The organism is Bacteroides sp. AM23-12, from assembly GCF_003434395.1.
Classification (GTDB): domain Bacteria; phylum Bacteroidota; class Bacteroidia; order Bacteroidales; family Bacteroidaceae; genus Bacteroides; species Bacteroides thetaiotaomicron.
Window position 1 is genome coordinate 57,672 of record NZ_QTLF01000015.1, and the last position, 57,671, is coordinate 115,342.

Here is a 57,671-nt window from a genome sequence, read left to right on the forward strand (position 1 = left end):
TCGACAGCTTGCAAAGTTTATTGACTGATTGCCGCAACACGGGCGACCAGCTGTCAGCACAAATCAAGAAGCTCCTGCGTGATACCACCCAGATGGGAAACAGTATCCGTCAGTATCAGAGCATGCTTAGTACTAACATGACGGAACAGGAAAAACTGAATGCCTTGTTGAGTCAGAAGAAAAACGAACTTAGCGAAAGAGAACGCACCATCAACGAGTTGCAGGACATGATCAACGCTCAGAACGAGAAAGTGAAACAACTGCTGAACAGTGTGAAAGACGCGTTACTGGGCTTTAGCACAGACGAACTGACGGTTCGTGAAAAGGATGGAAAGGTGTATGTGGCAATGTCGGACAAATTGCTGTTCCAGTCAGGAAGCGCCCGTCTGGATAAACGCGGAGAGGAAGCTCTCGGCAAATTGGCGGAAGTCCTGAACAAGCAGACCGACATCGACGTATTTATCGAAGGTCACACCGACAATAAACCGATCAACACCGTACAGTTCAAAGACAACTGGGATTTGAGCGTGATTCGTGCTACCTCCGTCGTACGTATCCTGATCAAGAACTACGGTGTAAATCCTTTGCAGATACAGCCCAGCGGTCGCGGCGAATATATGCCTGTTGACGACAATGAAACTGCGGAAGGCAGAAGCAAGAACCGCCGTACGGAGATTATCATGGCTCCAAAGCTGGACAAGTTGTTCCAGATGTTACAGACTTCCGAAGAGGTTAAATAAGAAAATAATAATAAGAGACTGTCAGAAGGTAGACAGTCTCTTATTATATAGAAACAAGGCTATAATATTTATTGCCCTATATGATATAACTCATCCATGTTTCTATTAGATACAATATCTGAATTCATACTGTTTACTTTCCCCATCCGGATGGTTTCTTACCCATCTTGAACACCATCGTACCACCGTTCATGATGTCCTGATGAGTGATGAAGAAATCTTTGTGTTTCTTCCCGTTCAAAGTCACCGACTGAATGTAGATATCTTCGGGAGACTTACGGATGGTCCGGATACGGAATTCCTTATTACCTGCCAGTTTCAAAGTACACTCATCCAAAAGCGGGGAACCAATGATATACCGGCCGTCGGCAGGATTGACCGGATAGAATCCCATCGCACTGAATACATACCAGGCAGACATCTGACCGCAGTCATCATTTCCGGCATATCCCGAAGAAGTGTTGTTATACAGCGTGTTCAGAATATGGCTGACATACTTTTGCGTCTTCCACGGCTGACCTGCAAAATTATAGAGATAAGCTACGTGATGGCTGGGCTCATTACCATGTGCATACTGTCCCACAAATCCCGAAGCGTTATGATTCATCTGCTCACTCTTATAGGTAGAGGTAAAAAAGGTATCCAGCTTTTGTTCAAAGGCTTTCGTTCCTCCTGTCAGTTCCATCAAGGCCTGGATGTTATGCGGAACATACCAAAAGTATTGCCATGCATTTCCTTCGGTAAACGGATGCCCGCCGTTTCCACCGTATTGATACGGGTCGAAAGGTTCGATCCATTCTCCCTTGTCATTCTTGGACTGAAAGAACTTCGTTTTCGGATGGAAAAGGTTCCGGTAATATTCGGAGCGTTTGTGGAATCGCTGATAATCGGCATCCTTGTTCAATTTTGCAGCCAGTTGGGCAACACACCAGTCATCAAAAGCCTGCTCCAGAGTGATGGAGACAGATTGAGTCTGAATGTTTTCGGGCATAAAGCCGTATTTCTCCCATACCTCAAAAGGAGAGTTGGGGTGTGAGGTTACCGAACTGTTATAGACTGCTTCATAGGCCTTCTCCATATCAATTCCAGGAATACCTTTCAGGATGGCATCAGTGATCACAGGGATGGAGTGGTTACCGATCATACAGTAATTGTCCTGTCCCCATAATTGCCAGATAGGCAGGTAGCCGTAATATTCATACTGGCGTATCATGCTCTTCACGAAGTCAGTCACCCGTTCGGGTTCCAGTAATGTGTAGAGAGGATGAGAAGCGCGGAAAGTATCCCACAGGGAGAATGTGGTGTAATGAGTTTCATTGTTCGCTACTTTGCGGGTCGTATAGTCGGCAGCCATGTATTCGCCGTTCACGTCGGACATGGTGTTAGGCTGTATCATGGTGTGGTAAAGAGCCGTATAGAATATCTCTTTCTGCACTTCCGTACCTTTCACTTCGATCTTTCCTAGTTGTTTTTCCCAATCAGCGTCCGCAGCAGCCACATAGCGGTCGAAATCCCAGTGCGGTGCTTCCTGTTCCATGTTCTGACGGGCATTCTCCATAGAGACGGATGAAAGGGCTACCTTACACGTCAGTGGTTTGCCATTCAGTTGGCCGAAACGGAAACAGCCATGAAGATTCGTACCGTTGATCACGGCTGTGTTTTCATGAACACGCCCGCCGTCTCTCAGCGTAGAAGTAAGGATAGGACTGGAAAACTCCATGTAGAAATAAATCTTGCGCAGTTTCGCCCATCCGGTGATGATACGGTAACCTTCCACTGCATGATCATTCAGAATGCGGATCTGAGAGTTAATGATCCGGCGTCCCCAACTGCCCTTATCTGCCGAGTGGTCCATATCCAGTATAATCTCCGCATCTTTGCCGGCGGGATATTGATAGCGGTGGATACCGTTTCTCTGAGTAGTGGTAAGCTCTGCATTAATATTCTCATCTTTCAGCATTACCTGATAATAGCCGGGACGGGCCTTCTCTTCGTCATGCGTGAATGCGGAAGAAGTGCGTCCGCTACTGGTCGGCATCAATGTAATGTCGATCAGGTCCGAGGCTCCTGTCCCACTCAGGCGGGTATGGCTGAAACCGAAGATCGTATTCCGGTTATAGTCGTAGCCGGAAGCGTCCCCCCAATTGGGAGCTTCGCTGGTGTCCGGAGAAAGCTGTATCATACCGAACGGCGAGGTCGCCCCCGGGTAATTATTACCCGAAAGTCCCCCATCGATGGCCCCCGTTCCAATAAACGGATTTACATATTTAGTGATTTCCCCTGCCTGCAACGTAGCGAGAGTCAATGAAAATGCACATACACTTAAAAGTAATTTCTTCATGGTTCATGGTGTTTTTATAAGATATGTTTCTTATGTCTATGGCTTTTTATTCTTCTGTTATTTCAATGAGACGGCTGTTGAGCTGCTGTGTTGTGAAAAGATCCAGTCCGACGTTCATTAGATATTCTCCGGAGAAAACCTGGTTGTTACCCTTCAATGAGGAACCGCTACCGGGCATCATATTGATTTCCTTCACACGGTACTTCTTGTCGGCATTCAACCCTTGCAGGCGGACAGGCAGTGTCTTTTCCGCATAGCGCGGATGGATATCGAAGGCGAATACCGCAGCCGTTTTCTTGTCCTTGCCTACAAACATGGAAGAAGTATGGTTGCTTCCGTAAGGAGAAACGAGGCGATACAAATCACCTTCAAGGATGACAGGTTTCAGACGGTTGTAGTTCTTGACTGCCTGATCACAGTAAAGGTGCTCATTCTGATTCATGTCTTCCAGTTTGATGTCGAATCCTAATTTGCACATCATGGCTACATCGGTACGGAACTTGATACTGGTTCCACGATTCCAAGTAGTGACGTGGGCACACAGTGTCTTACTTGGGAAGATCTGCGAATAGCCCCATTGGATAAACAGGCGTTCGATAGGATCGGTATTGTCGCTTGGCCAAAATTCTGTGAAGTACTTCAATGCTTCATAGTCGGAGCGTCCGCCGCCACCGGCACACAGCATCATCGGAAGATCAGGATATTTAGCCTTGATTCTGTCCAGCACCTTGTAAAGTCCGCGCACATAATCAACGTACAAATGAGACTGTTTATCTTTCAGATACACCGAATAGATATTCGTAATCGGGCTGTTGCAGTCCCATTTGAAGAAAGCGATGCCGGGATATTTGGTCATCAGGTTGTCCACCACGCCGAATACATGATCCTGTACTTTCGGATTGCTAAGGTCGAGCACCATCTGGTTGCGGAAGTAGTATTCATCACGGTTAGGCAGATGAATCACCCAGTCCTTATGCTTTTCGTAAAGCTCGCTTTTGGGATTCACCATTTCCGGCTCTATCCATATACCGAACTTGATACCTTTCTTTTGTGCTTCTTCAACAAGACGCCCTACTCCGTTCGGAAGTTTGTCGGCAGTCTCTTCCCAGTCGCCCAACCCCTGATGGTCACTGCTACGAGGATATTTGTTGGCAAACCAACCATCGTCCAGCAGGAACATATCTACGCCCAGCTTGGTAGCCTCATCCATCAAGCCGATCAGTTTATTTTCATCAAAGTCAAAATAGGTAGATTCCCAGTTGTTGAGCAAAGTCATGCGGGTATCATTACCGTTTTTCACCTGATGATTGCGCGCCCAGTCATGGAAGTTACGGCTGGCCTCACCTTTCCCCTGCGTGCTGTAAGTGAAATAGAAGTCCGGAGTACGGAACACTTCTTTGGCGGGCAGGCTGTATTCAGAGTCGTACGGGTTGATACCGCTGATAATGCGCAGTTCGTTTTTATTGTCCACTTCGAAAGTAAAACGGAAGTTACCCGTCCACCCGATAGTTCCTACCAGCACTTCGCCTGCATTCTCCTGCGAAGGATTGTCAAGAGCCAGCTGGAAGAAAGGAGATACAAACATATTGGCACGTGCGCCCAACTTCGTATCGATCACCTTTTTGCCGAAAGCCAGTTCTCTTTCGGTCACGTTGGCTTCGTGTGCCCAGTCACCGGAAAATTCAGTCAGGAAATACTTGCTGCTGTTCAGGTGAAGCATTGATGAAGCATACTTGCAAAGTATCACAGGTTTCTTCTCTTCATGGCTGATTTCAGTAAACGTACGGATAATGTTCTCTTTGCCGTAAGCCACATAATGCAACTTCACGGTCACAGGGTATTTATCATCCTTAAGGGTAATTACGGTTTCGTTGACCCCGTTATCGATGGCATTGCTCGAATGATCTACGTATTTCAGCAGCAATGAAGAGTTATTATCGTTATGACGTATGTGAATAGCCGGTTCAAAGTAGTCCTCCATACCGTGAGTCAGATAAGCTTCAGTCCCTTGTGGCAGATACTGGATATCGGAATCATGGTTAAGCTTTTTGCCCAAGTATTTCTGATACAGACGTCCGTTGTCAGCTACTTGATAGATAAGGCTGGTCCGTTCGGTTTCTATTTTGATCAGAGGCTTGTCGGCAGCCTGCAAAAGAGAAAAAGAACTCAATAGAAAAAAAAGTAAGAATGCTTTTAATTTCATGGTTTACATTGTTATGGTTGATATTTATTCTCTGGTGCGGAACGGGGGTACGGGAAGCCCGCTCTTGCCATATAGATTACAAACAGGATTGTCTGCCCACGCATAGCAAGCCGCCGTCGGTATTTCTATCCGGTCGGATTGCAGAATGACTTCTTTTCCCCGGATGGTAGCCTGTGCCGGAACGTATTTCCCGTCCGGTCCTGCCAGTATAAAGCCTTTCGGAGCCCCTTCTTTGGCTACTACTTCCTGATCGAAAGTAAGAATCAGCGTACGTCCCGAAATGCGGTATCCAAGGAATGCGGGCACTTCGTATGTACCTTTGTTATAGGTCTTCGTCAATGCCGCTTGCGCCAGCCGCTTTCCTACTTCCTGTTTGTTTTTCGGGTGGATATCATAAGCTTCGCCGAGGTCGATGGCACATGCCATACCTGTATTAGGCAGATGCAGCGCATGTGCCTGTGCATCACGGAGAGCCGCCCATTTGGAGTCCGGCTGCACTTCTTCGGGCTTCAGATAATTGGCCAACTGCACAAAGTAGAAAGGAAAATCCTGTTTCCATGCCCTTCTCCAATCTGTAATCATTGATTGGAAAAGTACTCTGTACTGCTCGTCGAATCCTACATTATTTTCTCCCTGATACCAGATAGCACCCTTGATAGGAAAAACAGTAAAAGGATGTATCATTGCATTGTAAAGTACGGTCGGGTAACAGGATGTCGGCCAGCCGGTTCCTTCGGGAGACAATGGTCTGGAAGGTGCATCGGTCATCGATACTCCAGTGTGATAGTTCCAGTTGCCCGCCAAGGAAATCTTCTTGCCGTTCGCTTCCATATACATCTGCTGAGGTTCTCCATGGATACCACCTTCACCTCCATAATCTATGGCACGAATGGTGATAACCCCTTTACCTGCCTTTGCCAAGGTTGCGGGAATCTTATAGGTACGCATCGTATTACATCCCGAAGTTCTTCCTATCTCTTTTCCGTTAAAGTAAGTGACGTCGTCGTCGTCGATCATAGCCAGATGGAAGGAGATTTCCTTGCCGCTCCAGTCAGCAGGTATTTCCACTTCTTTTTGGAACCAGACAGTACCGTCAAAATTCAGTCCGCGAGTTTCCCAGTAGGCGGGCAGTTCCATCGGTTTCCATTCATTCCCTGTCTGAAGAGCTGATATCCATTGGGGAACTCCGTCTTTGAATCCGGGATCCTTGGCATCAAACTGCTGAAGCCACTCGTCCATTTCCCGATGGTAAAGTTCGACAAGTTTCTCTCTTTGGAAGCCTGCACTTTCCATTTCGGCCATCTTTTTCTGGAATCCCATGACTTGCTTCAATGTCTGATGGCTTGTCCACGATTCGGCAGGTGTGCCGCCCCAAGTACAGTCAATTACCCCAACGGGCACATTCAGTTCTTTCCACAACTTACGGGCATAGAAATAAGCAACGGAAGAAAACTCCGGTACAGTAGCGGAACTACATTCCTGCCAGCCGTTCATATTCATTTCTACATTATCCTGCGGAGAGAAAGCGACGGTCTTCTTTACCTGCAACAGACGGATGGAAGGATAATTGGCATCGGCAACCTCCTGTTCGTAATTCATCACTTTTCCCCATCCGGCAACGGGCATTTCCATATTCGACTGACCGGAACATATCCAGACTTCTCCCGATAGGACGTTGTTCAGCACCAGCTTCTCACCATCCGAAACAGTGATCTGAAAAGGTCCTCCGGCAGGCGGAGTCGGGACTTCTATACTAAAATGACCATCAGCTGACGCTTTAACCGTATATTTCTCATGATTCCAGCTCACCTTCACAGTCACTTGTTTACCGGCTTTCGCTTTTCCCGGTAACGTCAGCTGACTGTTTTGCTGAATAACCATATTATCGGTAAAGAATGACGGCAATGTGACCTTCGCTTGCGCAAAGGCTGCCACACATAACGATAAGAGTGTTAATTGATATTTTTTCATTTCTTCGGTTATTTAAATTCAAGTAATTGCACGTCTTTGGAGGGTACGGTCACTTCAAGCTGTCCTGTGGCAAAAGTCTCATTGCCGCTCCACAACTCCTTCACCTGATAGTTGCGTGCCTTGTCCAATCCTATTCTTTCTAACGAAAGCACAGTTGTCTGTTCCTGGTCCGAGTAGTTGAATACCGCACAATGGAAACGACCATCGGGTGTCTTCCTTACAAAGATATGTTCCGACTTCTCTCCGTTTCCTTCCACGGGACGGAACACTTCTCCTGTCGCTACTGCATTCACTGCCGCATTGGTCAGATATTTCTGTGATTTCTCTTTGGCGTCTTTTCCTCCTCCCGCACTGAAATCGTCTCCTGTAATGTAAATACCCGTAATGACACCCGAAGTAATACGGGCACGGTTTTCTCCGTCGGTAGCATCTCTCAGTACAATATGATCGGCATCATTATATTGATAGATATACTTCTGCCACCAGCCGTATGAAAGAGCATTCAATGTATATTCGGTATCCTTGATCTGATTCCACGCATCACAGGCTATTCTGCGTGACTGCGCATACTGGGCAGGGAAAACAGGAGAAATGGAGAGATTGATATACATATCTCCAAAATATTGATTGAGAAGTTTCATGCCATAATTATATCCCTGTATACCTGTGGTAATCTCAGGATTATACCATTTGTCCGCTTCCATCGCACCGTGTGTCATGAAGTCCATCTTCACATACTCGAATCCTGCACGGTGGAACAAACCGGAAGTCTTCTTCATCATAGCTTCCACTGCCGGATGCGTTGGATCGACTGCATAAGCACCGTCCAGTTCCTGCGGCTTTCCGTTGGCATAGAGATAGATATCTTTGTATTTATATTCCGGTGCGGCATCTACCGTCCGTTCCGGATCGCGTGCCCAGTCGGTGAACGGAGTCCAGTAGATACCACCGATCTGTCCGTTCGACTTACACTTTTCTATAAATGATTTCAGTTGTTCCTCATTCATACAGTCCCAACCGGAGTCCAGACCGATATAGACAGTCTGATCAAGGTTTACAAAATGATTATTCTGCAGATTCTCCTTGAAATAATCGGAGACTTCCATCGCTTTCTCATAAGTCAGATTGAATTGTAATGCCCCCCAGCTGTTCCAACCAAATGGAACAGCTTTCTCCCATGCTTTGGGAGGGGCAATTACAGCGTTGGCTTTTGCATACGCTTCAAGTCCATCGCACCAATCTTCAAAGAAACCCAAAAAGACTTTAGGGGATTTAATCTTTTTACCTGCTAATGCACCGTGAGCCTTTACGTCACGAGTCTGCTCATCTGCTATGCCCCCATAACATACCAGCGAACCAATGTTATCACGATCCCCCTTACCTATTGAAATACCTGTTTTCCAGTTATCATGTTCTACGGAGCCGATCACCAGACCGTTCCGGCTTTCATTATTGAATATGGCTGTCACTTCATAACTCACCAATGTATCGAAACCAAGCGGGTGAGACTGATATCTGATCCATTTGTCATTGTCGAACGGAACAAAAAGAGCACGGTTATCACCTGCCTGCAAGAATCCGGATATAGAATCGACATTAACAGGAGCCATTCTGCCGGAACGGATTTCCTCTTTCGCTTCGACCGTAAAATCGGTCAGTATATATTCCTTACCCGGATAAAGATAGAAATACTGAGTCAGCTTCGGAAGCTCCTTATCCGTATACTCCACCTTATATATATGTCCTTTCCCGAAAGAATCGGAAACTTTGCCCGTACTGATTTTATGACGGGCATAGTCACTTGTCTTGATCTCCTTCCCTTCCCATTGATAGGAAGCATACATTCCGTTACAAATATTTTTTGACTTATAAGTGAGTGCTATTCCCCCTTGCTGATCATCGTAAGTTATATTCCATACATCGGTAGAAAAAATCTTGTCTCCACTGGCACAGTTGGAAATGAAAAGAAACAGAAGAAGCATCAGGGATACTCCCGACATTTTTTTTAGTAGTAGCTTTTGGTTTTTCATATGGTACAATGTTCTTATGTAAAAAAATAAAGCATACCCGAATAAGAAACCTTTTTCTCTTATTGAGGTATGCCACAAAGGTAAGGATTGGCATCTCCTTTACTATATACAAACGATTCAAAAAATGATAAAAATACGGCAAATAAGCTCCAATGCGGGCTAAGAGAGGTATTTTATCTATTTTGTGCCCTCTCCTGCCTCGACATTCTTTATCTCCTGCGTGATAATGATCTGCTTGCCGGATTGATATTGTTTCTCAAAATCTTTGGGTGTCATGCCGAATTGTTTCAGGAATAACTTGCTGAAATAAGACGGCGAATTGATGCCGACCATATAGCAGATATCTCCGATCCGGTATTTACCTTCCTGGATAAACTCGGCTGCCTTTTTCAACTTGATCAACCGGATAAAATCGAGCGGAGACAAGTTGAACAGTGTCTTGATTTTCCTTAACAAACTAGAACGACTCATGCAGAGTATATCCGCCATCCGTTCTACACCGAAATTATCATCGGTTATGTTATCTTCAATGACCTTGATCACTTTATTCATAAATTCCTCGTCCGCCTTGTTCATCTGCATATTGTTGACAGAGAAGAAGGGGCGTTTCGCAAAGGCTTCTCTTTCCCTGCGCCTGTTGTCAAGCAAGGACAGGACTTGTTCTTTCAGATAATTGAAAGAGAAAGGTTTCTCAACGTATGCTTCCGCACCATATTTCAGACCGTTGATTTTGCTGTCGATGTCATTCTTGGCTGTCAGGAAGATAATAGGAATATGAGAAAGCTCCATATCCGATTTTACTTCCTTGCAGAGTTGGTATCCGTCCATTACAGGCATCATGATATCACTGATGATCAAGTCGATATGGCCGCTTCTCAATATTTCCAGTGCTTCTATCCCGTTCATCGCTGTCTCTACGGTGAAGTTTTCCTGCAAGCGTTCGAGAATAAAGGTCAGCATACTTTCGTTGTCTTCTACCAACAGAAGGGTATATCCATACATATCAGCCGTGACGGGCGTATGTTCGTCCAGCTCGACAATGTCTTTCTGTATGGCTTTGTTGTTCTCCTGTTTAATGCCCTCCATATTCAAAGGAATGGTCAGTACAAACATATTGTTTTCCTGACGGGTATCCAGATAGATCGTGCCTTTATGCAGGGATGCCAGCGAACGTGCCAGAGACAAGCCGATGCCTACTCCATTACGGGGCTTCTCCTTTCTGTCCACCTGATAGAACGGTTCGAATATATATTGGCTGACTTCCGCCGGAATCTTGTTTCCGTCACTGGTAACACGAATCGTAAAGCTGTCTTCTCCCTTTTCCAGTTCTACCAGTACATTCTGGCTGGCGTACTTCAGCGCATTATTGAGCAGGTTGCTCAGTATCTTGGTGATTGCTTCTTTATCTACAGCTGCCCACACCTGCTCTTCTGTCGATTTTAACTGCAATTCTTTCCGGTTCAGGCTGAACGTCACTTCAAAGCGTGCCACGATTCCGGCAAGAAGTTCGGTAATGTCCACGCTCTCAAATTTCATGGTCAGCTTGTTGGCACCGATCTTCTGGAAGTCCAGCAGTTGTCCGGTAAGTTCCAGCAGGCGTTTGGTGTTCTGGACCATCACACTGATATACTTCTTCATCTTGGGCTCCTGTATCTCCATTTCCTCAATGGCTTCGAGAGGACCGTTGATCAGTGTCAAAGGGGTACGCACTTCGTGCGCTATCTCTGTGAAGAAGTCTACTTTGGATTCGTACAGTTCCTTCTCTTTTTCGATCTCGAACAGTTTTTGCCGTTCTTCCAGTTGTTTCTCCTTGCGGCGTTTGTACCATAAGATGGTGCCAACCACGATCAGGATAATGCATACGGTATATACAATGTAAGCGATGATAGACTGCCACCACGGAGGAAGAATGATAATAGACAGAGAACGTGTGGACGACTCGGACTTACTGCCGTGAGTAGCCTGCACACGGAAGGTGTATTTTCCCGGCGGAAGTTTGGCATACGAGATGTTCTGGTTGCTGGCTGCCCGTACCCAATCCCTGTCCAGCGGTTCCATACGATAATAGTATTGGTTGGACTCGGCAGTAGAGTAACTGAGCAAGGCCACGTCAAAACTGATATTGGCCTGATCATAAGGCAGGACGATTTCATCCGTATGTACGATACATTGTTTCAGGGGTGAGTCAGGAGTATGCACTGTCACTTCCTTATTATATATACTAAACTTGGAAATGTAGACAGGAGGAAGCGGCCTTTCCTCCTCCTGAACAGTAGGATCGAACGCGATCAATCCGTCCACCCCGCCGAAATAGAACCTTCCATCCTGAGCTTTCAATGCCGATTGATAATTGAACTGATTACCCAGCAATCCATCCTTATTGGTAAAGACACGTACATCTCCATTCTCGGGATTGAACTTGACCAATCCTTTATTGGTGCCAAACCACAGATTTCCAGCATCATCTTCCAATATGTTGTAAGCTACATCGTCCGGCAGCCCGTCTTCGATGCTGAAAGTGGTAAAGTTGTCCTGCGCTTCATTATATCTGCATATACCGCCACGGTCGGTAGAGAACCATATATTCCCTTTACTGTCCTGCATGATGGAGCTGACGGAGTTGGAGCTTAGAGAGTTGTCAACTCCTTCCTTATAAGAATAATTCTTATAAGAATTATTCTTAGGATCACATTTCCAAACACCATTTCCCATAGTAGCAAGCCAAATTGTACCATCTCTAGCCTCCATTATATCGAAAACCCAGTTATATCCTACTTCTTCCACACGGTGAAATTTCCTTTCCTTAGGTTGTGATACATATAATCCCCACCCAGGTCCTATCCAAGTACGACCTTTACTATCTTTTAAAAAACTATATACACTTCCTTCTTCAATACCCAAATCCTTATCACTGACGTATTTAAGATGTTCACCAGGTATACTAATATCATTCATTCCTTGTTTAAATAATCCAACATATATATGATTTTCATAATGTTTTACTGATAGTGTAATGAGACGACCTGGAACATTATCATATATCTGATGTACTTTACCTGTTCGAGGATCCAATACATTAACACCATTATCTTCAGTACCTATCCAAATACACCCATTATTATCTTCTGCCAATCCACGGATACGTTTGGTATTTAAAGAATATGGATCGCTTCCCGGTACATATTTAGCAAAAGTCAAGATACGATTAGGCAGATAGTTGACACCTCCAAACATTGTTCCAATCCAAATTCCTCCTTCATAATCTTTATAAATAGAATAAATACTATTATCCGATAAACTAAATGAACGCATCAGGTCTTCTTTCAAATGAATAACATTATTTTCTTTCTCATTAATAATGAAAATTCCATGAAGAGAACCTACCCAAATTTCATCTCCAAAACACATTACATCTCGCAAAAATGTTTTTTTCTCACCAAGGAACGAAACTTCACTCAACTCATCTGTTCGAGTATTATATTTCAGCAAATCTCCTTCATGTATTCCCAAAATAGCATTTTCTTTCTGAAAACAAATACTTATAATTGTTTTGTCAATTAACGAACGTCCCATTCGGTCTGTCAAATATTGTTCAAAATTATCATCCCGATAATTGTACTTGAATAAACCTATTCCTGATGTACCTACCCATACTTCGCCCTGCTCATTGATACAAATACATTCCGGATTATTATTTTTTAAATTGTCTTTATCTATCAATGAATAATGATGTACCTTTCCGTCTTTATAACGAAAAAGTCCCTGATCAGGAATCAACACCCAAATATTATCTAGTGAATCAGACAGAATTTCCGCTACCCAGTTATCAAGAGTTATTCCTTCTGATGAAGCTATTTTGAAACGTTTAAATACATCAACCGCCGGATTATATATATAAACACCCCTGTCTGTTCCAACCCATAAATTCCTTTCTTTATCCTCAAAAAGAGCACCAATATTATGATTACCTGTACCCTCCTCCAAATCATCGCAATCGAATTGGAGAATAGAAGTTCCATCATAGCGGTTGAGCCCATTTTTTGTCCCAAACCACATAAATCCATAGCTATCCTGCAAGATTGCTTTTACATTACTCTCTGATAAACCATTTTCTCCATTAACACGGGTGAAATAAAAATCAGAATATTCCTGAGCAAAAATACAAATAGATAAGAATAGCAATCCATTTATGAAAGCTAATCGTAGTAGGTGTTTCTTCATAAATTATATAGCGGTTATATTTGGCTGTGCGCGCAAATATACACTAAAAAACAGTATATAAAAAGGAGTTGACGCATTTGTTTCAGTAATAGCCGCATTTGTTCATTTTTACTTTTCCCTTCTCCTATACCTTTGCAATATCATTTTGAAATAAACTATTTTATAACATGAGAAACGTAACATTAGGCCTGATAATAGGGGCCGCACTTCTAGTTAGTGGTAGTCTGTCACTGAAGGCAACCGAGAATAAAATGAAATTATGGTATGATAAACCTGCAGATGAATGGATGAAGTCTCTTCCTTTGGGGAACGGTCGTCTTGGTGTAATGATCTATGGTGGCATAGAAACAGAAACACTCGCTCTAAACGAATCAACAATGTGGTCAGGGGAATATGATGAACATCAGCAACGTCCATTCGGAAGAGAAAAACTCAATCAAGTAAGAAAGCTATTTTTTGAAAATAACTTGTCAGAAGGTAATCACGTCGCAGGAAATATGATGGCAGGTAGCCCACATTCAGTAGGAACACATCTTCCCATAGGTGACTTGAAAATAAATTTTTCATATCCTCAAGGAGAAATATCAGATTATCGCCATGAACTGGATTTACATACTGCTATAAACACAGTTAGCTATAAAGTAGGTAATACTGAATATATACGCCAATGTATCGCTTCTAATCCAGATGACGTAGTTGCCATGCATATAAAAGCTAGTCGTCCAAAAGCAATAACGATGGAACTTGAATTGAAATTACTCAGACAGGCAAATGTAGTAGCATCCGGTAACCAACTTATTTATACCGGTAATGCAGAATTTGAAAAACATGGTAAAGGAGGAGTACATTTTGAAGGACGTATTGCTGTACAAATAAAAGGAGGAACAATAAAAGCTGAAGGGAAAAAACTTTATATTGAGAAAGCTACTGAAGTCACTTTATTATCTGATGTACGTACCAATTTTAAAAACAATACGTTCTCTGGTTACAACTACAAAATAAAATGTGAGAAAACAATTGAATTAGCATCAAAGAAAGATTTTAAGACTCTGAAGAAAAAACATATAGAAGACTATTCTCCACTTTTCTCCCGGGTAGGACTTTCGTTTGAGCATCACGCAAAGTTTGATCACCTACCAAACGATGAACGTTGGGCACGGGTAAAGAAAGGAGAATCTGATCCTGGATTAGATGCATTATTTTTCCAATATGCCCGCTATCTGTTGATCGCTTCTTCACGTCCTAATTCTCCTCTACCTGTAGCTTTACAAGGTTTTTTTAACGATAACCTCGCTTGCCATATGGGATGGACTAACGATTATCATTTGGATATCAATACTGAACAAAATTATTGGATTGCTAATGTAGGTAATTTAGCAGAATGTCATCTCCCTCTTTTTGACTATATTAAAGATCTATCAATTCATGGTGCAAAAACAGCAAAAGATTTATATGGTTGTAAAGGATGGACTGCACATACTACAGCCAATCCATGGGGATATACAGCTGTATCAGGTAGTATTCTTTGGGGATTATTCCCGACTGCATCTTCTTGGCTTGCCTCTCATTTATGGACACAATATGATTACACACAAGATAAAGATTTTTTAAAGAATACCGCATATCCATTATTAAAAAGTAATGCTGAATTTCTATTAGATTATATGGTAATAGACCCACGAAATAACTATTTGGTAACAGGTCCTAGTATCTCGCCGGAAAACAGTTTTCGCCATCAAGGACAAGAATTTTGCGCATCTATGATGCCGACTTGCGACCGTGTACTGGCTTATGAGATATTCTCGGCATGCCTGCAATCTACGGAAATATTAAATGTCGATGCCTCCTTTGCCGACAGCCTCCGTACCGCTATCAGCAAACTCCCTCCTTTCCGTATCAGCACAAACGGAGGAGTACAGGAATGGTTTGAAGATTACGAAGAAGCACATCCCAATCACCGTCACACCACACACTTATTATCCCTCTATCCTTATTCTCAGATTACCTTAAATAAAACACCCGAATTAGCAAAAGCTGCCCGAAAAACTATTGAAAGACGTTTAGCAGCCAAAGATTGGGAAGATACAGAATGGAGTCGTGCTAACATGATTTGCTTTTATGCCCGATTAAAAGACTCTGAAAATGCTTATAATAGTGTAAAACAATTACTTGGAAAACTATCACGTGAAAACATGTTTACAGTTTCTCCCGCTGGTATTGCCGGAGCAGGTGAAGACATCTTCGCTTTTGACGGGAATACAGCCGGAGCAGCAGGTATTGCAGAAATGTTATTACAAAGTCACGATAATTGCATTGAATTATTACCGTGCTTACCTAAAGAATGGAAAAACGGAAATTTTAAAGGACTTTGTGCTCGGGGAGGTATTGAAATAGATGCGAGTTGGAAAAATAGCCAAATAGTAAATGCAGTACTAAAAGCTACCGCTCCAATAGAATTTACTCTTCGTCTATCAAATGCAAAACTATACTGTTGGAAGCTGAACAAAAAAACATTCATTCCTAAAATAAAGGATGATGGACTAATTTATATATCCATGAATAAAGGAGATAATCTTACCATAATCATCCCTTAATAACAATTTTGCAGTAAATGCGTTATTTTTTGCTGCGTTTATACACTATTAAAATAACACATTTACCTAATTTTGACTCGTTGAATTTAGAAAATTATCACATTAAATCTAATAATATATGAAACGAATTCGAGATTTCCCCACCACTGACAAGACAACGATCTAGTTGCCTGAAATGTATTAACCTAATATTAATTTTAAATTATCCATGAAAAATATGAAAGAAAGACTCTTTTCATTCTTTAAAATGAATCGACTGATTCCAGTCATACTCTGTCTTTTCTTTGCGACAAGTATATATGCGCAAAATAGAGAAGTGAAGGGTATAGTGACAGGTGACGATAATGAACCTATGGCAGGAGCTACCATCAAAATAAAAAACAGTCAAGGTGGTGCAATTGCAGATATTGACGGAAAATTCACTATGCGAGTAAAAACCGGAGATATATTAGAAATTTCGTTTCTTGGCATGAAAAAGCAAGAAATAAAAGTAGATAGTAACGACTTTTACTCTATTAAATTATTTCCTGAAGCTAATGAGTTTGACGAAGTAACGGTAGTTGCTTTTGCCAAGCAAAAGAAAGAGAGCGTAATTAGTGCCATCTCTACAGTAAATCCACAGGAACTGAAAGTACCGAGTAGCAATCTGACAACCGCTCTTGCCGGAAGAATGTCCGGACTAATTGCTTTCCAAACAACAGGTGAACCCGGTAAGGACAATGCTCAGTTCTTTGTGCGTGGTGCCACAACATTTGGTTATAAAAAAGATCCTCTTATTTTGATTGACAACATTGAATTGAGTACAGATGATCTTGCCCGCTTGAATGTGGATGACATTGCTCAATTTTCTATTATGAAAGACGCTACAGCCACTGCTTTGTACGGCGCGCGTGGAGCAAATGGAGTAATCCTTGTGACCACTAAACAAGGAGTCGCCGGAAAGCCGAAAGTATCCGTCCGTGTAGAACAATCAGTATCCACTCCTCGAAAGAAGGTGGAATTAACAGATCCTATCACCTTTATGCGATTAAATAATGAAGCTGTAAACTCTCGGCGTGATCCTAACAATCCTGCCGCCAGCGCTAATTACACAGTTTATAGTCAAGAAAAAATAGAAAATACAATTGCTGGTACCAACCCATATTGTTATCCAGCAGTAAATTGGTATGATGAACTATTCAATAACTACGCTCTTTCTACAAGAGTAAATGCTAATCTAAGTGGAGGAGGCAGTGCAGTACGTTATTATGTAGCAGCTTCATATACCAAAGACGGAGGAGTGATCAAAAATGATAAACTCAACAACTACAACAGTAACATTAACTGGCAACGTTATTCTGTTCGGTCTAATATTAATATGGATCTTAGCAAGACTACAGAATTCTCTATTCGCGTCAATGGAAATTTTGATGACTATACCGGTCCGTTGGACAGTGGTGAAGGACTTTATAAGAAGGTAATGAAGACAAGCCCTGTTATGTATCCTAAAAGTTATCCTGCAACAGGCGAATATGTCAATGCTACGCATGTGCTATTTGGTAATGCCGATAAAGGAGCCTACATTAATCCATATGCAGATATGGTTAGAGGATACAAAGAATCCAATAATTTATTGGTAGCTGCACAAGCAGAATTAAAACAAAAGTTCGACTTCGTAACCAAAGGATTGGATGCCCGAATCTTAGTTAGTACCACTCGCTCTTCTTATTCCGACCTTACTCGAGCTATCAATCCTTATTATTATCAGGCCGACTATGACAAAGAAACCAATAGTTATACATTGACTAACATTGTAGAAGGGGAAGAGTATTTGTCATACAATCAAGGAAGCAGAAATATCAACACTACCAACTATGTAGAAGCTGCCATCAGCTATAACCGAACATTCGGTGTGCATGCCACTAGCGGAATGTTAGTATATACTCGCCGAGAAGAAAAAAGATCAAGTGAAGACACTCTACAGAAATCACTACCACGCAGAAACCAAGGGCTAGCAGGTCGCTTTACCTATGCTTACGATTCCAGATATTTTGCAGAATTCAACTTTGGATATAACGGTTCTGAACGGTTTGCTGCTCACGAACGATACGGTTTCTTCCCTTCCTTCGGTTTAGGGTATATCATTTCGAACGAAAGCTTTTGGGAGCCATTATTAAACACAATGGATAAACTGAAATTCAAAATGACCTATGGTCTGGTAGGTAATGATGCCATTGGAAGTTCAGATGATCGTTTCTATTATTTATCGGAAGTAAATCCAAATGATGGTGGACGTGGCCAATATTTTGGAACAAATTACGGCAACCAAATGAATGGTGTATCTATTTCTCGTTATCCCAACACTAATATTACATGGGAGAAATCAAAGAAAGGGAACTTTGGTATTGAATTAGGTATGTTCAACAGTGCATTAGAAGTTCAAGCTGACTTCTTCTATGAACGTCGTACTCAAATTTACCAAAACCGCGCCTACATTCCTTCTACAATGGGACTTTCTGCCGGAGTAAGTGCTAATATAGGTGAAGCATCTTCCCGAGGAGTTGATTTATCAGTCAACTATTCTTATATTGCCAATAAAGATTTCTGGATAAAAGGAATGGGTAATTTCACGCTTGCCAAAGGAAGGTATGAAGTCTATGAAGAACCAGATTATGCTAGTTACGGACAAGGGTATCGTTCTAGAATAGGGCAACCAATCAACTTTAATTACGGATATATCGCCGAACGCCTATTTATTGATGAAAATGATGTTGCCAACTCTCCCTCACAAACAAGTTTCAATGGTGGAGCCATGCCGGGAGATATTAAATATAAAGATTTAAATAATGATGGAAAAATTACTAGTGAAGACCAAATTTTTCTCGGTTATCCTAATCAACCTGAAATTACTTACGGATTTGGTTTCTCTACCGGCTACAAAGGATTCGACCTCTCTATGTTTTTTCAAGGAAATGCAAGAGTATCTTTTTTCATCGACCCTAGAAACACATCTCCCTTTGTAAACTACGATGCAGGTGGAAAGACGGGTGTTCAACAATGTTTGGATGTTATAGCCAAAGATCATTGGTCTGAAGACAATCGTAATATATACGCATTTTGGCCACGTTTATCTCCCACACTTGTTGAAAATAATATGCAAACAAGTACCTGGTGGATGCATGACGGATCATTTATTCGTCTGAAAACTGTAGAATTAGGCTATACATTCTCGCAAAAAGCTCTGAAAAAAATAGGTGTACAATCTTTGCGCCTATACTTAACAGGAAGTAACCTACTAACCTTCAGCAAATTTAAACTATGGGATGCAGAAATGGGTAATAATGGCCTAGGATATCCTATTCAGCGAGTATATAACCTCGGCATTAACATTAACTTCTAAAAAGCAATGATATGAAAAAAATTACGAAATATATTCCGACTATCATTTTGACGTTGCTTTGTTCTTGTTCAGATTATTTGGATATAGTTCCCGATAATGTGACAACATTGGACATTGTATTCAACAACAGAAATACAGCCGAACGCTATTTGGCCAACTGCTACCATTTTGTTCCAGACCATGGATCTGTCAAACGAATTCCCGGCATGGGAGCCGGACACGAATGTTGGTTCTATACTACTAATGACTCTCACTTTGACAATGAAGTCAGCTTTTATATAGCCCGTGGATTACAGAATATTGATGCTCCTTATGCCAATTATTGGGACGGAGAAGGAGGCAGTAATCTTCCCATGTTCCGTGCCATTAGAGAGTGTAATATCTTTCTTGATTATGTAAGAGATCAGCATAAAGTGAACGACTTGACAGATTCTGAACGAAAAAGATGGATCGCTGAAGTAAACGTACTAAAAGCCTATTACCATTTTTTCCTATTTGAACACTATGGCCCTATTCCTATTGTAGACAAAGCTCTTCCTGTATCGACTGATCCAGAAGGAGTAAAAGTTACCCGCATGCCGGTAGATCAAATAGTTGATTACATGGTAAAGCTCATAGACGACTCGTACAAAGACTTGCCACCAGTCATCACTATGGAAGCTACAGAAATGGGACGTTTGACACAACCTGCAGCATTAGCCCTTAAAGCCAAAATACTGCTGTGGGCAGCTAGTCCTCTCTTCAATGGAAACAAAGATTATGCAAATTTCAGAAACGAAAAAGGAGAACCATTCATCAACCAAGAATTCAGCCATGAAAAATGGGTGAGAACAGCTGAAGCATGTAAAGAGGCCATAGAATCTGCAGAAACCAACGGATGTCAACTTTATGACTGCAGCATGGACATGTCTTATAGCCAGGACCTACCAGAAGAAATATTTTACAGCATGAATATTCGTCAAACAGTAACAGAACGTTTTAACTCCGAATTGATATGGAGCGTAGGCAAACAGGGTACCAATGAACTGCAAAACCTATCGATGGCTTGTATCGTTCCTTCTTTGCAACAAGGAAGTGGAAACGGTCAAGTAACAGGCAGTATTTTGCAAAGCAGGGCAGCAGGTGTATATGCTCCTACACTGGAAACTGCAGAACAATTTTACAGTAAAAATGGAGTGCCCATTGACGAAGACAAAGAATGGTTAACAAGCGGAAACTATGATAATCGTTACACAACCCGACAAGTGACTAGTGCTGATAAATATAACATGCGAACAGGCTGGACCACTGCCGTACTTCACTTCAACAGAGAACCCCGCTTCTACGGGTCTCTCGGTTTCGATGGTTCCACTTGGTATGGTAACGGACGTACAGATGTCAATGACTTGAATTATGTAGATGGTAAATATGGAAGAAACTCTGGAAACAAATGGGGATTTAACTACTCCATTACAGGTTATTTCGCTAAAAAAGTAGTATATTATCAAAATGCTATAACTCAATCTTCACAAGTAGTCTACGAATACCCATTCCCTATTATCAGATTAGGCGACTTGTATCTAATGTATGCAGAATCACTTAATGAAGCTACAGAAGGTGATAATAATGTACCGGAAGAAGTTTATACATACCTACGGAAGGTACGCGAACGTTCTGGATTGAAAAAAGGTGTACTTGGACAGACCGAAGATATAGGAGATGTCAGAGTAGCATGGGAAAAGTACAGCAATGATCCTACCAAACCTAAAACTAAAGATGGGATGAGAAGTATCATCAAACAGGAACGTAAAATTGAACTTGCGTTGGAAGGACATCAATACAATGATCTCAGACGATGGAAAGACGCTTCAAAAGAACTGAGTAAATCCATTAAAGGATGGAACGTACAAGGAGAAATAGAGGAAGACTTTTATAAAGTCACAACTCTCTTTGTTCCTCGCGCATTTACAACTAAAGACTATTTGTGGCCTATAAAAAAACAAGACTTACAAGTAGACGACAAATTAATTCAAACGTATGGATGGTAATTATAAACATCGAAAAACAATGAAAAAAAGAATCTTATATTATATATGGATGGCATGTGCGGCAGTATTGCTACACAGTTGCGAAGATGTAGAAACTCATAAACCTTATGGGGATGGCAGTGGACATGCTCCTGGTACAGTACAAGTGACTTCCTATGAACAAATTCCTGGTGGAGTGACATTGAAATTCATTGCTCCAACAGACGAAGATCTATTGTATATCAAAATAAAATATACACTTGACAATGGAAAAGAAATGGAAGCACGTGCTTCTCTCTATACTGATGAAACGACAATAGAAGGTTTCGGAAATACGAATCCGAAAAAACTAGTAATCTCAGCCGTTAACAAAATGGAGAAAGAAGGAGAAGCTATCATCACCGAAATAGTACCTGGAAAACCGGCATACCTTACTGCCATTGAAGAAATAGAGGTAAATCCTACATTCGGAGGTATTTATATACATACTACAAATGGAGGCAGAAACTATCTCATCTTTGATGTATCTACAAAAGATTCAAAAGGTAATTGGAATATAGAACATACAGAATATACTTCTGTAAAAAACATCGGCTTTACACTCCGAGGGTTCTCTGCCGAACCACATGATTTTAAAGTTCGTGTCCGCGATCTATATGATAACCAGTCAGAAGAATACTTAACAACCTTGACACCACTATATGAAGAAAAATTGGATTTGACCAAATTCAAAACTTTCTATCTAGCCAATGATATAAAGATGGACAACGCAGGTCATACTTTGGAGTCTTTATTCAATGGAGATCATGGATTAAACAGTTGGAATTATGCTCACGGTTATGACTTTAATCCTTCCGAGTTTCCTGTATGGTTTACATTCGATATGGGTCAAACCGCTCAATTAAGCCGCTTCACCTCATGGCAACGCTCCATGGGAGGTAGTTATTACTATCGTGCAGGTGCTATCAAAGAATGGGAAGTATGGGGACGTTCTGATTTACCATCTTCGGACGGAAGTTGGGACGGATGGACCAAACTGGCAGATTGTGAAAGCATAAAACCTTCCGGATGGCCCGCCGGTTCAAATTCAGAAGAAGATATAACATATGCTAGTAAAGGAGAAGAATTTGAATTTCCGGCAGATATTCCTCCAGTAAGATACATTCGATTTAAAATACTTTCTACTCATGACGGTGCCGGATTGGTAGTTATGCAGCAACTTTGGTTCTACGGAACCCCGATACAATAACCTTTTAACAAAGCAAAAGTATGAAAAAAATAAATATATTGATTCTCTGTAGTATCCTGTGCTTTTTCTATTCATGTAATGGCATGCTGGATGGCATTCAGCCTTATCTAGACGAGGGAGAAAAAATCTATGTAGGAAAACTTGATTCACTCAAAGCTTTTACTGGAAAAAACAGAATCAAAATAGAAGGAAAAATGATGTACGGTGTAAATCAGGTAAAATGTGTTATCAGTTACAAAGATCCTATTACATTGGAAGAAAAGTTTAAAGAGTTTCCAATAGAACGTACGGAACCACGAGAAACCTTCGAATTTATGTTAGAGAATTTAACAGAAGGACAATATGACTTCTCGATAGTCACCTATGATCCCAAAAACAACACATCTATCCCGACAGAGGTATCTGCTTATGCATATGGCGAACTATACCAACAAGCATTAACCAACCGGATTTTACATAGTATCTCTCCTGAACAAAAAGAAATTGTAAATGAAAGTGGACAATCAGAAAGAATATGGGCAGCCAAACTGAATTGGAATATATCAAGAGGAGACGGTTTAGTAGGCTGTAACCTTGAATATGAACGTCAGGACGGAACTTTAGGCTCGAAATATATTTCAGTTGACGAGACTACAACAGAACTCGACAATTTTAAAGCTAATGGAATACTCCGGTACAATAGTATATATAAACCGACAACAACTTCCTTGGACGAATTTGTTACAGAATATAAAGAAGTTACATTGCCTTCCCAAAGTTACATTGGCATTACAAAAGACCTAACCAGTCTTTATATTAAGAATGCCGGATATCCATTTAGAGGATATGATGTAAACAATAAATGGGGAAAACCTTACGATTGGAAATGGAATGAAGTTATGGAAACTAAAAATGCCAATGGAGGTGCCGGCTTCACAGAATATAACGATGGAACAATTCAGTTCGAAACAACACAATGGAGTCAGGGATATTATGACAACGGAAAGATCTGGCAAACATTTACTTTACCAGAAGGAAAGTATGAAATGCGTATCGAAGTAAAAAACGCCGCAAATATAGGTTCTGGCAGTACCAATATCCATTTTGCTGTAGCTCAAGGCGAATCACTACCTGACAATGAAGAATTGGAAAAGTCAGACATTATCCTCTCTTACCTCAAATTTGAGTCAGAACATACTAATAAAACATCTGCCTTACCTATATTTGAACTAACAGAAGAAAAAACTATTACCGTAGGCTGGGTAGTATCTTTCTCAGATATCTGTAGAAATATAGAATTTAAGTCAGTAAGATTGTGGAGTGTAGCTGAATAAAGTTCTCCATTTTATTAAACTATTCATCAAATGTTATTCTTATAAAAATAAACCCTGGAAGTTTGTATTATAAATTTCCAGGGTTTACTATAATCAAATCTTTTACTATATATTTATCTATTTCTTTTAAAATTGAAATAGAATTCATTTAAATAGGTGGTGCAACTGTACCCGATTTTCTTTTATTGTAACTTCATTACAATTATACATCTGAATAAAATCAGACTCTTTATTTTTTTCAGTATCTAGAGAATAAATCAAATTATGACGTATCATCAGGCCATCAACAGCCTTCGCTCGAATGGCACATGAGCTATTTTTTCTCATATAAAAATAATTTTCTTCAATAGTAATATTTTTATGAACCGCCCCTTTATATTCTCTATTCTCCGGATCAATGCTAATAATCGGTTCTCCACAGTTTAAAAACGTATTTTGACGAATAGTCAAATCATGTACCGGTCCTGACTCATACCAGCTTAATCCATCATCGGCTACAAATATTCCACTCATTTGCATGCCGTAGAATGTATTTCCTTCTATCAGAGACTTACGTCGTGTTGTGATAAGAATCCCTCTGGTTGGTACTCTTGCAAAGTAATTGTTTGTAATCCGCACTTCCGGTGTCCACGTCACGTTCTCAACAACCAGGTCTTTCTGTTGCATTACCTCCGAAGAGAGTGGACTTGACAGAGTGAGTTCCATTTCTCTTGGTGTTACTAATTTTGCGTCTTTTACTTTACACTTCCCTACTACCAACAAAGAACGTGAATCAACAAGTTCTATATCGTCTCCTTTAAAAAAGGCTTCAAATCCAAAAGTCTGGTCATGCATAAAACGAAGTTTTAAACGATTGTCCGACAAAAATTCTATTACTCGCAAATGTGTACCATGTATATTTATAGGATCATCGTGTGCACCTATAAAACGGGAATTCTTAATATCAATCATACCACGGCAACCAGAAACCTGAATAAAATCAGCAAATCCCGCATTAGTACGTCCTGAACCTGGACGAGGAGCAAAGTTACAACGATCAACAGTAATATTCTCACTGTATTGACAGACTACCCCGAAATTTCCTAAATAATAGAAGTTGATATTCTCCAACAGTATTCCCTTACTTCTGTTTACAAATCCACTCACTTCGTCACGGAAAGAATCGCGCATCTGAAAAATAGTATGTAGTCCTACTTGTGGTTTTTCTTTATATTGCAGATATAACACATTTGGACGAAGTTCTACTGTACGAAGCAAATTCTCCATCGGACTCCAAGAACGCCAAGTCATTTCACTTATACGGTCATACGACTGCGCTATTCCGTTCTTAAAAGACCAACCATCACCATACCATTCCAACTGTGCGTTTACAATCCGATATTGGGATGTGGGATGTACCTGAACAATCAAATAATCATTCCCCTCTTCCAATACTTCAACCTCCGTTTGAGTAGGATGTTTATAATCTATATTAAAATTTTTCAAAACAATACCTTCACATTTATCAAGTACGAAACTTGTCATTTCACCATTCATCAATAAAGTTGACCCACAACCATCAATAGTGACATTCTTTAATGTATTAAGATACAATCCGATATGTTTAGTCGGATCAGGATCATCCAACTCAGAAGTCGTATTTGATATATAATATAACACTTGTGATGATTTCGCACGGTCTAACTGATAAATTCCCGGTGAAAACTTTACAGTAACCGGCCTTCCTTTACAGTCAGCAGCTTTTTTTAAAGCTAACGCTATATTTTCAATATCTTTTCCCTGCTCCGGAAAAACCTCTATTATTCTAGACTGGGCAAAAATAGCCAACTGGATGAACCAAACGCTCATCATAAATAAAATGTACTTTTTCATGATATTGATCTTCAAATTTTACTTTTTTCACAAAGATAGAAATTATCTATACCCTATTATAGATATAAAGCAATCAAAAAATAGAATGTTTGCTGCAAATATTTCATTTTTTGATTGCTTTGTACACATATAATCTTTCTGTTATTACCTAATTTTGTATCCGAACCTATATAACATAACCAATTAAAAAAAGAAAATAATGAAACACACCTTTATTACATTTATTCTACTGTCTCTTTGTATTTTCACTTATGCACAGAAAAAGATTGCACGTGAATATATCGAATGGTCTGATATTTGGATTCCCGGAGCTAACAAAACAGATCTTCCACACGTACTGCTCATCGGAAATTCCATCACACGCGGATATTACGGAAAAGTAGAAGCAGCTCTGAAAGAAAAAGCATATGTAGGACGGCTCTCCAATTCGAAAAGTGTAGGTGATCCGGCTTTAATCGAAGAACTGGCCGTAGTACTCAAAAATACAAAGTTCGACGTTATCCATTTCAATAATGGTTTGCACGGATTCGATTATACAGAAAAAGAGTATGATAAAAGTTTCCCAAAATTAATCAAAATCATTCGTAAATACGCCCCTAAAGCCAAGCTGATCTGGGCAAACACCACTCCCGTCCGTACCGGAGAAGGAATGAAAGAGTTTGCCCCTATCACCGAACGGTTGAATGTACGTAATCAGATTGCACTGAAACATATCAATCGTGCCGGCATAGAAGTGAACGACTTATGGAAAGTAGTAATCGACCACCCCGAATATTATGCAGGCGGAGACGGGACACATCCGATTGACGCAGGGTATTCAGCTTTAGCAAATCAAGTGATTAAAGTTATAAAGAATGTATTAGTACATTAAACCTTATTCATTCTATTTTAATATGGCAATAATGAAAAATCAAAAATCAACTCTATTATTAATTATCTATTGTTTATCAACCTGCATAGTAACGGCACAACAACATGTAGAAACAATTAAAAATACTTTCTTAAATCCAAAATCAAACAAAGTGTTAGTTGTTGCTCATCGGGGAAATTGGCGTAGCGCACCGGAAAATTCAACTGCTGCTATTGACAGCGCCATTGCTATGAAAGTAGATATTGTAGAAATTGACATTCAGAAAACAAAAGATGGACAATTGATTCTAATGCATGATAATACATTAGATCGTACTACCACTGGAAAAGGAGAAATTAAAAACTGGACTCTGGCAGATATAAAAAAGTTAAAATTGAAAGATAAGGATGGAAAAGTAACAAATTATGTTGTGCCCACTTTAGAAGAAGCTTTGTTAACAGCAAAAGGAAAAATCATGGTTAATTTAGACAAAGCATATGACATCTTTGACGATGTATACGCTATATTGGAAAAAACCGAAACCCAAAATTTAGTAATCATGAAAGGAGGACAGCCTATAGAAACTGTCAAACGAGAATTTGGTTCTTATTTGGATAAAGTTTTATATATGCCAGTAATAGATTTAGGTAACAAAGAAGCTGAGAAAATAATCACAGACTATTTGAAAGAATTACGTCCTGCTGCTTTCGAAATTATTTATTCAGACCCAAAAAATCCGCTTCCTCCAAAAATAAAACAATTACTTTTTAAGAAAAGTTTGATTTGGTATAACACATTATGGGGATCACTTGCAGGAAATCATGATGATAATCTTGCACTGACCGATCCGGAAAAAAGCTACGGTTATCTGATCGAACAGCTAGGAGCTCGTATTTTACAAACAGATCAACCTGCTTATTTGCTCGATTATTTAAGAAAAAAAGGTTGGCACAATTAAATTAATAACATCTTTAATTCTCAATAAACCACAATTATATGGATAAGAAAAAAATCAGTTATTTAATACTCCTTTGTTTATTCTCTTTAAGCTGCACGTTACAGGCAGAGAAATATGAAACGGTTTCTCCTAACGGAAAACTGAAGATTAAACTGAAAATAGACAAAGGTACCCAATACGAAGTATGGTACGATAATACACAACTTATACTCCCTTCTCCCATCGGATTACATCTGGCGGACGGAAGAGTAATCGGCAACGGAAGTGTAAAGTCGGTAAAGAAAAGAAAGGTGAACCAGACTATAGACGTCCTTGTTGGCAAAAACAAAGAATTACAGGATACATATAATGAACTTACCGTTTCTTTCAATGACAGTTGCGACCTTGTAGTACGTGCTTATGATGAAGGAGTGGCCTATCATTTCGTCACCCGTCTCAACGGAGAAATTACAATCATCAGTGAAGATGCCATTTTCAACTTTGCTTCCACCCCAACCATCTATTATCCGGAATGCGATGCTAATTATTCCGGCGAAACGGATCAATCCGGACGTACCCATCAGGTACATCAAGGATATAGAAACTTTGAAAGACTCTATAAAGTCTACAAAGGTCCGTTGGAAATTCCTTACGAACGTTTTGCTGTTTCTCCGGTATTATACGAATATCCCGATTCTCCTTATAAAGTGGTCATAACGGAATCAAATACCTATGATTATCCGGCTCTGTATATGGAATCCAACGGCTACAACTCCATGCGCGGAAAATGGGCTAATTACCCAAAAGAAACAATAGACTCCGATCCTTCCAATCCTTACTACTGGTATTCCAATCATTTGGTTGTTACCAGAGAGAATTACATCGCAAAGACTGATGGAAACCGTAGTTTTCCGTGGCGTGTCATCATCGTTTCGGAAGATGACAAATCATTATTGAACAACGAACTGGTATACAAACTGGCCGATCCTTGCCGTCTGACCGATACTTCCTGGATCCAACCGGGAAAGAGTGCATGGGAATGGTGGCACAAAGCCGTTTTGGAAGGTGTTGACTTCCCCAGTGGAAACAAGCAGCTTTCTCTCCAGTTATATAAATACTACGTAGACTGGGCTTCAAAGAATCATATCGAATATATGACCTTGGATGCCGGATGGTCCGAAGATTACATCAAAGAACTATGCTCATACGCCAAAGAAAGGAATGTGAAGATTATCGTCTGGACATGGGCTAGTTGCGCCAGAGAGAATCCGAGCGACTGGATCGCTAAAATGCACAGCTACGGTGTATCCGGAGCAAAGATCGACTTTTTCGAACGGAATGACCAGATAGCCATGCGATGGGGAAAAGAATTTGCAGAACGTCTGGCCGAAAAGCAAATGGTAGCTATTTTCCACGGTTGCCCGGTCCCTACCGGATTGCATCGCACGTATCCCAATATACTGAACTATGAAGCAGTAAGAGGAGCGGAATGTAACTTTTGGGAAAAGACGTTGACTCCCGAATATCACACTCGTTTTCCTTTCATCCGCCTGTTGGCAGGACCGGCAGATTATACTCCGGGATCCATGAGAAGTGTCACTCAGGATGAATTCAGACCGATGGATATAGATAATACTCCGCCCATGAGCATGGGAACACGTTCGCATGAATTGTCCATGTTTGTCATTTACGACCAATGGATGGCTTATTTATGTGACTCACCCACTGAATACAATAAATATCCGGATGTACTCGACTTCCTTTCCAAAGTTCCCGCAGTTTGGGATAAGACCTTGCCATTGCAAGCAAAATTAAGCGAATACATCGTGACAGCCAAACAAAAAGGCAATGACTGGTATGTGGGCGGAATGACCAACTGGGATGCCCGTTCTACAGAAGTGAACCTCAGCTTCCTGAAAGACAATGTCTCCTATCAGGCAACTATCTTTAAAGACGCTCCGAACTCCTACGAGCAACCTAAAGAATACATGGTAGAGAAAAGAACAGTGGATAGTAAAACCATATTGAATATAAATATGGCAAAAGGCGGTGGATTCGTTATTCGTTTGGAAGCAGAAAACTAATATCGCTATGAATGAAATTTAAATGAGATAATTACATCTCAAAGAACGGTACCATCTGATACACGGAATGGTACACTCCAATACATCAAACGGTACCATCCAGTATATTGGAAGGTACCGTTTGTATATCCTATCATAATCCCAGTTTCGCCGAAATCTCCAGCATCCGCTGAATAGGCCTCACTGCCTTCTCCGCTATTTCGGGATCTACGGTAATCTCCGGTGACTCATTCTTCAGACACTCATAGAGCTTCTCTAACGTATTCAACCGCATAAAGCTACACTCGTTACATCCACAGGTGCTATCGTTCGGAGGAGCGGGGATAAACGTTGTCTGCGGACACTTCTTCTGCATCTCATGCAAGATACCCGATTCGGTAGCCACGATATACGTATTCTCCGGGTGGTTCACCGCATACTTCAGCAGTGCAGCTGTAGACCCTACCACATCTGCCAGTTTCAGCACCGTGCTTTTGCATTCGGGATGTGCCAGCACCAATGCTTCCGGATGCTGTGTTTTCAGCTCCACGATCTTTTCCACCGAGAACTGTTCGTGCACATGGCAGGCTCCGTCCCAAAGCAACATATTCCTGTTCGTAACTGAGTTGATATAATTTCCCAGATTCCGGTCCGGACCAAAGATTATTTTCTCATCTTTGGGAAAACTTTCCACGATCTGCCGGGCATTGGTGGAAGTCACCACCACATCCGTTACTGCCTTCACAGCAGCTGTCGTGTTCACGTACGAAATAACGGTGTGCCCCGGATGCTCTTTGACAAACTGCGCAAACTGATCCGCCGGACAACTGTCCGCCAGCGAACAACCCGCTTCCATGTCGGGCACCAGCACTTTCTTATCCGGACAAAGCACCTTCGCTGTCTCACCCATAAAGTGAACGCCGCACATCACAATGATGTCCGCCTCTGTTTTGGCAGCCAGTTGAGCCAACGCCAGACTGTCGCCAACGTAATCGGCGATATCTTGTATTTCACCCTTCTGGTAGTAGTGCCCCAGAATGATTGCATTCTTTTCTTTCTTCAGCTCATTAATAGCCTTTATGAGATTATTCATAATAATATTCTTTTATTTCTTCCTTTTAAAAAAAATCCTTTGTTAGTGATGATAGCCTGTTAATAGTGTTAGCAAATAAATACGATTTTTCTTGCCGGATAAGTTATTAGTCCATACTTCTGCTTTATGAGTCCGTTATGAACGGAAGGAAAGGTGGAAGATTGACTATTTATTATCTTCATTATCAATGCAAGCCCTATCAAATGGGAGAATGCTATTAACTCCCTGTTGATAAAGTGCAAAGTTAAAAACTTTATGGATATAAACAGGCAGATAAGTGCTGAAAAATATGTTGATGTCTGCATAGAAAGTTTTGTCTTTGTTTTTTGGAATGTTCATAATGAAGGCCCCTTATACCTTCTTTTGAATAATGCAAGAATTATTTTTCAAATTCTTTCCCGATTGTTTTGACAGGTTTTAAACCGTTATCAACACCTCTGTTAACAGAAAAGAACTACCTTTGCAACCGAAACGTAATAAATGAACAACGTATGCGAAAACTGAAAATAACAGAGCTGAACCGTATCAGTGCCGAAGAGTTTAAACAAGCAGAAAAACTGCCTTTGGTGGTAGTGCTGGATGATATTCGTAGCCTGCATAATATAGGTTCGGTATTCCGCACGTCGGATGCTTTCCGTATCGAGTGTATTTATCTGTGTGGAATAACGGCCACCCCTCCCCACCCCGAAATGCATAAGACGGCTTTGGGCGCAGAGTTCACTGTTGACTGGAAGTATGTTAATAACGCTGTTGATGCTGTTGATAACCTCCGTAAAGAAGGATATATTGTTTATTCGATAGAACAGGCGGAAGGCAGCATTATGCTGGATCGACTCGAACTGGACAAGACGAAGAAGTACGCTATCGTAATGGGAAATGAAGTGAAAGGGGTGCAACAGGAAGTGATTGATCATTCGGATGGTTGTATCGAGATTCCCCAATATGGTACCAAGCATTCTCTGAACGTGTCTGTAACAACGGGCATTGTCATCTGGGATTTGTTCAAAAAGCTGCGTTGACGGTGTAAAATCAGTCGGTTAATAATTAGTTAATAAGTGGTTGATATCATAGTTAACTTGCTATTAACCAACTATTTTTTTCTGTTCATAATTATGTGTGATGATAAGAATATTGTAGCAACTTACTCTTGGTTGAGTCTGATTGATTCAGTGTTTATTAACCATCCTGTTTCAAGCTGTTATCAGATGGCATCACAGCTATTAATAGCTGACTTCTCAACTGTTAATACTTGTCATGCAGACTATTAACACCTGACAGGTCAACTGTTAATACCTTAGAAGTCAGATAAAGCGGGGTAATTTTCCTATGGTGATAGTGGAATTGGATTTAATAGAAATATGATGGTTAATAACAACGTTGATAACCTTATGACAAGGTGAATCAGATTTGTCCGTTCTCTACCAGCAGCACAACTCTTTCCGTCAGTTTATCTTCTCCCAACGGATCATATTCCTTTTTCAGACTGGCACCGAACAGTGCGGCAAATGTCTGATAGAATCCTGCTTTGAAAGGTCCCATAAAAGCTTTCACCAGTTCATAACTGGTGGAATTACTTTGGCGGTCTATCAATTTAATCAAGAGTTTGCCTTGTGTAAAAGAGAGTTTCTTCATCCGTGCGGTATATTGTTCCTTCAGTCCTTTTTCCACCCGTTTGAGATGTTTTTGGCGAGCCTTCTCGTTGGGTAATGTCTGAAGATACTCGTAAGTTTCAATAATAGCCTGGTTAATTTCTTTGGAGATAGGATATACCTTTTTTACGTTACGTACCAGCCGGTAGTATTCCAGCCGTTCTTTTTCGTTTTTGAATTTTAGAGGGCGGAAGATATAAACAGTCCTTAACTGGACACATGGAATGGTATCTCCGTTGTAGATACACATTGGAACCAAGTATCCGTTGATGGTTTGCCTGTCCTGTGCCTGCATCTTCGATGAACAGACCATAGCAAACGCCATCATTATTACTATGTTAAGTCTCCTTTTCACGTTACAAAAATAGAATTAAAATTTTATTATTCAGACATTTCTTTTAGACGTTAACCTATTTAAAGTATCTTTGCGCCCTTGTCTGTAAAAACGCAAGGTGTAAACAAATAATTTATTGATGAAAACTACTCAACTATTTCGGTTGATAAGTATTATAAACAGCCTGTTCATTATTCCTGCTTGTAGTGCTCAAAACCCTTCTCAAAGTCTTATAGAAGATATTTTTGAAGATTTATCTGTTAATAATAGTGTTGATAATGCTGTTAATGAACCCAATTGGGAGAATGAACTGGAAGAACTGTCCGTCCGCCTTCACGAACCTGTAGATTTAAACCGGGCTACCCGTCAACAACTGGAACAATTTCCTTTTCTCAGTGATATTCAGATTGAACATCTGCTAGCCTATATATACGTGCATGGGCAGATGAAAACTCTTTATGAACTTCAGTTGATAGAGGATATGGACAGGCAGACTATTCAGTATCTATTGCCTTTCGTATGTATCAAAGCTATTAACAATGAGTCGTCTTTTCGGTGGAAAACTATGTTGAAAAGCGCAATGAAGTATGGAAAGAATGAAGTGATAACTCGCATAGATATACCGTTTTACAAGCGAAAAGGTTATGAACATACCTATTTGGGACCTTCTGTTTATAACTCTGTTAAGTATGCTTTCCGTTATCGCGACCAGCTCTATGCAGGTTTTGTTGCGGAGAAGGATGCCGGAGAACCTTTCTTTGCTCTGCACAATCGTCAAGGGTATGATTATTATTCTTTTTATCTCTTACTCAAAGATTGTGGGCGGTTAAAAACATTGGCTGTTGGTAACTATCGATTAAGTTTCGGACAGGGATTGGTGATCAGCACGGATTACTTACTGGGAAAGACCGTATATGCTTCTTCTTTCAACACCCGCAGCGGAGGAATCAGGAAACATTCTTCTACTGACGAAACTAATTATTTTCGGGGAGCGGCGGCAACCTTAAGCATTACAAAGCAATGGAGTATATCCGGCTTTTACTCACACCGTTCGCTGGACGGTGTGCTGACCGATGGCGAAATAACTTCTATCTACAAAACCGGACTACACCGCAGTCAGAAAGAAGCCGATAAGAAGAACGTATTCACCATGCAGCTGACTGGTGGAAACGTGAGTTATCAACAGAACCGTATCCGGCTGGGTATCACCGGTATTTACTATGTTTTCAACCGACCTTATGAACTGCAATTAACAGGTTATTCCCAATATAACATTCATGGAAATCAGTTCTACAATTTAGGAATAGACTATGCCTACCGCTGGCATCGCTTTTCTTTCCAAGGAGAGACGGCTATGGGAAAACAAGGCAGTGCTACTTTGAACCGTCTTCAGTATTCACCGGTGGAAGGAACTCAGTTGATGATCGTACAACGATACTACTCATATAATTATTGGGCTATGTTCGCCCATTCTTTTGGAGAAGGAAGTGCGGTTCAAAACGAACAGGGATATTATTTGGGGATGGAAACTTCCCCTTTCCGCCATTGGCACATCCTTGCTTCCTTCGATCTGTTTTCTTTCCCGTGGAAGAAATACCGGATCAGTAAACCTTCCCGAGGTATGGACGGATTGCTTCAGGCTACGTTTACTCCGCACAGTAATCTGACAATGTACTTGAAATATCGTTATAAACAGAAAGAGCGTGACTTGACAGGTAGCAAAGAAAACCTAACGCTTCCTATTTTTCATCACCAACTTCGATATCGTTTGAACTATTTTTATGGAGATGTGTTTAGCTGTCGTACAACTTTAGATTACAACCATTTTCATTCTCAAGACAGGGCTGCTAGTAAAGGATATCAAGTTACACAAATGATGTCCTCCCAACTGCCTTGGACCAGGCTGTTTGCTGACGTTCAAGGCAGTTATTTTTCTACAGACGACTATGATTCGCGGGTATATGTATCAGAGAAGGGATTGCTTTATACATTTTACACTCCCTCCTTTCAAGGCCGTGGATTTCGCTGTGCCGTTCGTCTGAGATATGAACCGAATGAACATTGGATGTTTATAACTAAATTCGGAGAAACCGTTTATCTCGACCGGAATGAAATAGGTTCCGGCAATGATTTAATCCTTGGAAATAAAAAAGCTGACGTACAAATGCAACTCCGTATTAAGTTTTAAAGTATCTTTGCCTCTGGATATTATGAAATAGTAAATGATAAAATAATGTGAGTTTGATGTGATAAACGTTCGTATTGATATTGAACTCACATTAAAACAATTAATAAAAAGATGACTATTATTTTTCCTTCACCCATCTTTGGCCCTGTTCATTCCCGCCGTTTGGGTGTGTCTTTGGGAATCAACTTATTGCCGGAAGACGGCAAAGTCTGCTCGTTCGACTGCATTTATTGTGAATGCGGCTTTAATGCCGACCATCGTCCGAAGAAGCATTTGCCCACTCGTGAAGAAGTGCGCATCGCCCTGGAAGAAAAGCTGAAAGATATGCAGAAGAACGGTCCCGCCCCTGATGTACTCACATTTGCCGGAAACGGTGAACCGACTGCCCACCCACATTTTCCGGAAATCATAGAAGATACACTGGCACTTCGTGACCACTATTTCCCGAATGCAAAAGTAAGTGTATTGAGCAATTCCACCTTCATCGACCGGCCTGCGGTATTCGATGCATTGAACAAGATAGATAATAATATCCTGAAGCTGGATACGGTGAACGAAGAATACATTCATCTCCTGGATCGTCCCAACGGGAAATATTCCGTAAGGAAGATCATCGAAAAGATGAAAGAATTCAAAGGAAATTGTATTATTCAGACTATGTTTCTGAAAGGTAGTTACCTTGGGAAAGATATGAATAATACATCCGATGAGTTTGTGCTCCCGTGGCTGGAAGCAGTCAAGGAGATCGCTCCCAGTCAAGTGATGATCTATACGATTGACAGGGAGACTCCCGATCATGATTTGCAGAAAGCCACTCATGAAGAACTGGACCGGATTGTAGAATTGATAAAGCAAACGGGAATTCCGGCAACAGCGTCCTATTGATGGATAAGATATTGATTAGTAAATAGAATACCGAAAAACACTTTCAAAATATACTCAAATGAAGAATTGGAAATTTTTATTGCTATTAAGTATAGGGAGTTTGTCTTTAATATGTATTTCATGCGAAAAAGAAGAAGAAATAGAGTTCCCTATAACCTTATATGGAAGTGAAGTAGTGAAAGTTTCCAATATCAGAATGTTTACGAACAAAGAGGAAATTTATGATACGGATAAAATAATGCAATTTGCATATAGTTCTAATGTTGTTCTACCGGGTATTCCGGATAATATGGATATAAAGAATTCGTTAACACCTATTTGTTTTTGTTCGGAAGATAGTGTGAGATTTAAAGATGATCCATTTGTTTATGATGTAGAAAAGAATGGCAAACAGTTTTTATTTTCTTCTCGTCCAGGTTTTCTATTTGAAGGTGATGTTAATTCGATATGTTTTCGAATGATGAAATATCCTATGAAGTATGATCCGCCGCTTTCCATTCCGAATGGGAGGTATTGGACAAAAGAAATACGTGTGGCCTATGGTTCTTATCAAGATATTGAATTATGCTATTTGTTGTACAAGATATCGGAATATACAGATTATTCTTATTCGCTAATGGGAGGCAAAGCTTTTAATGAATTCAATCCTGAAGTTATAAGTACGTTAGGAGTCAGGGATACATTGGCGATACAAGAATATCGGATTAGATTTAAAAAATAAGGTGACACGCTATTGACCTCCGCTTATCCCTATGGAATTTGTGAATAAATAATAATAAAACAGCTTCTGATTTAGGGTAACCCAAAGATGAAGTGTATTTATTACCAAACGAGTAATTTTACAATCTGACATTAACAGTCTTAATTTCTAATACCAAATAAATAAAAACATGAAAAAAGAAACCCCCATCTCTTTACGACATCTCAGGCGTATTACCGCCATTTTATTCTTATGTCCGATTTCCCTTTCTTCCATACAGGCATCCGCAGCATCGGATCAGAGTGACGTTTCTTCGGCATCCGTCCATCAGGAACAAACTTCGGGAATCCTTCGTGCAGAAAAAATAAACCCGACGACGGTTGATGTACTGTTTGCGAACCAGCAACGGATGACTATCGACTTTTACGGAGAGAATATTTTCCGTGTCTTTCAGGACAATTCCGGAGGCATTATCCGTGACCCCGAAGCGAAACCTGAAGCGCAGATACTTGTAGACCAGCCCCGACGCAAAGTTTCCGGACTGTCGGTGGATGAGAAAGAGGGTTATATAACCCTCACTACCGCCCAAGTACGGATTGAACTGAATAAGCAGACCGGACTGATGAAAGTCTTTAATCCGTTGACCGGCAAATGTGTGATCGAAGAAGTCGCTCCGGTGATATTCGGTCCTAAAGAAGTGACCGTAACCTTGAAGGAGAATCCCGAAGAATACTTCTACGGAGGCGGTGTGCAAAACGGACGTTTTTCTCATAAAGGCAAAGTCATTGCCATCGAAAATCAGAATAGCTGGACGGATGGCGGAGTGGCCTCCCCTGCCCCTTTCTACTGGTCTACCAATGGTTACGGAATGATGTGGTACACTTTCCGGAAAGGTGAATACGATTTTGGAGCAACAGAGAAAAACATAGTGAAACTGTCTCACAATTCTTCTTACCTTGATATTTTCTATATGGTCAACGACGGAGCCGTTTCCCTGTTGAATGATTTCTATCAGTTGACGGGAAACCCCGTTTTGTTGCCCAAATTCGGTTTTTACGAAGGGCATCTTAATGCCTACAATCGTGACTATTGGAAGGAAGACGAGAAAGGAATCCTCTTTGAAGACGGAAAGCGATATAAAGAAAGCCAGAAAGACAATGGCGGCATCAAAGAGTCTCTGAATGGTGAAAAGAATAATTACCAGTTCTCGGCACGTGCCGTTATCGACCGTTACAAGAATCATGATATGCCTCTCGGATGGTTACTTCCGAACGACGGTTACGGAGCCGGATACGGACAGACGGAAACACTGGACGGCAACATCGCCAATCTGAAAAGCCTGGGAGACTACGCCCGTAAGAACGGTGTGGAAATAGGCCTCTGGACACAGTCGGACCTGCACCCGAAGGAGGGTGTAAGTGCCTTGTTGCAGCGTGATATCGTGAAAGAAGTCCGTGATGCCGGTGTGCGTGTACTCAAAACCGATGTGGCATGGGTAGGAGCCGGCTATTCCTTCGGATTGAACGGAGTGGCGGACGTAGGACATATTATGCCTTATTATGGCAATGATGCCCGTCCCTTTATCATTTCACTGGACGGATGGGCAGGCACACAACGCTATGCCGGCATCTGGTCGGGCGACCAGACCGGAGGCGAATGGGAATATATCCGTTTTCACATCCCTACTTATATAGGTTCCGGTCTGTCCGGCCAGCCGAATATCTGCTCGGATATGGACGGTATCTTCGGTGGAAGGAATGCGGCAGTCAATATACGTGATTTCCAATGGAAAACATTTACCCCCATGCAGTTGAATATGGATGGCTGGGGCGCCAACGAAAAGTACCCCCATGCTTTAGGTGAACCAGCTACATCCATTAACCGTATGTATCTCAAACTGAAATCGGAACTGATGCCTTACACGTATAGCTTTGCCCGTGAAGCGGTGGATGGTATGCCTCTCATCCGTGCCATGTTCCTCGACTATCCGAATGAATATACATACGGAACGGCTACCCGCTACCAATATATGTATGGTACCGACTTTCTCGTAGCCCCTGTCTATCAGAATACGAAAGCTGATAAAGAAGGCAATGATATCCGCAATGGAATTTATCTGCCCGAAGGCACTTGGATAGACTATTTCAGCGGAGAGAAATACGAAGGCAACCGTATTCTCAGCAACTTCGATACTCCGGTCTGGAAGTTACCCGTATTCGTAAAGAACGGTGCTATTATTCCGATGACACAGCCTAACAATAATGTCAGCGAAATAGACCCCTCACTTCGCATCTATGAATTTTATCCGAACCGCCATACTGCAACCGTAGAATATGACGACGACGGTGTGACAGAAGCCTACCGTCAGGAGAAATCGGTATCTACCCTGATCGAATCGAACGTAGACGCAAAGAACCGTGTGACTATCACCATTCATCCCACAGCCGGAAGTTTCGACGGTTTTGTAAAAGATAAAAAGACGGAACTGCGCATCAACGTCACGGAGAAACCAAAAAAACTGACTGCAAGAATCAACAACAAGAAAGTAAAACTGACGGAAGTAAGCACGGCAGCGGAACTTCTGAATGGAGAAAACGTATTCTGGTACGAAGAAACCCCCAATCTGAATAAGTTTGCAACCAAAGGAAGTGAATTTGAGAAAGTGGTTATCACAAAAAATCCGCTGTTGCACATCAAACTGGGCAGCACCGACATCACCGCCAATCGTATCGAACTGGACGTGGAAGGTTTCCGCTTTGAGCCGGCCGACCGTAACTTGGTAAGCACCGGAACCCTGTCTGCACCGCAAAACGCTCAGGTAAGCGAGCAGAACAGAGAAGCATATACCCTGCAACCGACTTGGGACAAAGTACCCAATGCCGATTACTATGAGATTGAATTTAACGGAATGCTTTATACGATTATCCGGGATACTCACTTACTGTTTGAAGATCTGAAAGCGGATACTCCTTACGCATTCAAAGTGCGTGCTGTCAACAAAGACGGTGTGTCCGAATGGGCAGAGATTCAGGTGAAAACGAAGACTAATCCGCTGGAATTTGCTATTCGTGGCATTGAAGGCGAATCGACTACCGCATCGCAGGGAGGATTCGGTGTAGACCGATTGTTCAACTTCTCCGAATCGGGAGATACATGGCACACGAAGTATAGCGTTAACTCCATACCATTAGATTTGATTATCGACCTCAAAACAGTTAACCAACTGGATAAGTTCCATTATCTGCCCCGTGCGGATGCCGGCAACGGTACACTGCTGAAAGGAACGGTATCTTACAGTATGGACAAAGAAAACTGGACGGAAGCCGGAGCATTCGAATGGCAGCGGAACGGTGATGTAAAAGTATTTACTTTCACAGAGCGTCCAAATGCACGTTACATCAAACTGAACGTTACGGCAGGTGTAGGAAACTACGGTTCCGGTCGTGAGATCTACGTATTCAAAGTACCGGGAACGGCAAGTTACCTGCAAGGCGACATCAACAATGATGGCAAGATCGACCGCAATGACCTGACTTCTTATATGAACTATACCGGATTGCGTCGTGGTGATTCAGACTTTGAAGGTTACATCAGCAAAGGCGATATCAACATGAATGACTTGATAGATGCTTATGATATTTCTGTCGTAGCCACTCAGCTCGACGGCGGTGTCGACAGGGAAGCTACGGAGAAAGTATCCGGCTCTCTGTCCATCAGCACTCCGAAGAAGCAGTATCAAAAGGACGAAATCGTTGAAATCCGTGTGAAGGGTAATGATCTGCGTTCGGTTAATGCACTTAGCTTTGCTTTGCCTTATGATCAGAGCGACTATGAATTTGTAGGCGTGGAACCGCTGAATATGAAAGCAATGGAAAATCTGACTTATGACCGCCTGCATACGAATGGTGTGAAATCCCTCTATCCTACTTTCGTCAATATGGGAAAACAGGAGGCTTTGGAAGGTTCGGAAGAACTCTTTATTCTGAAATTGAAAGCGAAACGTAAAGTGAAGTTTGATCTGAATCTGAAAGACGGAATGTTGGTTGATAAGCAACTGAGGATGCATTCATTCTAGAATGTATTTCGTGTAAATCATTGATATATAACAAAAGAGGATGCCTGTGGGGAACTATTGGCATCCTCTTTGGGAGACAGACGGGAAGGATTACTTTCACAAGCAGTCCTTCAGTCTGCTACCTCCATATTTAATCTGGTTAGGGATTTCTTCATTTGAATACTCTTTTTATGAAGTGAGAATCATTCTATTAGATAGTAATCTTTATTCTATTGTACGTAAACTGATTAGTTCCAGCCATTTATTCATACTCAGGTCAATGCCTCCTTTCTCTAAATAGTAAATGGCTTTTTTATAATGTGGGTTATCTTGCTCTCCAAATAAATTGTTACTTAATTCTCCAAGATTGTAATAAAGGCGTGCCATCTGCATATAGTCCAGCATGGTGTAGTTTTCATCGACGGCTCCGTCGGCCAAACGGTTCAACAGTTCATAAGCAATTCCTTTTTCTTCTTCCGATAATTCGGAGAGTGGAGAGTGAAGGAGTTTAGTAGATTGCATTAACTGAATAATGTCTTTTTTAAAATCTGATTGCATGTTTTGTTATGTTGCCGCATCAGTTTCCTGTTGGTGCGCGGTTTATAAAAGAAGAGGACGTGGAAACTATCTACTTATGCCATATATAGGTATCGGCTAGACCCCTCCACGACAAAAGTGATAGTCCCACGCCCAATTGGTATATAACAAAGTATATATACGATTGTGCGCGAGACCCGTCACTCATTGTCACTCGTGGATAAAATTAGCCGATTTTATATATGAATGCAATAAATAACCGTTCTCAATACAAAATTTAAAAGCCTCTTTCTACGCATGAAAGTAAGCATGAGACAAAAGTAGCGATAATTATTTGTAAAACAAATAATTTTGTTTTATAATTTCGTTGATAATAATAAAGTAAATACTAGCCTGCAGATCACTTCCTTTACTAAGACTTAATACTGTGTATGCAAAGAACTAGTACTCGTTATACTTGAGCCTATTCGTCTAACAGTTGTTGAACTTTCATCTGACAGTTGTTAGACGAAAGTTCAACAACTGTCAGACGAATAGTTTTATGCATAACTTGGAGATAGATTTATTAAAGATAAGAGGCAGATATGTGTTAATCAGTATTAGTCTATTCTTGTACTGTTTAGCTCATTACACGCAGGAAATGATTCAAAGCTGTGCAGGAATGAATAAAATATAGTGTATTGAAAAAGGACTATTATTCAATATACAGGAGCTATATGCCCAATATATTGGATATATAGCTCCTGCGCGTTGGATATATAGCTCCTGTACGCAGGACATATATACCCTGCACACAGGCTAATCAGCTCTTACTTTACATCATCCCATGTATCTGTCCGGAACGGGAAAGCAGCGATCCCTAATGTATTGCGTAAAGTGATGTTTCCTACATAATTGCGGAAAGCATACCGTACGGCTACCGGTTGGGCGACCTGATCACTCCATACTTCCACATTTCTTGTGCGACCTGCAATCCGTGCTTTTGCCGGATAGAACTTCTTGTCGGCTCCTGCAATCTCGAAACCTTCCAATTCACAGTTGCCCGGTGCCAGTCCGGAAGGAGCATTGTCGAGCGTGACGATCGCTTTGTTCTTGGAATATTCCACCTTTGTCATCATTGGTCCGGTAGATGGAAATTTATGGAGACCGTATGTTTTAGTCAGTGCGAGATTGGCCAGCCGGAGTCCTACTACATTTTTCTGAGGAGGATGAATGCAGAACTCGTCGCCGACATCTATCGTAGGAATCATTCCGGAGTTGGGGATTGTCTGTAATGCTTTCATTTGTGCTTCCTGCAATAAGGCGGAATTTATATTCCGGCTGTTTCCATATTTGTGCGGAGCAATCTGGACATAATAAAAAGGCATATCCGGTGCTTCCCATACATTTCTCCAAAGCTGGACCATTGCGGTCATCATCGGAGCATAGATCTGATAGTTGAATAGATTCGACTCTCCCTGATACCATAGAAATCCGCGTGCCGTAAAGTTTTTCACAGGCAGTAACATGATATTATACAGACATTGCAGTCGGCTATTCGTATCTAACTTTGGATTTTTGGCGGCCTCTATATTTGCGCCTTCCACGGAGGCGAGCGTTTCTTCTGTCATCCATGCCTCGATTCGTGAACCTCCCCAGCTGTTGATGACCAGTCCTACGGGGAGATGAAGCGTTTCCGTCAGTTGTCGGGCAAAGAAGTAACCTGCGGCACTGCAATCCATAGTTGTTTCGGGCGAAGAAACTTCCCATTTCGCTCCTTCAAAGTCTGTCCGTTCTTTCACTCCTTTGGTTCGGGGGACAGTGATAAAACGGATACGGTCGCGGTAGTTGCCTGCGTTCAGAAGAGTTTCCAGCGAATGGTCGATGGGTTGTCCCATGTTTCCTTTCATGGTCATTTCCATGTTAGACTGACCGGAGCATATCCATACTTCTCCTATTAATATATCCGATAGCGTGACCCGGGTTCCGTCACTGATGGTAATAGAATAAGGAGTAAAACTTCCGGCAGGAGTATCCACTTTGACCAGCCATGCTCCCTCATCGTCTGTCGATACCTTATAAGTACGGTTATTCCAAGAGGTGGTGACAGTCACCTTTTTGCCGTCTGCCCATCCCCACAGCTTAACGGAACTGTTTTGTTGGAGTACCATATGATCTCCCATCATGGCAGGGAGCTTCACTTTGCCTTGTGCAAGCGAGAAAAATAAAAGAGAGATTGTAAAAATCAGAAAATGTTTTTTCATACTATTGTTTTATTAATTAGGATTTGACAAATACTTCACTTAGGTCTAGGGCAAAATTACAACCTAATTTGAATATGGAATAATACTATTTAGTCATTCTCTGACAGATTTTGGTCGATTTACTCTAACTTCGCTTCTCTTCCAATGATTCATTTCCTTTCCGAGGTACTTGCAGGGGAAAGAAGTTTTGAATATATTTGTATTAAGACGCTTTACAGAATATGTTTTTGATGAGACAATAACTGAATAATAATATGAATTTGTTAATACTATGAGTAAATTGTCAGAGAATAACACATCCAGACTTGCTTCTTTGGATATTCTTCGGGGTTTTGATCTATTTCTTCTAGTCTTCTTTCAGCCGGTGTTTGCGGCATTGGCACGACAGTTGAACTTGCCGTTTCTCAACGATATCCTTTATCAGTTTGATCATGAAGTGTGGGAGGGATTCCGTTTCTGGGATCTTGTGATGCCGTTGTTCCTGTTTATGACAGGCGCTTCGATGCCGTTTTCACTGTCAAAGTACGTCGGTATGTCCGGCAGTTACTGGCCCGTCTATCGGAGGATTCTGAGGCGGGTGTTTCTGCTGTTTATTTTCGGAATGATTGTTCAGGGAAATCTGCTTGGACTGGACAGCAGTCATATTTATCTCTATTCAAATACTTTGCAGTCTATTGCTGTCGGCTATTTTATTGCGGCAGTCATTCAGTTACATTTTTCATTCAGGTGGCAGATAGGAATTACTTTATTGTTGCTTTTCATATACTGGATTCCCATGACATTTTTGGGTGACTTCACACCGGCTGGAAATTTTGCCGAACAGGTGGACAGATGTGTCTTAGGTCGTTTCAGAGATGGTGTTTTCTGGAATGAGGACGGAACGTGGAGCTTTTCACCTTATTACAATTACACATGGATATGGAGCAGTCTGACATTCGGAGTGACTGTCATGCTCGGAGCTTTTGCCGGAAAGATTATGAAAGAAGGGAAAGCGAACCGTAAAAAGGTGGTACAGACTCTGTCGGTCATTGGTGTGCTTTTAGTAGGGCTGGCGATGCTTTGGAGTTTGCAGATGCCCATCATTAAGCGTTTGTGGACAGGTAGTATGACATTACTATCCGGTGGTTATTGCTTTCTGTTGATGGCATTATTTTATTATTGGATTGACTATAAAGGACACAGCCGCGGGTTGAACTGGCTGAAAGTGTATGGTATGAATTCCATCACGGCTTATCTGTTGGGCGAAGTGGTGAACTTCCGTTGCATTGCTGATTCAGTCAGTTACGGACTGAAACAATACATGGGAGATTATTATCCCGTATGGCTTACTTTTGCTAACTATCTTATTCTTTTCTTCCTGTTGAGAATGATGTATAAACGTGGCTTGTTTTTAAAAGTTTAGTGGAGTGGTAATCCCTCTCTTAAAATAAAAAAGAGCCATTTTATCTCCTGCTTTTCGGGATTAAAATGGCTCTTTCTTTATGTTGGAATCTCTTTATTTCATGACTTCTTCCGCTCTGTCCAGCGCTACCTTGAAGTTCGGGCAGATATTTTCTTTTCCCAGCAATTCATAGAATCCGGATTTCTCCAACACCTTATATACTTTCTCATTGACTCCGGAAAGAATGACGGTGATCTTTTCTTTCTGCGACATTTCGCAAAGTGTAGTCAGATTATGAATACCTGTGGAGTCGATGAACGGAACTTTACGCATACGGATGATGCGTACATTCGGACGGTCTCCCAGTTGCGCCATCGTTTCTTCGAACTTCGTAGCGATACCGAAGAAGTAAGGGCCGTTGATCTCATATACTTCCACTCCTTTAGGGATCATGATGTTTTCTTCATTGACGGCGATATCCGATTCTTTATTCGGGTCGATCTCATCCGTAATGACGGAGATTTCAGTAGTTTCCATGACACGTTTCATGAAGAGTACGCAGGCGATGATCAGTCCTACTTCGATGGCAACTGTCAAGTCGAAGATAACAGTCAGGAAGAAAGTGATCAGCAGTACGGTGACATCGGACTTCGGATTCTTCAGTAAAGCCTTGAAGACGCGCCAGCCGCTCATATTATAAGATACGATGACCAGTACTCCGGCAAGGCAAGCCATCGGAATATACTGTGCAAGGGGCATCAGGAAAAGAAGAATCAGAAGAAGGATAATCGCATGGATAACACCTGCAATCGGTGTCTTACCTCCATTGTTGATATTCGTCATCGTACGGGCAATAGCTCCGGTAGCGGGGATACCTCCGAACAATGGCGCTACGATATTTGCCGCACCCTGTGCGATTAGTTCCGTGTTGGAATCATGACGGTCTCCTATCACACCATCGGCTACGGTGGCAGACAAGAGTGATTCGATAGCTCCCAGCACTGCAATAGTGATAGCTACCGGAAACAGATTTTTGATAGCTTCCCAATCCAGAGCCGGTACAACAGCGTCCGGCAACTCTGACTTAATGGTGAAACGGTCACCGATGGTCGGAATGCAATCTATTCCGCCATAAGTCTTCATCAGATAGACGGCCACTGTCACTACAATAATAGCAATCAGCGATCCGGGAATTTTTTTAGAAAACCGGGGAGTGATTGCAATGATAATGATGCTGACAATACTTACGATGGTATTCCACCAATTCACGGTATCGAAATGACGGAAATAAATCATCCATTTCCCGACAAAGTCCCCCGGTACCTTTTCACCTCCGAAGGACAGTCCGAAGATATCGGCAATCTGCGTAGTAAAAATGGTAACGGCAATACCGCTGGTGAAACCGACGATAATGGGATACGGAATAAACTTGATAACGGCTCCGAGCTTGAACACTCCTAATAATATAAGGAGAACACCTGCCATAAGCGTCGCCACAATCAGTCCGGCTTCGCCATATTGCTGGATGATGCCGTAGATGATCACAATGAAAGCTCCTGTCGGTCCGCCGATCTGGACTTTGCTTCCTCCCAGCAGAGAGATGATGAATCCGGCAATAATAGCGGTGATAATACCTTTCTCGGGCGATACTCCCGAAGCAATACCGAAGGCGATGGCCAGTGGAAGTGCTACGATACCGACAATGACGCCTGCCATCAGGTCCGCCATAAACGTTTCTTTCGAATAATTCTTTAAACAAGAAACCAATTTGGGTTTAAATTCAAATAACTTCATTTCTGTGAATTATTATATATAATTTGCTCTTTTGCAAAGTAGAGGTTGCAAAATTACGCAAAATAATCGAGATAAGTATGTTTAGCAACATGCTATTTGATTGTTGATAGGTTTTATCTATGAATCGATAGTTTTTATTCATTAAGAAAAGGGAGCTTATTACGAACAAATCGCTTATATTTGCGTTATAAATAGTACGACAAGTTACGTTTGGTAATAACCAATTTTAAAATAGATTAGAATTATGACTAAAAGCATTAAAGGAACCCAGACAGAGAAGAATCTGCTGACTTCATTTGCAGGAGAATCACAGGCAAGAATGCGTTACACTTATTTTGCAAGTGTTGCAAAGAAGGAAGGTTACGAACAAATTTCAGCAATCTTCACAGAAACAGCTGATCAGGAAAAGGAACACGCTAAACGTATGTTCAAGTTCCTGGAAGGTGGTATGGTAGAAATTACTGCCAGCTATCCGGCCGGTGTGATCGGTAATACACTCGAAAATCTTCGCGCTGCCGCTGCCGGCGAACATGAAGAATGGTCACTGGATTATCCTCATTTCGCTGATGTGGCAGAACAGGAAGGTTTCCCGATGATTGCCGCTATGTACCGCAATATCTCAATCGCCGAGAAAGGCCACGAAGAAAGATACCTGGCTTTCATGAACAACATCGAAAATATGACCGTATTCGCTAAAGAAGGCGAAGTGGTATGGCAATGCCGTAACTGCGGTTATATCGAAATCGGTAAGGAAGCTCCTGAAGTTTGCCCGGCATGTTTGCATCCGCAGGCGTATTTCGAGGTTAAGAAAGAAAACTATTAATAAGAGGTGTTTATTAGATAATAAAAATGGCGCTTGCAATCATATGCAAGCGCCATTTTATTTATTAAGACATATTTTTATCTGAACTTATCGTCTCTGTAGATCGTTACAGTCCTTTCTTTCGTAGAGTCATTTTTGATACTGGTCACATCTCCTTTTGTTGTAAAGTACACATAGTTTCCCATATCCATAAAACGATAGACTTTGACTCCGTCATGCTCGAACAAATAGCTGACTTCGTAAGTTCGGTTGTTTTCCGATTTGCCTTGCTTCAATGGGATCCCTGTATAGCAGGAACTTACACCTGCCATAACGAATAAAAGAATAAATAGTCTAGTTAATGTTTTCATGATTATTTTTTAGCATGTGGATAATCAATCGTATAATGCAATCCGCGGCTTTCTTTGCGTTCCATCGCCTGACGCATAATCAGATATCCTACGTTGACCATATTACGCAATTCGCAAATCTCTCTGGAGGCTACGCTGCGTTTGAACAGGCTTTCAGTTTCTTCGTAAATGATATCCAGTCGGTCCCAGGCACGTTTCAGGCGAAGGTCACTGCGGACAATACCTACATAAGTACTCATAATCTGGTTGACTTCCTTCATGCTTTGCGTGATCAGTACCATCTCTTCCGGTGAACGGGTTCCCTCGTCGTTCCATTCGGGGATAGCTTCGTTGTAGGCATACTGGTCTACAACTCTCAGGCTATGCTTGGCGGCAGCGTCGGCATATACGACAGCTTCGATCAGTGAGTTGGAAGCCAGACGGTTACCGCCGTGAAGACCGGTGCAGGAGCACTCTCCCACTGCGTAGAGGCGTTCGATAGAAGACTGTCCGTTCAGGTCTACAAGGATACCGCCGCAAAGATAGTGGGCTGCCGGAGCTACCGGAATGTAATCTTTGGTGATGTCGATGCCTAAGCTGAGGCATTTCTCGTAAATATTGGGAAAGTGCTTCTTTGTCTCTTCCGGGTCTTTGTGGGTGACGTCAAGATAAACATGGTCATCACCCCGATTTTTCATTTCGTTGTCAATAGCACGGGCTACGATATCGCGCGGAGCGAGTGAAAGACGGGGATCGTATTTTTGCATGAACTCCTTGCCGTCCATTGTGCGGAGTACGCCACCGTAGCCACGCATCGCTTCCGTAATCAGGAACGAAGGGCGGTCGCCCGGATGGTACAGGGCGGTGGGGTGGAATTGCACAAACTCCATATCCTTCACTGTACCTTTGGCACGGTAGACCATGGCGATACCGTCTCCGGTAGCGACTAGCGGATTGGTGGTCGTTTTATAAACAGCTCCTACTCCACCGGTGGCCATAAGAGTCACTTTGGCGAGGTAGGTATCTACTTTTCCGGTTTTCGGGTCGAGGATGTAGGCACCGTAGCATTTGATGTCCGGTGTCTGGCGGGTAACAGTTACTCCCAGATGATGTTGGGTCAGTATTTCAACGGCAAACTGGTTTTCGATCACCTCGATGTTCGGATGCCTTTGCACGGCTTTGATCAGGCTGTCCTGAATCTCTGCTCCCGTATTATCTTTATGGTGAAGAATGCGGAACTCGGAGTGTCCTCCCTCGCGGTGCAAGTCAAATTCTCCTTTCTCGTTTTTGTCGAAGTCCACGCCCCATTTGATCAGTTCTTCAATTTGCGCAGGCGCTTCGCGCACTACTTTTTCTACTGCGCCACGGTCACTGATCCAGTCGCCGGCAATCATCGTGTCTTCAATGTGTTTGTCGAAATTATCCACCAGCAGGTTGGTGACGGACGCCACTCCTCCTTGTGCGAAGTACGTATTGGCTTCTTCCAGCCCGCTTTTACAGATAAGAGCAACTTTACCTTTGTGCGCCACTTTGAGCGCAAAACTCATACCGGCAATTCCGGAGCCGATAACGAGGAAATCGAATTTTCTTACCATAATTTTGTTTATTTCTCACCGCAAAGCTACAAAATAAGTCACTTCGTTGTTCTTTTCGTTGTCACTAATTCATAAATTTGCTACCTTGCACGCAAAAATCTGACAAAATGAATCGAATTTTTCATGCCCGCATCGCCTGGTACCAGTATTTTCTGCTGGTGGTGCTTACTGTAAATGCCGTGGGCGCTTTGTGGTGTAAATATATCTTGCCGGCAGTGCTACTAATGCTCCTGCTTATTGTAGTCATCGAACAGATTATTCATACGGTTTACACTGTATCTACTGATGGAGTTCTGGAGATATCCACTGGACGTTTTATGCGTAAAAAAGTAATTCCTATTGCCGAAATCACAGCTATCCGGAAGTATCATTCCATGAAATTCGGAAAGTTTTCGGTGACGAATTATGTCTTGATAGAGTATGGAAACGGAAAGTTTGCTTCGGTGATGCCTGTCAAGGAACGTGAATTTGTGGAGTTGATTAAAAAGAGAATGGAACAATAAATTTTATACCTATGAAATACCAAGTCATTATCATCGGTGGCGGTCCCGCAGGATATACAGCCGCCGAAGCTGCCGGCAAAGCCGGTTTGAGTGTACTCCTTATCGAGAAGAATAATTTGGGAGGTGTCTGCCTGAATGAAGGATGCATCCCGACGAAAACGCTGTTGTATTCGGCAAAGACTTACGACAGTGCACGTCATTCCTCGAAATATGCGGTGAATGTCTCCGAAGTCTCTTTTGACTTGCCGAAGATCATTGCCCGTAAAAGTAAAGTGGTGCGCAAACTGGTATTGGGTGTAAAGGCAAAGTTGACCTCCAATAATGTCGCGATGGTGACGGGAGAGGCGCAGATCATAGATAAAAATACAGTTCGCTGTGGCGAAGAAACATACAATGCGGAAAATCTGATCCTTTGTACAGGCTCCGAAACCTTCATCCCTCCTATTACCGGCGTGGAAACGGTGAATTACTGGACGCATCGGGATGCGCTGGACAGTAAGGAGCTGCCTGCCTCCCTTGCCATTGTAGGCGGTGGAGTGATCGGTATGGAGTTTGCATCATTTTTTAATAGTCTCGGTGTGCAGGTAACGGTGATTGAGATGATGGATGAGATTTTGGGAGGAATGGATAAGGAACTGTCTGCATTGCTTCGTGCCGAATATGCGAAGCGGGGCATTAAATTCCTGCTCAGCACTAAAGTTGTCGCTTTATCACAGACGGAAGAGGGTGCGGTTGTTTCATACGAGAATGCAGAAGGAAAGGGCAGTGTTATAGCAGAAAAGCTATTGATGAGCGTTGGACGCCGACCTGTGACGAAAGGTTTCGGACTCGAAAATCTGAATCTGGATAAAACCGGGCGTGGCGCTATCAAGGTCAATGAGAAGATGCAGACTTCGCTGTCCGGCGTTTATGTCTGCGGTGATCTGACAGGCTTTTCTTTGTTGGCTCATACGGCTGTCCGTGAGGCTGAGGTTGCCGTACATTCTATTTTGGGTAAGGAAGATGCAATGAGTTACCGGGCTATCCCCGGCGTTGTTTATACGAATCCGGAGATTGCAGGAGTCGGAGAGACGGAAGAATCGGCCTCAGCAAAAGGAATTACTTATAAGGTGGTGAAACTTCCGATGGCTTATTCCGGTCGTTTTGTGGCGGAGAATGAAGGCGTGAACGGGGTCTGCAAAGTACTGCTGGATGAACAGGAACGGATAATCGGAGCACACGTGCTGGGCAATCCTGCTTCGGAAATCATCACTCTTGCCGGTACTGCCATTGAGCTTGGATTGACTGCCGCCGCATGGAAGAAGGTTGTTTTCCCTCATCCTACGGTAGGAGAGATTTTCCGGGAAGCATTATAAGATTGAGCATAAGCGGATAGCCGTGATATTCGAGATACGGAAGAAGCTGAAGTAGCATGAAAGTTAATGTAGGTTAATGTAGAAGGTTGATGAAGAAGTATTTGTTGTTTTTGGTTTTATCAGTTGCCCTGTTGCCCACATCCGTATGGGGGCAGGCAAATCTTTCTCAGATTGATTCACTAATCAAAAGAATGCTTCCCGAAGCATCCGAAGTCGGCATATCCGTGTATGACCTGACAGCGAAGAAGTCATTATATACTTATCGTGATACGAAACTCTCCCGCCCGGCTTCTACCATGAAGCTGCTCACGGCTATTACAGCCCTCTCCCGTCCCGATGCGGACAATCCTTTCCGTACGGAAGTATGGCACGACGGGGTGATAGAGCATGATACGCTGCAAGGCAACTTGTATGTTGTCGGTGGATTCGATCCGGAATTTGACAGTTTGATGATGGATTCATTGATCGAAGAAGTAATCACCTTCCCTTTTTCGGTGATCAACGGACAGGTGTATGGCGATGTTTCGATGAAAGATTCCCTTTATTGGGGGCACGGATGGGCATGGGATGATACTCCGGAGGCTTATCAGCCTTATATGTCTCCGTTGATGTTTTGTAAGGGTGCTGTGGAGGTGACGGTGGTTCCCGGCTCTCTGCAAGGAGATACGGCAAGCGTTTCCTGTAAGCCTGTGTCTTCTTATTATACCTTGACGAACCGGACAAAGACACGTACTCCTTCTGCCGGAAAGTATTTGTTATCAAGAGATTGGTTGACCAATGGGAATAATCTGATCGTGACAGGCAATGTTCCTACGTTTAGAAAGGATTTGATAAACATCTATGATTCAGGGAGTTTCTTTATGCATACTTTTTGGGAACGCCTCCGTGCGAAAGGAATCGTGGTTCCCGAATCGTACGGTTTTACTGAATTACCGTCCGATGGAGCAGAGCAGATGGCTCGCTGGGAGACTCCGGTGCAGAAGGTCTTGAATCAGTTGATGAAGGAAAGTGATAACTTGAATGCGGAAGCAATGCTTTGCCGGATTGCGTCACAAGCTACAGGGAAGAAGCGTGTGACGGCAGAAGATGGCATTGTTGAGATTATGAAACTGGTTCGTAACCTCGGGCACGATCCGAAAGACTATAAGATCGCGGATGGTTGCGGATTGTCTAATTATAATTACTTGTCTCCTGCCCTGTTGGTCGATTTTCTGAAATATGCCTATTCACAATCCGATGTTTTTCAGAAATTGTATAAGTCGCTTCCTGTTGCCGGAATAGACGGAACGCTGAAAAACAGAATGAAGAATACTTCCGCATTCAGAAATGTCCATGCAAAGACCGGTTCGTTTACAGCTATCAATGCCCTTGCCGGTTATCTGAAGATGAAGAACGGACATGAAGTGGCTTTTGCCATTATGAATCAGAATGTGCTTTCGGCAGCCAGGGCGAGGGCGTTTCAGGATAAGGTTTGTGAGGTGATTATCGGACTTTGAATGGAGTGATGAATAGATTATTGGACGGGACGTTGAACCCGTTGTGGATGCAAATAGTAAACACCTGCAAAAAAAGTACTCTTTTATTTGAACGTTTGCTTTGCTTGCGTGTATGCTTTGTCAGAACGGTTCTAATTAAGCAATGTTGAATTTAATAAAAGAGTGAATAATGAAAACTATCAAATATCTGTTGATTATCCTGTTTTGTTCTTGTGCTACACTGTTGTATTCGCAAGTTGAATCTACTTATTATGATGCTGAGTTGTCTTCCGACTCTATTGAAATGGTTGCAAATTCCTTGCGTGAGCAGATAGACCAATGGAAACAGAAAGTAAAGGAAAACCCTAAAGACGAAAAAGCATGGATGCAGTATGCAGGGAAACTCCAGTCACTAAAAGGAATATCCTTATTGCTTTCGATGAAACCATCTGCTACACTTGCTGTTGGGGCAGATATACAGAAAGAGTTTGATGAAATGATGGCAGAAATGAAGCAAAGCATCCCTAATACCGCTACGTATGAAGTTATGCGGAATATGAACATTAAGCCGGGTGAAAAGAGAATGCCAATCGAAGAAATTATAGACAAATGGCCTGATGCTATTTTGCATTATCCTACTTACATGTCTATGTCATTAAGAGATGAGAAGCGGCTCAAAGATATATGTGTACGTTGGTATCAATCCGGTGAATTTCCTGCGCAGATACTCAATTTTGCCTATAACGAGCTGGCTTCGGCAGATAAGGATGCTATCATCTTTATGGGTGGAAGCCTTGACTTATACGGTGCCAGAATGCTTCAGAATGCGAAAGATATGTTTAATGATAAGAAGATTATTGTGTATCCTTTCTTGTCTAGCTTTACGTATATGGATAAACTGACCGAAGAACTGGGAATCCCTAAATATAAAGAAGAAAATAATGATACGACTGGATTTATCTCCCCTACAGATTTTATGAAAACGTATTCCAAGAAAATCAAGAGACAGGTAGATTACATTATCCGGCATACAAACCGTCCCGTATATTTTTCTATTACGATGGATGAACTTTCCAGAAGTGTGTTTAAGGATTGCCTGCACTCCGAGGGATTATTGATGAAATATTCTCCTAAATCTTATGATAATCTGGCGATCGTGCGGCGGAATTTTGAGAATGTATATTTGATGGATTACCTGTGTGAGACTTTTTATCCGGAGACAGTGGCGACTGTAGCTTTTAATCCCCAATTGACGGAGGCATTGAGTCTTTATTATGTACCTGCTTTGAAAGCTCTGTTACAGTTTTATAAAGAATCAGGAGACTTGAATCATTATGACAAACTATACTTGTTACTGAAATCTGTCATTGACAATGCAAAATCTTGTAGTAAGGAGGTGCGGGAGCAATATCAGAAAAGCATCAATCTTCAATAAACTCAGAAAAGCATGAAACGACTTATTTATATGTTACTCCTTTTCGTAGTGCTTGGACATACCGTATTTGCCCAGGAACAGAAAGCAGAACCTTTGGAAGTCCGGTTGTTGGATGGTTTCTTTCCTTTGGGGGCAGATTGGTATCGGGCGCAGAAGGATGCCTGGCAGGCTGAGTTAAAGAAAGATAAGCGGAATGAAAAGGCATGGGAGAATTATTGGGTTGCTTGTAATGCTGAATATCAAGAGGCAAAGTTAGTGTGGTGGAAGGATTCTCTGCAGGTGCAAAGATTGCGAAGGGAACAACATGGCATCGTGAAGAAAATGAAGAAGTGGATTCCTGATACACGGACTTACTATCGGCATTTGCTGGATTTGGAAACCGATGAGGGAAAACGGGAAGTAATTCAACAAAAGATACTCTCTATCAAGCGTACCAGTGAACGCGACTATATCTCTGATCTGACCTATTATCACCATAAAAAAGATATGGACAAGATAAAGGAGCTTGCCCGTGAATGGTATGACAGCGGATTGTTTTCCCATGCCTTTCTATTCTATTTTTATAATGAGTGTTCCGGTTTAAAGAAAGACGCCATACTTGTCTCTGACTTGAATCTTGGTACCTATTACCGCTATCTGTTGCAATACGGCATCGGACTCTTTACGGATGTGAAGGTGGTCGATGTTGCCGACTTGAGGAATCCTACTCAGGAGAGTCAGTTATGGCAGGAAGTGGGAATAGATGTGCAAACGCTTCCGGATGCAAAGACGGTGAGATGTCCTGGATTGTGGTATTTTGCCGAAAAAGAGAAACGTCCTGTGTATTATACGCATTTTTTCTACCGCAGAGATTTATTGGAAGAGATGAAAGACAGCCTCTATTCGGAGGGGCTGGTATTTCGGTATTCGTCTAAACCATACAATAATCTGGCGGCTACGAGAAAGAATTTTGAGCAGAATTATCTGCTGGACTATTTGCGCCACCCGTTGATAGAGGATCAGTCTCATTTTTCAAGTGGTATTCATATTCTAGGTAATTATATCATCGCTTTCTCTCCTTTATTACGATTTTATCAAATGAGTGGAGATAAAAACCAATACATAAGATTAAAGAGCTTATTACAAAGTATTCTGGATTATTCGACTACCCCCAGAAGGATCGCAAATGTGGAGATGAATAAATATGTAAAGCTGATGGATGCGATTTTTGCCTATATCGATGAGATGCGCAAGAAAGGTGGACCTTTTAAGCAGGGGAAGGATATGAGAAAAGAATATCAGAAACTAATAGATGGAGTGGACTATGATGCTATTCAGTTCTTTGACATACACTGAGACGGACGAGCAGCTCATGGAACGCTTTGTTTCCAAGAAGAGCGAGAAGGCATTTGAGGAACTTTATCGTCGCTACGCTCCCCGGCTTAAAGGTTTTTTCATCCGTATGATGTCCGGAGACGTTGCGTTGGCAGATGACTTTTTACAAGAGTTATTTCTCCGCATTTATGAAGCACGGAGTAGTTATCAGACTGGAAAGCAATTCTCCACATGGGCTTTTGCCATTGCATATAATTTTTGTAAGAATGAATACCGGCACCGTGAAATAGAGGAGGAATATTTTTCACAACAGTCTCATCCGTTAGAAAAGGATTACTGTGTTTCGCCGGAGTTTGAGAGCATGCATGACCGTAGAATCTTTAATGAGCAGTTGAAGAAAGTACTTGCCAGCCTGACGAGCGAACAAAGGGCTGCATATACACTTCGATATGAGGAAGAGCTTTCGGTACGGGAAATTGCGCAGATTCTTCATTGTCCGGAAGGTACAGTGAAGTCTCGTTTATACTATACACTTAAAATATTACAGCGTTCTTTGTCTAACTATAACCCCAAAAACAACTGAAAATGAAAAATGATGATTTAGAGAGACTGGAAAAGTCACAGGATGTGCAGCAGTTGATTCACTTTGCTAAAGAACAATACGAACAGGAAAAATCGGAGCATACTCCGGCTGATTTTTCTTCTTTAATGCAAGCTGTTCGGAAGAATCAAAAGAAGAGGATGAGACTGAAGGTTTCTCCCTGGTGGCTGACAGCTGCCTGTCTGCTGGGATGGACCATCGGATATGGCTTCCCGGGTGGAAGTAATACGCAATCTGATCAGATTGCCGTTGTCACTACAGTCATTGATACGGTAGTTGTTATCCATGAACGGGTAGATACTGTTTATCGGGAAGTTCATCTGAAGTCTTTGGTAGCTACTTCAAATGCAGCAAAGTCGAAGTCTGCTTCTCCGAAAAAGCATGCGAGACAGAGCGAAGCGATATCAGAACGATCGGAGTCTGACTTTATATCTTCTGCTCTTTTACAGCAGGCAATGACTTTACCAGACCCGGATAGCGAGTGCTATGCGGCAAACGGAATGACTGTTGCGGAGAGTAACTATCCGTTCCATATGTTGGCGACTATTCCATGTAAATGAGTGCTGAACCTCTGACGAGAGGCTTTCGGTTTATTTCCCCTCAATCAATGGCTTTGTAGACTTGATCGATCACGAAGTCTATTGGGACAGACATGCGCACTGCTACAGGACGGCCTCGCTGCATACCCGGTTTCCATTGCGGCATGGACTCTATGATGCGTAAGGCTTCTTTGTCTAATTTGGCAGATACGCTCTTTACAACTTGTGCATTGATTACATTCCCTTTTGGGTCGATGGTGAATTCTATTGTGACTTGACCTTCTTCCCCTGCCCGGAAAGCTTTTTTCGGATACTGTATGCTTTTCTTCAGATACTCCCTTAGTCCGCTTAATCCGCCCGGAAAGTCGGGACTATGTTCTATAATAGTGATCATAATATCATTAGGTATATCTTCGGGTTTAACTTCGATAATTTGCTTTTTCCTAATGATAACGTTATCAAGGCGAAAAGTATCCGGCTTTATCTGCACAAGAATTTCCGACGGATTATCTTTATCCAGTTGTATCTGCACATCTTTCATTCCTATATATCTGAAGTAAACAGTTTCTTTATGTTTGGCTTTTATAGAAAAGTTTCCAGACATATCCGAAGAGGTTTCTCTGCCAGTTCCCGGAACATAGATGCTGACATAGGGTACCGGTTCTCCTTCTTGGTTGGTCACCTTGCCCTTGAACTGTTGCAGTTCCCTTTTTTGCGAAAAAACATCGTTTGTATTTGCAACGCAAATACAAACGATGAATGATAGTATGAACGACAGACGTTTCATGCCTTATCTGGCATACTCCGCCCAATTCGTATTCTTCATATCCCCGCTCTTGGCCAGTTCGGCGTGCATACCGAGTGCGGCCTGGATAGCGTGTGGAGTCTGTGCTTTGCCACCGGCCAGTTTGAGATAATCCCAGAGAAGCTGTTTGTAGTCGGGATGCGCACAGTTTTCGATGATGGCTTCTGCACGTTCCTTCGGGCTCTTGCCACGCAGGTCGGCTACACCTTGCTCGGTGATAATGATATTCACGGAGTGTTCGCTGTGGTCGAGATGAGAAACCATCGGGAC

Annotated in this window: 38 protein-coding genes (2 of these 38 cut by a window edge); 23 read left to right on the top strand and 15 right to left on the bottom strand. The window is 41.9% G+C overall.

Translation table 11 applies throughout. From position 1 onward, the window contains the following. A protein-coding gene (locus tag DW640_RS13725) for an OmpA family protein (protein WP_008767392.1) crosses the window boundary here: on the top strand, positions 1-740 show its 3' portion. 103 nt of this gene lie to the left of the window's left edge; 740 of the gene's 843 nt are visible here — the last part of the coding sequence; its start codon lies off the left edge, out of view; it ends in the stop codon at positions 738-740. A 133-nt stretch (positions 741-873) separates the two neighbouring features. Here the strand turns inward: DW640_RS13725 and DW640_RS13730 are convergent, their stop codons facing one another. The 5 genes from DW640_RS13730 to DW640_RS13750 all read right to left on the bottom strand — a co-directional run bounded on the left by DW640_RS13730 (position 874) and on the right by DW640_RS13750 (position 13,506). Beyond that, positions 874-3,081, bottom strand: a complete 2,208-nt coding sequence (locus tag DW640_RS13730; protein WP_011108651.1) for a GH92 family glycosyl hydrolase — start codon at positions 3,079-3,081, stop codon at positions 874-876. Positions 3,082-3,127: 46 nt separating this feature from the next. Then, positions 3,128-5,284, bottom strand: a complete 2,157-nt coding sequence (locus tag DW640_RS13735; RefSeq protein WP_008767394.1) for an alpha-galactosidase — start codon at positions 5,282-5,284, stop codon at positions 3,128-3,130. A 24-nt stretch (positions 5,285-5,308) separates the two neighbouring features. Further along, positions 5,309-7,255: a sialate O-acetylesterase gene (locus DW640_RS13740; RefSeq protein ID WP_074858316.1), complete on the bottom strand. Its 1,947-nt coding sequence runs from the start codon at positions 7,253-7,255 to the stop codon at positions 5,309-5,311. Between the two features lie 8 nt (positions 7,256-7,263). Continuing rightward, positions 7,264-9,285, bottom strand: coding sequence for an alpha-galactosidase (locus tag DW640_RS13745; protein WP_182427056.1), 2,022 nt, complete (start codon positions 9,283-9,285; stop codon positions 7,264-7,266). Between the two features lie 177 nt (positions 9,286-9,462). Further along, positions 9,463-13,506, bottom strand: a complete 4,044-nt coding sequence (locus tag DW640_RS13750; protein ID WP_117578493.1) for a hybrid sensor histidine kinase/response regulator transcription factor — start codon at positions 13,504-13,506, stop codon at positions 9,463-9,465. 167 nt (positions 13,507-13,673) lie between these two features. Here DW640_RS13750 and DW640_RS13755 point away from each other — a divergent pair, with 167 nt between their 5' ends. The 5 genes from DW640_RS13755 to DW640_RS13775 all read left to right on the top strand — a co-directional run bounded on the left by DW640_RS13755 (position 13,674) and on the right by DW640_RS13775 (position 24,047). After that, a complete protein-coding gene (locus DW640_RS13755) occupies positions 13,674-16,100 on the top strand; it encodes a glycoside hydrolase N-terminal domain-containing protein (protein WP_011108674.1) in 2,427 nt (808 codons plus the stop codon). Positions 16,101-16,317: 217 nt separating this feature from the next. Next, positions 16,318-19,479 carry a TonB-dependent receptor gene (locus DW640_RS13760; RefSeq protein ID WP_016269154.1) on the top strand — a complete coding sequence of 1,054 codons (3,162 nt, stop codon included), beginning with the start codon at positions 16,318-16,320 and terminating at the stop codon, positions 19,477-19,479. 11 nt (positions 19,480-19,490) lie between these two features. Continuing rightward, complete coding sequence (locus DW640_RS13765; protein WP_117578495.1) at positions 19,491-21,506, top strand: RagB/SusD family nutrient uptake outer membrane protein; 2,016 nt, start codon at positions 19,491-19,493, stop codon at positions 21,504-21,506. Positions 21,507-21,525: 19 nt separating this feature from the next. After that, entirely contained in the window at positions 21,526-22,734 is a 1,209-nt protein-coding gene (locus tag DW640_RS13770; protein ID WP_016269156.1) for a DUF5000 domain-containing lipoprotein, read from the top strand. 20 nt (positions 22,735-22,754) lie between these two features. After that, the gene (locus tag DW640_RS13775) at positions 22,755-24,047 is read left to right on the top strand and encodes a DUF4998 domain-containing protein (protein WP_011108678.1); all 1,293 of its coding nucleotides are present in this window, start codon (positions 22,755-22,757) and stop codon (positions 24,045-24,047) included. Positions 24,048-24,191: 144 nt separating this feature from the next. On the opposite strand, the gene DW640_RS13780 is transcribed toward DW640_RS13775, so the two are convergent. Next, the gene (locus DW640_RS13780; RefSeq protein ID WP_233525443.1) at positions 24,192-25,919 is read right to left on the bottom strand and encodes a right-handed parallel beta-helix repeat-containing protein; all 1,728 of its coding nucleotides are present in this window, start codon (positions 25,917-25,919) and stop codon (positions 24,192-24,194) included. A gap of 199 nt (positions 25,920-26,118) precedes the next feature. Between DW640_RS13780 and DW640_RS13785 the strand changes: the two genes are divergently transcribed. The 3 genes from DW640_RS13785 to DW640_RS13795 are packed head-to-tail and all read left to right on the top strand — an operon-like array spanning position 26,119 to position 29,790. Then, entirely contained in the window at positions 26,119-26,790 is a 672-nt protein-coding gene (locus DW640_RS13785) for an SGNH/GDSL hydrolase family protein (protein WP_090613173.1), read from the top strand. A gap of 31 nt (positions 26,791-26,821) precedes the next feature. Then, complete coding sequence (locus DW640_RS13790) at positions 26,822-27,727, top strand: glycerophosphodiester phosphodiesterase family protein (protein ID WP_090613176.1); 906 nt, start codon at positions 26,822-26,824, stop codon at positions 27,725-27,727. A gap of 38 nt (positions 27,728-27,765) precedes the next feature. Beyond that, a complete protein-coding gene (locus DW640_RS13795; RefSeq protein ID WP_090613179.1) occupies positions 27,766-29,790 on the top strand; it encodes a glycoside hydrolase family 97 protein in 2,025 nt (674 codons plus the stop codon). Positions 29,791-29,923: 133 nt separating this feature from the next. Here the strand turns inward: DW640_RS13795 and nadA are convergent, their stop codons facing one another. After that, positions 29,924-30,862, bottom strand: coding sequence for a quinolinate synthase NadA (gene nadA / locus DW640_RS13800; RefSeq protein WP_008762783.1), 939 nt, complete (start codon positions 30,860-30,862; stop codon positions 29,924-29,926). Positions 30,863-31,353: 491 nt separating this feature from the next. Between nadA and DW640_RS13810 the strand changes: the two genes are divergently transcribed. Beyond that, positions 31,354-31,881, top strand: coding sequence for an RNA methyltransferase (locus DW640_RS13810; protein ID WP_008762785.1), 528 nt, complete (start codon positions 31,354-31,356; stop codon positions 31,879-31,881). 382 nt (positions 31,882-32,263) lie between these two features. On the opposite strand, the gene DW640_RS13815 is transcribed toward DW640_RS13810, so the two are convergent. Then, a complete protein-coding gene (locus DW640_RS13815; protein ID WP_032814169.1) occupies positions 32,264-32,839 on the bottom strand; it encodes a DUF4294 domain-containing protein in 576 nt (191 codons plus the stop codon). 145 nt (positions 32,840-32,984) lie between these two features. Here DW640_RS13815 and DW640_RS13820 point away from each other — a divergent pair, with 145 nt between their 5' ends. The 4 genes from DW640_RS13820 (at position 32,985) to DW640_RS13835 (ending at position 40,693) form a co-directional block, all read left to right on the top strand. Next, positions 32,985-35,033 carry a helix-hairpin-helix domain-containing protein gene (locus DW640_RS13820; RefSeq protein WP_117578497.1) on the top strand — a complete coding sequence of 683 codons (2,049 nt, stop codon included), beginning with the start codon at positions 32,985-32,987 and terminating at the stop codon, positions 35,031-35,033. A gap of 111 nt (positions 35,034-35,144) precedes the next feature. Further along, entirely contained in the window at positions 35,145-35,918 is a 774-nt protein-coding gene (locus tag DW640_RS13825) for a radical SAM protein (RefSeq protein WP_117578499.1), read from the top strand. 58 nt (positions 35,919-35,976) lie between these two features. After that, on the top strand, positions 35,977-36,639 hold the full coding sequence (locus DW640_RS13830; protein WP_117578501.1) for a hypothetical protein: 663 nt from the start codon (positions 35,977-35,979) through the stop codon (positions 36,637-36,639). Between the two features lie 169 nt (positions 36,640-36,808). After that, on the top strand, positions 36,809-40,693 hold the full coding sequence (locus DW640_RS13835) for a TIM-barrel domain-containing protein (RefSeq protein WP_117578502.1): 3,885 nt from the start codon (positions 36,809-36,811) through the stop codon (positions 40,691-40,693). Between the two features lie 204 nt (positions 40,694-40,897). Here DW640_RS13835 and DW640_RS13840 read toward each other — a convergent pair whose 3' ends face one another. Both DW640_RS13840 and DW640_RS13845 read right to left on the bottom strand, forming a co-directional pair. Continuing rightward, the gene (locus DW640_RS13840; protein WP_008762790.1) at positions 40,898-41,230 is read right to left on the bottom strand and encodes a hypothetical protein; all 333 of its coding nucleotides are present in this window, start codon (positions 41,228-41,230) and stop codon (positions 40,898-40,900) included. Between the two features lie 788 nt (positions 41,231-42,018). After that, the gene (locus DW640_RS13845; protein ID WP_022471774.1) at positions 42,019-43,452 is read right to left on the bottom strand and encodes a sialate O-acetylesterase; all 1,434 of its coding nucleotides are present in this window, start codon (positions 43,450-43,452) and stop codon (positions 42,019-42,021) included. A gap of 271 nt (positions 43,453-43,723) precedes the next feature. Between DW640_RS13845 and DW640_RS13850 the strand changes: the two genes are divergently transcribed. Next, the gene (locus DW640_RS13850; protein WP_008762792.1) at positions 43,724-44,854 is read left to right on the top strand and encodes an acyltransferase family protein; all 1,131 of its coding nucleotides are present in this window, start codon (positions 43,724-43,726) and stop codon (positions 44,852-44,854) included. A gap of 93 nt (positions 44,855-44,947) precedes the next feature. Here DW640_RS13850 and DW640_RS13855 read toward each other — a convergent pair whose 3' ends face one another. After that, positions 44,948-46,627, bottom strand: coding sequence for a SulP family inorganic anion transporter (locus DW640_RS13855; RefSeq protein ID WP_008762793.1), 1,680 nt, complete (start codon positions 46,625-46,627; stop codon positions 44,948-44,950). Positions 46,628-46,871: 244 nt separating this feature from the next. Between DW640_RS13855 and rbr the strand changes: the two genes are divergently transcribed. Further along, positions 46,872-47,450, top strand: a complete 579-nt coding sequence (rbr, locus tag DW640_RS13860; protein WP_008762794.1) for a rubrerythrin — start codon at positions 46,872-46,874, stop codon at positions 47,448-47,450. 77 nt (positions 47,451-47,527) lie between these two features. Here the strand turns inward: rbr and DW640_RS13865 are convergent, their stop codons facing one another. Both DW640_RS13865 and nadB read right to left on the bottom strand, forming a co-directional pair. After that, entirely contained in the window at positions 47,528-47,800 is a 273-nt protein-coding gene (locus DW640_RS13865) for a DUF4884 domain-containing protein (RefSeq protein WP_008762795.1), read from the bottom strand. A gap of 2 nt (positions 47,801-47,802) precedes the next feature. After that, on the bottom strand, positions 47,803-49,374 hold the full coding sequence (nadB, locus tag DW640_RS13870; protein WP_011108697.1) for an L-aspartate oxidase: 1,572 nt from the start codon (positions 49,372-49,374) through the stop codon (positions 47,803-47,805). 107 nt (positions 49,375-49,481) lie between these two features. Between nadB and DW640_RS13875 the strand changes: the two genes are divergently transcribed. From DW640_RS13875 to DW640_RS13905, 7 genes are all read left to right on the top strand, one after another. Further along, positions 49,482-49,877: a PH domain-containing protein gene (locus tag DW640_RS13875; RefSeq protein ID WP_008762797.1), complete on the top strand. Its 396-nt coding sequence runs from the start codon at positions 49,482-49,484 to the stop codon at positions 49,875-49,877. 11 nt (positions 49,878-49,888) lie between these two features. Next, positions 49,889-51,232 carry a dihydrolipoyl dehydrogenase gene (gene lpdA / locus DW640_RS13880; protein WP_011108698.1) on the top strand — a complete coding sequence of 448 codons (1,344 nt, stop codon included), beginning with the start codon at positions 49,889-49,891 and terminating at the stop codon, positions 51,230-51,232. Positions 51,233-51,321: 89 nt separating this feature from the next. Next, entirely contained in the window at positions 51,322-52,728 is a 1,407-nt protein-coding gene (dacB, locus tag DW640_RS13885; RefSeq protein WP_055230168.1) for a D-alanyl-D-alanine carboxypeptidase/D-alanyl-D-alanine-endopeptidase, read from the top strand. Between the two features lie 169 nt (positions 52,729-52,897). Next, positions 52,898-54,142: a hypothetical protein gene (locus DW640_RS13890; protein WP_074858279.1), complete on the top strand. Its 1,245-nt coding sequence runs from the start codon at positions 52,898-52,900 to the stop codon at positions 54,140-54,142. Positions 54,143-54,154: 12 nt separating this feature from the next. After that, positions 54,155-55,477, top strand: coding sequence for a hypothetical protein (locus DW640_RS13895; RefSeq protein WP_055299160.1), 1,323 nt, complete (start codon positions 54,155-54,157; stop codon positions 55,475-55,477). Next, positions 55,446-56,039 (top strand): RNA polymerase sigma factor, encoded by a 594-nt coding sequence (locus tag DW640_RS13900; protein ID WP_022471760.1) that lies wholly within the window; start codon positions 55,446-55,448, stop codon positions 56,037-56,039. The genes DW640_RS13895 and DW640_RS13900 overlap by 32 nt, the downstream gene beginning before the upstream one ends. A gap of 2 nt (positions 56,040-56,041) precedes the next feature. Further along, the gene (locus DW640_RS13905) at positions 56,042-56,617 is read left to right on the top strand and encodes a hypothetical protein (RefSeq protein ID WP_008762803.1); all 576 of its coding nucleotides are present in this window, start codon (positions 56,042-56,044) and stop codon (positions 56,615-56,617) included. A gap of 40 nt (positions 56,618-56,657) precedes the next feature. Here DW640_RS13905 and DW640_RS13910 read toward each other — a convergent pair whose 3' ends face one another. Both DW640_RS13910 and DW640_RS13915 read right to left on the bottom strand, forming a co-directional pair. After that, entirely contained in the window at positions 56,658-57,383 is a 726-nt protein-coding gene (locus DW640_RS13910; RefSeq protein ID WP_048699329.1) for an energy transducer TonB, read from the bottom strand. Positions 57,384-57,386: 3 nt separating this feature from the next. Next, positions 57,387-57,671, bottom strand: the 3' portion of a protein-coding gene (locus tag DW640_RS13915) for an acetyl-CoA hydrolase/transferase family protein (RefSeq protein WP_022471758.1). The gene runs 1,215 nt beyond the window's last position; the window shows 285 of its 1,500 coding nt (coding positions 1,216-1,500); its start codon lies beyond the right edge, outside the window — the gene reads right to left on this strand; it ends in the stop codon at positions 57,387-57,389.

What these genes read in the sequence shown, in the direction of transcription:
- DW640_RS13730 (WP_011108651.1), bottom strand. Translation starts at nt 3,081, where the DNA reads ATGAAGAAATTACTTTTAAGTGTATGTGCATTTTCATTGACTCTCGCT.
- DW640_RS13735 (WP_008767394.1), bottom strand. Translation starts at nt 5,284, where the DNA reads ATGAAATTAAAAGCATTCTTACTTTTTTTTCTATTGAGTTCTTTTTCT.
- DW640_RS13740 (WP_074858316.1), bottom strand. Translation starts at nt 7,255, where the DNA reads ATGAAAAAATATCAATTAACACTCTTATCGTTATGTGTGGCAGCCTTT.
- DW640_RS13745 (WP_182427056.1), bottom strand. Translation starts at nt 9,285, where the DNA reads ATGAAAAACCAAAAGCTACTACTAAAAAAAATGTCGGGAGTATCCCTG.
- DW640_RS13750 (WP_117578493.1), bottom strand. Translation starts at nt 13,506, where the DNA reads ATGAAGAAACACCTACTACGATTAGCTTTCATAAATGGATTGCTATTC.
- DW640_RS13755 (WP_011108674.1), top strand. Translation starts at nt 13,674, where the DNA reads ATGAGAAACGTAACATTAGGCCTGATAATAGGGGCCGCACTTCTAGTT.
- DW640_RS13760 (WP_016269154.1), top strand. Translation starts at nt 16,318, where the DNA reads ATGAAAGAAAGACTCTTTTCATTCTTTAAAATGAATCGACTGATTCCA.
- DW640_RS13765 (WP_117578495.1), top strand. Translation starts at nt 19,491, where the DNA reads ATGAAAAAAATTACGAAATATATTCCGACTATCATTTTGACGTTGCTT.
- DW640_RS13770 (WP_016269156.1), top strand. Translation starts at nt 21,526, where the DNA reads ATGAAAAAAAGAATCTTATATTATATATGGATGGCATGTGCGGCAGTA.
- DW640_RS13775 (WP_011108678.1), top strand. Translation starts at nt 22,755, where the DNA reads ATGAAAAAAATAAATATATTGATTCTCTGTAGTATCCTGTGCTTTTTC.
- DW640_RS13780 (WP_233525443.1), bottom strand. Translation starts at nt 25,919, where the DNA reads ATGAAAAAGTACATTTTATTTATGATGAGCGTTTGGTTCATCCAGTTG.
- DW640_RS13785 (WP_090613173.1), top strand. Translation starts at nt 26,119, where the DNA reads ATGAAACACACCTTTATTACATTTATTCTACTGTCTCTTTGTATTTTC.
- DW640_RS13790 (WP_090613176.1), top strand. Translation starts at nt 26,822, where the DNA reads ATGAAAAATCAAAAATCAACTCTATTATTAATTATCTATTGTTTATCA.
- DW640_RS13795 (WP_090613179.1), top strand. Translation starts at nt 27,766, where the DNA reads ATGGATAAGAAAAAAATCAGTTATTTAATACTCCTTTGTTTATTCTCT.
- nadA (WP_008762783.1), bottom strand. Translation starts at nt 30,862, where the DNA reads ATGAATAATCTCATAAAGGCTATTAATGAGCTGAAGAAAGAAAAGAAT.
- DW640_RS13810 (WP_008762785.1), top strand. Translation starts at nt 31,354, where the DNA reads ATGCGAAAACTGAAAATAACAGAGCTGAACCGTATCAGTGCCGAAGAG.
- DW640_RS13815 (WP_032814169.1), bottom strand. Translation starts at nt 32,839, where the DNA reads ATGATGGCGTTTGCTATGGTCTGTTCATCGAAGATGCAGGCACAGGAC.
- DW640_RS13820 (WP_117578497.1), top strand. Translation starts at nt 32,985, where the DNA reads ATGAAAACTACTCAACTATTTCGGTTGATAAGTATTATAAACAGCCTG.
- DW640_RS13825 (WP_117578499.1), top strand. Translation starts at nt 35,145, where the DNA reads ATGACTATTATTTTTCCTTCACCCATCTTTGGCCCTGTTCATTCCCGC.
- DW640_RS13830 (WP_117578501.1), top strand. Translation starts at nt 35,977, where the DNA reads ATGAAGAATTGGAAATTTTTATTGCTATTAAGTATAGGGAGTTTGTCT.
- DW640_RS13835 (WP_117578502.1), top strand. Translation starts at nt 36,809, where the DNA reads ATGAAAAAAGAAACCCCCATCTCTTTACGACATCTCAGGCGTATTACC.
- DW640_RS13840 (WP_008762790.1), bottom strand. Translation starts at nt 41,230, where the DNA reads ATGCAATCAGATTTTAAAAAAGACATTATTCAGTTAATGCAATCTACT.
- DW640_RS13845 (WP_022471774.1), bottom strand. Translation starts at nt 43,452, where the DNA reads ATGAAAAAACATTTTCTGATTTTTACAATCTCTCTTTTATTTTTCTCG.
- DW640_RS13850 (WP_008762792.1), top strand. Translation starts at nt 43,724, where the DNA reads ATGAGTAAATTGTCAGAGAATAACACATCCAGACTTGCTTCTTTGGAT.
- DW640_RS13855 (WP_008762793.1), bottom strand. Translation starts at nt 46,627, where the DNA reads ATGAAGTTATTTGAATTTAAACCCAAATTGGTTTCTTGTTTAAAGAAT.
- rbr (WP_008762794.1), top strand. Translation starts at nt 46,872, where the DNA reads ATGACTAAAAGCATTAAAGGAACCCAGACAGAGAAGAATCTGCTGACT.
- DW640_RS13865 (WP_008762795.1), bottom strand. Translation starts at nt 47,800, where the DNA reads ATGAAAACATTAACTAGACTATTTATTCTTTTATTCGTTATGGCAGGT.
- nadB (WP_011108697.1), bottom strand. Translation starts at nt 49,374, where the DNA reads ATGGTAAGAAAATTCGATTTCCTCGTTATCGGCTCCGGAATTGCCGGT.
- DW640_RS13875 (WP_008762797.1), top strand. Translation starts at nt 49,482, where the DNA reads ATGAATCGAATTTTTCATGCCCGCATCGCCTGGTACCAGTATTTTCTG.
- lpdA (WP_011108698.1), top strand. Translation starts at nt 49,889, where the DNA reads ATGAAATACCAAGTCATTATCATCGGTGGCGGTCCCGCAGGATATACA.
- dacB (WP_055230168.1), top strand. Translation starts at nt 51,322, where the DNA reads ATGAAGAAGTATTTGTTGTTTTTGGTTTTATCAGTTGCCCTGTTGCCC.
- DW640_RS13890 (WP_074858279.1), top strand. Translation starts at nt 52,898, where the DNA reads ATGAAAACTATCAAATATCTGTTGATTATCCTGTTTTGTTCTTGTGCT.
- DW640_RS13895 (WP_055299160.1), top strand. Translation starts at nt 54,155, where the DNA reads ATGAAACGACTTATTTATATGTTACTCCTTTTCGTAGTGCTTGGACAT.
- DW640_RS13900 (WP_022471760.1), top strand. Translation starts at nt 55,446, where the DNA reads ATGATGCTATTCAGTTCTTTGACATACACTGAGACGGACGAGCAGCTC.
- DW640_RS13905 (WP_008762803.1), top strand. Translation starts at nt 56,042, where the DNA reads ATGAAAAATGATGATTTAGAGAGACTGGAAAAGTCACAGGATGTGCAG.
- DW640_RS13910 (WP_048699329.1), bottom strand. Translation starts at nt 57,383, where the DNA reads ATGAAACGTCTGTCGTTCATACTATCATTCATCGTTTGTATTTGCGTT.